This window comes from Nocardia sp. NPDC050408 (assembly GCF_044458905.1).
GTDB lineage: Bacteria > Actinomycetota > Actinomycetes > Mycobacteriales > Mycobacteriaceae > Nocardia.
Window position 1 is genome coordinate 56,626 of sequence record NZ_JBITIL010000015.1, and the last position, 56,594, is coordinate 113,219.

Annotated in this window: 54 protein-coding genes, 1 pseudogene and 1 riboswitch (1 of these 56 running past the window's edge); of the genes and pseudogenes, 30 read left to right on the forward strand and 25 right to left on the reverse strand. The window is 65.3% G+C overall.

Features of this window, described 5'->3' with window-relative positions; genetic code table 11:
• Positions 1-186: 186 nt before the first annotated feature.
• Positions 187-1,227: a tryptophan--tRNA ligase gene (gene trpS, locus ACIBJI_RS31585; RefSeq protein ID WP_396957780.1), complete on the reverse strand. Its 1,041-nt coding sequence runs from the start codon at positions 1,225-1,227 to the stop codon at positions 187-189.
• Between the two features lie 227 nt (positions 1,228-1,454).
• The gene (locus tag ACIBJI_RS31590) at positions 1,455-2,510 is read right to left on the reverse strand and encodes an alpha/beta fold hydrolase (RefSeq protein WP_364354047.1); all 1,056 of its coding nucleotides are present in this window, start codon (positions 2,508-2,510) and stop codon (positions 1,455-1,457) included.
• A 556-nt stretch (positions 2,511-3,066) separates the two neighbouring features.
• On the opposite strand from ACIBJI_RS31590, the gene ACIBJI_RS31595 reads away from it, so the two are divergent.
• A complete protein-coding gene (locus ACIBJI_RS31595; RefSeq protein ID WP_364354239.1) occupies positions 3,067-3,519 on the forward strand; it encodes a DUF2752 domain-containing protein in 453 nt (150 codons plus the stop codon).
• A gap of 24 nt (positions 3,520-3,543) precedes the next feature.
• Positions 3,544-3,732 (forward strand): hypothetical protein, encoded by a 189-nt coding sequence (locus ACIBJI_RS31600; protein WP_364354044.1) that lies wholly within the window; start codon positions 3,544-3,546, stop codon positions 3,730-3,732.
• Here the strand turns inward: ACIBJI_RS31600 and ACIBJI_RS31605 are convergent.
• From ACIBJI_RS31605 to ACIBJI_RS31615, 3 genes are all read right to left on the reverse strand, one after another.
• Positions 3,729-5,084, reverse strand: coding sequence for a M1 family metallopeptidase (locus tag ACIBJI_RS31605; RefSeq protein WP_364354041.1), 1,356 nt, complete (start codon positions 5,082-5,084; stop codon positions 3,729-3,731). The genes ACIBJI_RS31600 and ACIBJI_RS31605 overlap by 4 nt on opposite strands.
• On the reverse strand, positions 5,084-9,109 hold the full coding sequence (locus ACIBJI_RS31610; protein ID WP_396958006.1) for a Pls/PosA family non-ribosomal peptide synthetase: 4,026 nt from the start codon (positions 9,107-9,109) through the stop codon (positions 5,084-5,086). Before ACIBJI_RS31610 ends, ACIBJI_RS31605 begins: the two co-directional genes overlap by 1 nt.
• 120 nt (positions 9,110-9,229) lie before the next feature.
• Positions 9,230-9,652, reverse strand: coding sequence for a MarR family transcriptional regulator (locus ACIBJI_RS31615; RefSeq protein ID WP_364354035.1), 423 nt, complete (start codon positions 9,650-9,652; stop codon positions 9,230-9,232).
• Between the two features lie 81 nt (positions 9,653-9,733).
• Between ACIBJI_RS31615 and ACIBJI_RS31620 the strand changes: the two genes are divergently transcribed.
• The gene (locus tag ACIBJI_RS31620; protein WP_396957777.1) at positions 9,734-11,155 is read left to right on the forward strand and encodes a DHA2 family efflux MFS transporter permease subunit; all 1,422 of its coding nucleotides are present in this window, start codon (positions 9,734-9,736) and stop codon (positions 11,153-11,155) included.
• A 38-nt stretch (positions 11,156-11,193) separates the two neighbouring features.
• Here ACIBJI_RS31620 and ACIBJI_RS31625 read toward each other — a convergent pair whose 3' ends face one another.
• The gene (locus ACIBJI_RS31625) at positions 11,194-11,820 is read right to left on the reverse strand and encodes a LysE family translocator (RefSeq protein ID WP_396957776.1); all 627 of its coding nucleotides are present in this window, start codon (positions 11,818-11,820) and stop codon (positions 11,194-11,196) included.
• A 113-nt stretch (positions 11,821-11,933) separates the two neighbouring features.
• Positions 11,934-12,047: riboswitch (SAM riboswitch) on the forward strand.
• A 46-nt stretch (positions 12,048-12,093) separates the two neighbouring features.
• On the opposite strand from ACIBJI_RS31625, the gene ACIBJI_RS31630 reads away from it, so the two are divergent.
• Positions 12,094-13,416 carry an aminotransferase class V-fold PLP-dependent enzyme gene (locus tag ACIBJI_RS31630; RefSeq protein ID WP_364354026.1) on the forward strand — a complete coding sequence of 441 codons (1,323 nt, stop codon included), beginning with the start codon at positions 12,094-12,096 and terminating at the stop codon, positions 13,414-13,416.
• A gap of 57 nt (positions 13,417-13,473) precedes the next feature.
• Here the strand turns inward: ACIBJI_RS31630 and ACIBJI_RS31635 are convergent, their stop codons facing one another.
• Together ACIBJI_RS31635 and ACIBJI_RS31640 are read right to left on the reverse strand one after the other, a co-directional pair.
• A complete protein-coding gene (locus tag ACIBJI_RS31635; RefSeq protein WP_364354023.1) occupies positions 13,474-14,025 on the reverse strand; it encodes a flavin reductase family protein in 552 nt (183 codons plus the stop codon).
• 101 nt (positions 14,026-14,126) lie between these two features.
• On the reverse strand, positions 14,127-14,600 hold the full coding sequence (locus tag ACIBJI_RS31640) for a YbaK/EbsC family protein (RefSeq protein ID WP_364354020.1): 474 nt from the start codon (positions 14,598-14,600) through the stop codon (positions 14,127-14,129).
• Positions 14,601-14,763: 163 nt separating this feature from the next.
• Here ACIBJI_RS31640 and ACIBJI_RS31645 point away from each other — a divergent pair, with 163 nt between their 5' ends.
• The 3 genes from ACIBJI_RS31645 to ACIBJI_RS31655 all read left to right on the forward strand — a co-directional run bounded on the left by ACIBJI_RS31645 (position 14,764) and on the right by ACIBJI_RS31655 (position 18,006).
• Positions 14,764-15,585 (forward strand): crotonase/enoyl-CoA hydratase family protein, encoded by an 822-nt coding sequence (locus ACIBJI_RS31645; RefSeq protein ID WP_396957773.1) that lies wholly within the window; start codon positions 14,764-14,766, stop codon positions 15,583-15,585.
• A gap of 91 nt (positions 15,586-15,676) precedes the next feature.
• Entirely contained in the window at positions 15,677-16,183 is a 507-nt protein-coding gene (locus ACIBJI_RS31650; RefSeq protein WP_364354014.1) for a MarR family transcriptional regulator, read from the forward strand.
• A gap of 59 nt (positions 16,184-16,242) precedes the next feature.
• On the forward strand, positions 16,243-18,006 hold the full coding sequence (locus tag ACIBJI_RS31655; protein ID WP_364354236.1) for an MDR family MFS transporter: 1,764 nt from the start codon (positions 16,243-16,245) through the stop codon (positions 18,004-18,006).
• 253 nt (positions 18,007-18,259) lie between these two features.
• Here ACIBJI_RS31655 and ACIBJI_RS31660 read toward each other — a convergent pair whose 3' ends face one another.
• The gene (locus tag ACIBJI_RS31660; protein ID WP_397087013.1) at positions 18,260-19,504 is read right to left on the reverse strand and encodes an esterase/lipase family protein; all 1,245 of its coding nucleotides are present in this window, start codon (positions 19,502-19,504) and stop codon (positions 18,260-18,262) included.
• 606 nt (positions 19,505-20,110) lie between these two features.
• Here ACIBJI_RS31660 and ACIBJI_RS31665 point away from each other — a divergent pair.
• Positions 20,111-20,866 carry a maleylpyruvate isomerase family mycothiol-dependent enzyme gene (locus ACIBJI_RS31665; protein ID WP_397087015.1) on the forward strand — a complete coding sequence of 252 codons (756 nt, stop codon included), beginning with the start codon at positions 20,111-20,113 and terminating at the stop codon, positions 20,864-20,866.
• Positions 20,867-20,897: 31 nt separating this feature from the next.
• Here ACIBJI_RS31665 and ACIBJI_RS31670 read toward each other — a convergent pair whose 3' ends face one another.
• From ACIBJI_RS31670 to ACIBJI_RS31695, 6 genes are all read right to left on the reverse strand, one after another.
• The gene (locus ACIBJI_RS31670; protein ID WP_397087017.1) at positions 20,898-21,743 is read right to left on the reverse strand and encodes an ESX secretion-associated protein EspG; all 846 of its coding nucleotides are present in this window, start codon (positions 21,741-21,743) and stop codon (positions 20,898-20,900) included.
• 237 nt (positions 21,744-21,980) lie between these two features.
• Entirely contained in the window at positions 21,981-23,270 is a 1,290-nt protein-coding gene (locus ACIBJI_RS31675; RefSeq protein WP_397087019.1) for a hypothetical protein, read from the reverse strand.
• Entirely contained in the window at positions 23,267-23,644 is a 378-nt protein-coding gene (locus ACIBJI_RS31680; protein ID WP_396957771.1) for a hypothetical protein, read from the reverse strand. The genes ACIBJI_RS31675 and ACIBJI_RS31680 overlap by 4 nt, the downstream gene beginning before the upstream one ends.
• Positions 23,645-23,653: 9 nt before the next feature.
• Positions 23,654-24,247, reverse strand: coding sequence for a DUF3558 domain-containing protein (locus ACIBJI_RS31685; protein WP_396957770.1), 594 nt, complete (start codon positions 24,245-24,247; stop codon positions 23,654-23,656).
• A gap of 167 nt (positions 24,248-24,414) precedes the next feature.
• Positions 24,415-24,633 carry a DUF397 domain-containing protein gene (locus ACIBJI_RS31690; RefSeq protein ID WP_396957768.1) on the reverse strand — a complete coding sequence of 73 codons (219 nt, stop codon included), beginning with the start codon at positions 24,631-24,633 and terminating at the stop codon, positions 24,415-24,417.
• The gene (locus ACIBJI_RS31695; RefSeq protein ID WP_397087021.1) at positions 24,630-25,511 is read right to left on the reverse strand and encodes a helix-turn-helix domain-containing protein; all 882 of its coding nucleotides are present in this window, start codon (positions 25,509-25,511) and stop codon (positions 24,630-24,632) included. Before ACIBJI_RS31695 ends, ACIBJI_RS31690 begins: the two co-directional genes overlap by 4 nt.
• A 514-nt stretch (positions 25,512-26,025) precedes the next feature.
• On the opposite strand from ACIBJI_RS31695, the gene ACIBJI_RS31700 reads away from it, so the two are divergent.
• The 10 genes and pseudogenes from ACIBJI_RS31700 to ACIBJI_RS31745 all read left to right on the forward strand — a co-directional run bounded on the left by ACIBJI_RS31700 (position 26,026) and on the right by ACIBJI_RS31745 (position 30,803).
• Positions 26,026-26,463: a DUF4254 domain-containing protein gene (locus ACIBJI_RS31700; protein WP_397087023.1), complete on the forward strand. Its 438-nt coding sequence runs from the start codon at positions 26,026-26,028 to the stop codon at positions 26,461-26,463.
• Between the two features lie 28 nt (positions 26,464-26,491).
• Positions 26,492-26,614, forward strand: a pseudogene (locus ACIBJI_RS31705) (DUF1542 domain-containing protein); the annotation flags it as partial.
• A 25-nt stretch (positions 26,615-26,639) separates the two neighbouring features.
• The gene (locus tag ACIBJI_RS31710) at positions 26,640-26,963 is read left to right on the forward strand and encodes a hypothetical protein (protein WP_397087025.1); all 324 of its coding nucleotides are present in this window, start codon (positions 26,640-26,642) and stop codon (positions 26,961-26,963) included.
• 455 nt (positions 26,964-27,418) lie between these two features.
• Positions 27,419-27,637, forward strand: a complete 219-nt coding sequence (locus tag ACIBJI_RS31715; protein WP_364353987.1) for a hypothetical protein — start codon at positions 27,419-27,421, stop codon at positions 27,635-27,637.
• 94 nt (positions 27,638-27,731) lie between these two features.
• Positions 27,732-27,860, forward strand: a complete 129-nt coding sequence (locus ACIBJI_RS31720; RefSeq protein WP_397087028.1) for a hypothetical protein — start codon at positions 27,732-27,734, stop codon at positions 27,858-27,860.
• Between the two features lie 28 nt (positions 27,861-27,888).
• Positions 27,889-28,188 carry a hypothetical protein gene (locus ACIBJI_RS31725; protein ID WP_396957762.1) on the forward strand — a complete coding sequence of 100 codons (300 nt, stop codon included), beginning with the start codon at positions 27,889-27,891 and terminating at the stop codon, positions 28,186-28,188.
• 290 nt (positions 28,189-28,478) lie between these two features.
• Positions 28,479-29,096, forward strand: coding sequence for a hypothetical protein (locus ACIBJI_RS31730; protein ID WP_397087030.1), 618 nt, complete (start codon positions 28,479-28,481; stop codon positions 29,094-29,096).
• Positions 29,096-29,410 carry a hypothetical protein gene (locus tag ACIBJI_RS31735; protein WP_397087032.1) on the forward strand — a complete coding sequence of 105 codons (315 nt, stop codon included), beginning with the start codon at positions 29,096-29,098 and terminating at the stop codon, positions 29,408-29,410. Before ACIBJI_RS31730 ends, ACIBJI_RS31735 begins: the two co-directional genes overlap by 1 nt.
• A complete protein-coding gene (locus ACIBJI_RS31740) occupies positions 29,410-30,258 on the forward strand; it encodes a hypothetical protein (protein WP_397087034.1) in 849 nt (282 codons plus the stop codon). The genes ACIBJI_RS31735 and ACIBJI_RS31740 overlap by 1 nt, the downstream gene beginning before the upstream one ends.
• Entirely contained in the window at positions 30,255-30,803 is a 549-nt protein-coding gene (locus ACIBJI_RS31745; RefSeq protein ID WP_397087036.1) for a hypothetical protein, read from the forward strand. Before ACIBJI_RS31740 ends, ACIBJI_RS31745 begins: the two co-directional genes overlap by 4 nt.
• Positions 30,804-30,916: 113 nt before the next feature.
• On the opposite strand, the gene ACIBJI_RS31750 is transcribed toward ACIBJI_RS31745, so the two are convergent.
• A complete protein-coding gene (locus ACIBJI_RS31750; protein WP_364353969.1) occupies positions 30,917-31,408 on the reverse strand; it encodes an inorganic diphosphatase in 492 nt (163 codons plus the stop codon).
• Positions 31,409-31,598: 190 nt separating this feature from the next.
• Here ACIBJI_RS31750 and dacB point away from each other — a divergent pair, with 190 nt between their 5' ends.
• From dacB to hpt, 4 genes are all read left to right on the forward strand, one after another.
• Complete coding sequence (gene dacB / locus ACIBJI_RS31755) at positions 31,599-33,062, forward strand: D-alanyl-D-alanine carboxypeptidase/D-alanyl-D-alanine-endopeptidase (RefSeq protein WP_396957756.1); 1,464 nt, start codon at positions 31,599-31,601, stop codon at positions 33,060-33,062.
• Between the two features lie 13 nt (positions 33,063-33,075).
• Entirely contained in the window at positions 33,076-34,191 is a 1,116-nt protein-coding gene (locus ACIBJI_RS31760) for a zinc-dependent metalloprotease (protein ID WP_397087038.1), read from the forward strand.
• 290 nt (positions 34,192-34,481) lie between these two features.
• Positions 34,482-35,501 carry a tRNA lysidine(34) synthetase TilS gene (gene tilS / locus ACIBJI_RS31765; RefSeq protein WP_396957754.1) on the forward strand — a complete coding sequence of 340 codons (1,020 nt, stop codon included), beginning with the start codon at positions 34,482-34,484 and terminating at the stop codon, positions 35,499-35,501.
• Positions 35,502-35,626: 125 nt separating this feature from the next.
• Positions 35,627-36,184 carry a hypoxanthine phosphoribosyltransferase gene (gene hpt / locus ACIBJI_RS31770; RefSeq protein ID WP_063042806.1) on the forward strand — a complete coding sequence of 186 codons (558 nt, stop codon included), beginning with the start codon at positions 35,627-35,629 and terminating at the stop codon, positions 36,182-36,184.
• Here hpt and ACIBJI_RS31775 read toward each other — a convergent pair whose 3' ends face one another.
• From ACIBJI_RS31775 to ACIBJI_RS31790, 4 genes are read right to left on the reverse strand one after another with little or no spacing between them, the layout of a single operon-like run.
• Positions 36,185-36,895, reverse strand: a complete 711-nt coding sequence (locus tag ACIBJI_RS31775) for a cyclase family protein (RefSeq protein ID WP_364353962.1) — start codon at positions 36,893-36,895, stop codon at positions 36,185-36,187.
• Between the two features lie 57 nt (positions 36,896-36,952).
• A complete protein-coding gene (locus ACIBJI_RS31780; protein WP_397087040.1) occupies positions 36,953-37,360 on the reverse strand; it encodes a hypothetical protein in 408 nt (135 codons plus the stop codon).
• A complete protein-coding gene (locus ACIBJI_RS31785; RefSeq protein WP_397087042.1) occupies positions 37,350-39,602 on the reverse strand; it encodes a serine/threonine-protein kinase in 2,253 nt (750 codons plus the stop codon). The genes ACIBJI_RS31780 and ACIBJI_RS31785 overlap by 11 nt, the downstream gene beginning before the upstream one ends.
• A complete protein-coding gene (locus ACIBJI_RS31790; RefSeq protein WP_397087044.1) occupies positions 39,599-42,238 on the reverse strand; it encodes a protein kinase in 2,640 nt (879 codons plus the stop codon). The genes ACIBJI_RS31785 and ACIBJI_RS31790 overlap by 4 nt, the downstream gene beginning before the upstream one ends.
• A gap of 407 nt (positions 42,239-42,645) precedes the next feature.
• Between ACIBJI_RS31790 and ACIBJI_RS31795 the strand changes: the two genes are divergently transcribed.
• The gene (locus ACIBJI_RS31795; protein ID WP_364354224.1) at positions 42,646-44,010 is read left to right on the forward strand and encodes an amidase family protein; all 1,365 of its coding nucleotides are present in this window, start codon (positions 42,646-42,648) and stop codon (positions 44,008-44,010) included.
• A gap of 208 nt (positions 44,011-44,218) precedes the next feature.
• On the opposite strand, the gene ACIBJI_RS31800 is transcribed toward ACIBJI_RS31795, so the two are convergent.
• The 3 genes from ACIBJI_RS31800 to ACIBJI_RS31810 form a co-directional block, all read right to left on the reverse strand.
• Positions 44,219-45,109 carry a LysR substrate-binding domain-containing protein gene (locus ACIBJI_RS31800; RefSeq protein ID WP_364353950.1) on the reverse strand — a complete coding sequence of 297 codons (891 nt, stop codon included), beginning with the start codon at positions 45,107-45,109 and terminating at the stop codon, positions 44,219-44,221.
• A 423-nt stretch (positions 45,110-45,532) separates the two neighbouring features.
• The gene (locus ACIBJI_RS31805) at positions 45,533-46,375 is read right to left on the reverse strand and encodes an SDR family oxidoreductase (protein ID WP_396957746.1); all 843 of its coding nucleotides are present in this window, start codon (positions 46,373-46,375) and stop codon (positions 45,533-45,535) included.
• The gene (locus ACIBJI_RS31810; protein WP_397087046.1) at positions 46,372-47,973 is read right to left on the reverse strand and encodes an aldehyde dehydrogenase family protein; all 1,602 of its coding nucleotides are present in this window, start codon (positions 47,971-47,973) and stop codon (positions 46,372-46,374) included. The genes ACIBJI_RS31805 and ACIBJI_RS31810 overlap by 4 nt, the downstream gene beginning before the upstream one ends.
• A 152-nt stretch (positions 47,974-48,125) precedes the next feature.
• Between ACIBJI_RS31810 and ACIBJI_RS31815 the strand changes: the two genes are divergently transcribed.
• On the forward strand, positions 48,126-49,409 hold the full coding sequence (locus ACIBJI_RS31815) for a helix-turn-helix domain-containing protein (RefSeq protein WP_364353944.1): 1,284 nt from the start codon (positions 48,126-48,128) through the stop codon (positions 49,407-49,409).
• A gap of 11 nt (positions 49,410-49,420) precedes the next feature.
• Here the strand turns inward: ACIBJI_RS31815 and ACIBJI_RS31820 are convergent, their stop codons facing one another.
• On the reverse strand, positions 49,421-49,681 hold the full coding sequence (locus tag ACIBJI_RS31820) for a DUF2277 domain-containing protein (protein WP_364353942.1): 261 nt from the start codon (positions 49,679-49,681) through the stop codon (positions 49,421-49,423).
• A gap of 109 nt (positions 49,682-49,790) precedes the next feature.
• Between ACIBJI_RS31820 and ACIBJI_RS31825 the strand changes: the two genes are divergently transcribed.
• Positions 49,791-50,624, forward strand: coding sequence for a DUF1266 domain-containing protein (locus tag ACIBJI_RS31825; protein WP_364353940.1), 834 nt, complete (start codon positions 49,791-49,793; stop codon positions 50,622-50,624).
• Here ACIBJI_RS31825 and ACIBJI_RS31830 read toward each other — a convergent pair.
• Complete coding sequence (locus ACIBJI_RS31830; RefSeq protein WP_364353937.1) at positions 50,604-51,551, reverse strand: hypothetical protein; 948 nt, start codon at positions 51,549-51,551, stop codon at positions 50,604-50,606. The two genes, ACIBJI_RS31825 and ACIBJI_RS31830, sit on opposite strands and share 21 nt — an antisense overlap.
• Positions 51,552-51,829: 278 nt before the next feature.
• On the opposite strand from ACIBJI_RS31830, the gene ftsH reads away from it, so the two are divergent.
• The 5 genes from ftsH to folK form a co-directional block, all read left to right on the forward strand.
• Positions 51,830-54,208 (forward strand): ATP-dependent zinc metalloprotease FtsH, encoded by a 2,379-nt coding sequence (gene ftsH, locus ACIBJI_RS31835; RefSeq protein WP_364353934.1) that lies wholly within the window; start codon positions 51,830-51,832, stop codon positions 54,206-54,208.
• A gap of 73 nt (positions 54,209-54,281) precedes the next feature.
• Positions 54,282-54,995, forward strand: a complete 714-nt coding sequence (gene folE, locus ACIBJI_RS31840; RefSeq protein ID WP_396957740.1) for a GTP cyclohydrolase I FolE — start codon at positions 54,282-54,284, stop codon at positions 54,993-54,995.
• A 116-nt stretch (positions 54,996-55,111) separates the two neighbouring features.
• Complete coding sequence (gene folP, locus ACIBJI_RS31845; RefSeq protein WP_364353931.1) at positions 55,112-55,939, forward strand: dihydropteroate synthase; 828 nt, start codon at positions 55,112-55,114, stop codon at positions 55,937-55,939.
• 23 nt (positions 55,940-55,962) lie between these two features.
• Complete coding sequence (gene folB, locus ACIBJI_RS31850; protein WP_364354215.1) at positions 55,963-56,367, forward strand: dihydroneopterin aldolase; 405 nt, start codon at positions 55,963-55,965, stop codon at positions 56,365-56,367.
• Positions 56,364-56,594, forward strand: the 5' portion of a protein-coding gene (gene folK, locus ACIBJI_RS31855) for a 2-amino-4-hydroxy-6-hydroxymethyldihydropteridine diphosphokinase (RefSeq protein WP_364353928.1). 306 nt of this gene lie beyond the right edge of the window; only the first 231 of its 537 coding nucleotides appear in the window; the start codon lies at positions 56,364-56,366; its stop codon lies off the right edge, out of view. The genes folB and folK overlap by 4 nt, the downstream gene beginning before the upstream one ends.

A 56,594-nucleotide genomic window follows, 5' to 3' on the forward strand; every position in this document is an offset into this window, starting at 1 on the left:
CGTTGCGGCGCGGGTCTCGTCGAGGGTGTGGTTTGCGATTTCGTTGGCGTGTTCGTTTCGGGCGTGGGCATGTCGGTGGTTGTGCGTCAGTAGTTGTTGCCGTTGCGGCGCGGGTCTCGTCGAGGGTGTGGTTTGCGATTTCGTTGGCGTGTTCGTTTCGGGCGTGGGCATGTCGGTGGTTGTGCGTCAGTAGTTGGTTCCCGTTGCGGCGCGGACCTCGTCGAGGGTGTGGTTTGCGATTTCGTTCGCGCGTTCGTTTCCGGCGCGCAGGACGGTGCGGACGAACTCCGGGTCGCGGGCGAGGTCTGCGCGACGTCGGCGGTGTGCGGCGAAGTAGTCGTTGACCGCGTCGGTGGTGAATTTCTTGAGGGCTCCGGCTCCGGCATCGCCGATATCGGCGGCGAGGGTTTGTTCGTCGATGCCGGTGCAGCGTGCCGCGGTGGTCAGTAGGGCGCAGATGCCGGGGCGGTGTTCGGGGTCGAAGGTGATAGTCCGGTCGGCGTCGGTCTGGGTGCGGCGGATGACGGCGGCGGTTTGGTCGGCGGTCATCGAGAGGGCGATCGCATTGCCGTAGCTTTTCGACATCTTTCGTCCGTCGAGGCCCGGAATTTCGGGAGTCGCGGTCAGCAGAGGTTGCGGCTGCGGGAAGGTGTGGCCGTAGCGTTCGTTGAAGCGGCGGGCGATCACCCTGGTCAATTCGATGTGCGGCAGGTTGTCCTTGCCGACGGGGACCAGATTTCCCTTGCAGAACAGGATGTCGGCGGCCTGATGGACCGGGTAGGTCAGCAGTAGTCCGCTCAATGCGCGCCCTGCCGCGGCGTGTTCGGCCTTGACCGTGGGATTTCGATGTAGTTCGGCCTCGGTGACCAGACTCAGGAAGGGCAACATCAGCTGGTTGAGTGCGGGGACTGCCGAATGGGTGAAGATCGTCGCGCGGTTCGGGTCGACGCCTGCGGCGAGGTAGTCGAGAACGGCGTTGTAGACGTTGTCGCGGACGGGGCCGATGCCGTCGCGGTCGGTGATGACCTGGTAGTCGGCGAGGATGACGAAGGTATCGACGCCGAGATTGTGCAGCCGTACTCGTTCGGCGATCGTCCCGAAGTAGTGGCCGAGATGCAGCGGGCCGGTTGGTCGTTCGCCGGTGAGGACCCGGTATCGGCTGGGATTGGCCGCGATGGCGTCTGCGAGTGCGTCACTGCGGTCGCGGGTGGCGGAGTAGGAATTCAACGTGGGGCTCCTGGACGATCGAGGGCCGTACGAAACCTCGTTCCGCGCAGGAACATTCACGGGCCGCGTACAGCCCGTGGACATGGTTGATCAGGGCTGCTGAGGCAGCCGACGCCAGATCCGTCGAATGGTGATCACCCGTCGAAGATAACAACCGTGACCAGTGGCGTTCAAGGAATTTTCTGCTGGGGCCGGGCGCCGTTGACCAGCCCCAGCAGAGGTTCGGGTCAGCCCGCGGCGGCCGTGCGTGGGTTGGCGCGCTGGACCACGTCGGCGAGCAGGGTATTGAAGCGGTCGGCGGCCTCGATATTGCCGAGGTGGCCGGTCGGCCAGACCTGGTAGTCGGCGAGATGACCCGCTTCGGACAGGGCCTCGACGATCGGGCGGGACATGCGTTCGGGCAGCAGGTGATCCTCCGCGCCCGCGATGACCGTGGTCGGCACCGTCAGGTGCTTCGCGGCGTCGCCCAGGTCCAGGCTGCCGATGGCGGCGGCGTGCAGGCCGCGGGTGAGCGGGCGACACGAGCGGACGATGCCGAGCGCGAAGTCAACCTCGTCACGGGTGGCGGGCTTGGACATCACCCGGGCCTTGAAGACCGCGCTGACCGGCCAGCCGCCCGGCAGCGGAATCGGCGCGCTGAGTGCGGTTTCCGCGATAACGAGCGGCACGCGGACGCTGGCCCCGAGTACGGTCAACGGCCGCTTGGCCACCATGAGCGGCTTGTTGAACAGCGGCAGCAGATCGGTTTCGTAGCGGATATCGCTGGCCGCGGTGTTAGCCATGACGACGGCGCAGGCGCGTCGAGTGACCTGTTCCGGATAGCGAGATGCCCACGCCTGCAAGGTGATTCCACCCATGCTGTGCCCGACGAGGACGGCGCGCTTGCCGAGTGGGACAGCTGCCTCGAGCACGGCTTCGAGGTCGTCGGCCAGCGTCTGTGCGCCCGGGCCGGTGCTGCCGAGGGTGCTCTCGCCGTGGCCGCGCTGATCGTAGGCGAGCACGCGGTAGCGGTCGGCGAAGGCGTTGATCTGCGGATTCCAGTACTCGATGCAGCAGCTCCAGCCGTGGATCAAGACGATGACATCGCCGTCGGCGGGACCGTAGGCATGGACCCTGAGTTTGGCCCCGTCCACGGTGGTTACCGGGATTATCTCGGGGGTGGCGGCGGGCTTGTTGAGCGACGCGGTCCGGTATGTCCGGGACCGAAGTCCGGCACGGTAGGCGGCGGTCAACGGTTCGTCTCCGCGCACTTCAGCCAGCGTCCTCATCGACTTGACCAGCATTTGAGCACTCCTTTGTGTCTGCCGCCACAGTACAGTGCAAGCTGAGTGCTTGCTACTGCTAGCGCTCCCAGTGGCGGAATCCTGGCTCTATCGGGTGGATACCCGAAATTAGGTCGGCCAATAGTCTGTCGTGAAGAAACATGAGCACGAGCCGCTTCTTCTTGGATATCGCCGGTGCCCGAGCCGCCCGTTACCCACGCCGTCGTGCCCTGTCGCCCCCAATCGCGGTCCGACCCACGGTCGCCGGTTCTCGGGCGTCGACGACGGGTGCAGCTGGCGCCAGCCTGCGGCGGCCGAAGCTCGGCTGGAGGCGAGGAAGCCGGCGATAACCTCGGGCATCACCAGGCGGACCGGATCGTCCGGGTGGAAATCTCCGGGACATCGCGGCGATTGGGAGCGCGAACGAAAACGACCACGGATGAACGGTCTCCGGCGTCCATTTCGACCGCGACCGAGCCGGAGAAATCGCTGTCCGGCGTACCAGCGGTCCACCGTGTAGCGGGGACGAGCTGTGGCGGGGGTGGGGCGGCCGCGGCTACCGTTGGTGCTTGTGGAGATGAGGCATGCGGTATCGGTCGCACATCAAGGACCGGAACAGCCGAGGCGTATCGGGCTGCGCGCCATGGGGTGGCCGCTGGTGGCGGCGGGCGTCGGTATCGGAGTCGCGACCCTGCTGCATTTCCGCGATCCGCACGGCGAAGGCTCCTACGGAATCTGCCCGGTGTACGCGCTGACGGGGTTGTATTGCCCCGGCTGCGGCGGCATGCGCGGCATGCACAATCTGACCGACGGCCGAATTCTCGATGCGGTACACAGCAATCTGCTCGTGCTGCCGCTGGTGCTGGCCTTCGTGCTGTGGATCGGTGACTGGTCGATCCGCGCCTGGCGCGGCGAACGGATGCGACTACCTCGGATCAGCCGCACCACGATGTGGCTTTTCTTCGCGCTGCTCATCGGGTATTCGGTGCTGCGAAATACGCCGTGGGGGACCTGGCTCACGCCGGTCTAGCCGTTTTTCAGGAAGGCTTCATATATGAGTGATTCGTTGAAGGAACGCGTGCGGGCGAAACTATTGCGCCAGCTCGAAGAGGACGGCATCCGGGACCAAGAGCAGGACGACCCGCGCGAGATCTCGGTCGGTGCCGATCTGGACGCACTCGACAGCGTCGCCGAAGACGATCCGCTGGTCGAAGAACTCGCGGCGCGCTACCTGGTTTTCTAACGCGAGGTCGAATTAGCCTGCCCACCGGAGGGCGGCAATTGCGGCAGCGGCTCGGAAAGCAACCATGCGTCCCACAGCGACCGTAGCGGCACCAGACTGTAATGGCCGGCCAGATCGGTGAACTCCTCGGTGCTCACCGACGCGTGCCGATAGCGAATCGTCCACTCGCGCAATAGATCCCAGAAGGCAAGCTCCCCGATCTCCAACCGCAGCGCATGCAGGGTGAGCGCGCCGCGCTTGTAGACGCGATCGTCGAACATGCGCTGCGTGCCCGGATCACCCACGATGATGTCCTGCGGCTGCCGGAACAGATTGTGCCGGGCAGCGCGCGCCAGCTGATCGGCGGTCGGCCCGCCCGCTGCCTCCGACCAGATCCACTCGGCATAGCAGGCGAAGCCCTCGTGCAGCCAGATATCACGCCATTGCCGGATGGTCAGGCTATTGCCGAACCACTGGTGCGCGAGTTCATGTGCGACCAGGCGTTCCGCGCCGCGGCGGCCGTCGCAGTGGTTGGCGCCGAAGATGGAAATGCCCTGCGCTTCGATCGGGATCTCCAGCTCGTCATCGGTGATCACGACGGTGTAGGCCTCGAACGGGTATGGGCCGAACTTCTCGGTGAACAGCTCCATCATCTTCGGCTGGCGCTCGAAGTCGTGTTCGAAATTCGCGCGCAGTCGCGGCGGGACCACGGCCTGCATCGGCACCGAACCGCGCGGGCTGCCGATGCGGTGTTTGCGGTACGGCCCGATTTGTATGGTGGCCAGATAGCTCGACATCGGTTCGGGCTGTTCGTAGACCCAGGTGGTCTGGCTGGCCTTGGTCTGCTTGCGCAGCAGGGTGCCGTTGGCCAGCGCGTAGTACGGGGTGTCGGTGGTTATCGAAATCCGGTAGCTGGCTTTGGAACTCGGGTGATCGTCACAGGGGAACCAGGATGCGGCGCCATTGGGCTGACTGGCGACCAAGGCACCCTCGGTCAGTTCCTCCCAGCCGACCTCGCCCCACGGCCCGCGCACCGGCTTCGGTATGCCCGCGTACTGGATGACCAGGCCGAGTACCCCGCCCGCCGGAATCCGCTGCTGCGGGGTGATCACGAGTTTGCCGTGTTGATGGGTGTACTTCGCGGCCTTGCTCCCGTTGACGAAGACCTTGGCGACGGTGAGCGACTGGGACAGGTCGAATGCGAAACGCTCTCGGACGGCGGTAGTCACCGCGGTGATCTCGGCGCGGCCCGCCAGTCGGTTGCTGGCGAGCTTGTAGGTCAGCTCCAGTTCGTACCGCGATACCCGATAGCCGCGATTTCCGTTCTGCGGTAGGTATTCGTCGATGGGCTCTTCGTAGAACTTGGCCCGCATCAGCTGGCCGCTCCGGCCTCGCTCGGCCTCGGCACCGGACTGGACCACGGCGCGATCGGATTGCCCCACCAGCGGGTGGACGGCGGCACGGTGTCACCGCGCATGACCAGCGAGGCAGGGCCGATGGTCGCGCCGGCGCCGATGCTCGCGGCGGGCAGGGCGACGCAGTGCGGTCCGAGGGTAGCGCCCGCGTCCAGGATCACGGTGTCCATGGCCATGATTCGATCGTGGAAAAGGTGGGTCTGCACCACGCAGCCGCGTTCCACGGTCGCGCCGTCACCGAGTGTCACCAGGTCCGCCTCCGGTAGCCAATAGGACTCGCACCATACCCCGCGGCCGATCTTGGCGCCGAGTCCACGAAGCCACAGATTCAGTACGGGGGTGCCGGTCGCGGCGCGCGCGAACCACGGCGCGGCAACGGTTTCGACGAAGGTGTCGGCAACCTCGTTGCGCCATACGAACGAACTCCACAGCGGATGCTCCTCGGCGCGAATTCGCCCGACAAGCAACCACTTCGCGGTGACCGCACTTGCCCCCGCGATCGCACCGGCGGCCATCAGCACCAGACCGCAGAGCAGTCCGGCGACAAAGTATCCGGCCGATTCCGCGATCCAGGCCAGCGTGAACAGCACGCCGAGGCCGATGGCGAAGGTCACGAGCACCGGGAGCAGTCGGCAGGTTTCCACGATGCCGCGGAACACCTTCAGCCGCAGCGGTGGCTCGAAGGTGCGTTCGGTATCGCCGGTTTCGGAGGCGCGGCGCAGTCGCACCGGGGGGCTGCCGAGCCAGGACGAACCGGCCTTGGCCTTGGACGGTGCCGCCGAAAGCACCGCGACCAGGCCGTTTTTCGGCACTCGTCGACCGGGTGCGGTCATACCGGAATTGCCGAGGAAGGCGCGCTTGCCGACCTTCGCATCACCGATGTGCAGCCAGCCGCCGCCGAGTTCGTAGCTGGCGATCATGGTGTCGTCGGCGAGGAATGCACCGTCGGCGACCGTGGTGAATTTCGGTAGCAGCAGCACCGTGGACGCCTCGACGCTCTTACCGACCTTCGCGCCGAGCAGGCGCAGCCACACCGGGGTCAGCAGGCTGGCGTAGAGCGGGAACAGGAAGGTGCGCGCCGAATCCAGCAGCCGCTCGGTGGCCCAGGCCTGCCAGCCGACCCGGCTGCGGACGGGATGATGTCCTTCGATGAGTCCAATGCTGAGCAGCCGGACTGCGATGAGGGTGGCCACGGTGTAGACGGCGAGGCTGAGCAGCGTTGCGACGGGCAGGATGGCGAAACCCTCTGCGAGTGCACCCGCGAGTGTGCGGGCATCGCGAATGAACCAGGCAATGAATGCACCGCCCGCGGCCAAACCGAGAATGGGCATGGCCGCCAATGCCATCGAGGTCACGCCGAAAATCGCGACCCAGTGCGCGGCCCTCGCGGGAGTGTGTGCCGGCCAACGATGCTGGGCCTTACCGACTTTCGTGGCGGGCGAGCCGGCCCACTCCTGTTCGGCCTTCACCTTGCCCGATACCGACGATCCGGCCGCGATCTCCGCATTCTTGCCGATTTTGCTGCCGGGTAACAGGATCGAGCGCGCACCGATCACCGCGCCCGCACCAATGGTGATCGGGCCGATGTGCACCACATCGCCATCGATCCAGTAGCCCGACAGGTCGACCTCGGGCTCGACACTGCAGCCGTCGCCGAGTTCGAGCATGCCGGTGACCGGCGGCAGGCTATGCAGATCGACGCCCTTGCCGATCTTCGCGCCGAGTGCCCGCGCGAAGGGCACCATCCACGGTGCACCGGAGAGACTCTCCGCACCGCTGGCCTCCGAGAGCCGGACCGCCGCCCACAGTCGTAGGTGTTCCGATCCGCCGCGCGCGTAACTGCCGGGCCGCACGCCGCGCAGCAGAATCCGAGCGCCGCTCGCGCAGATCACCATGCGACCGGGCGGTGAGATGAAGATCAGGAAGGCGACCAGCGTCCACCACCAGGACAGATGCGGCAGCCAGGGCAGCGAGCCGGACCAGCCCGCGATATTGCCGACGATGGCCAACCAGGTGAGCCACTGTAGGCCGGTGAGCGTGGTGAGCGGGACGGTGGCCAACACCTGGGCCCATTGGGCGCGCAGTGGCGTCGGGCGCACGATCCGTTCCTCGACAGCGGCGCTCGGCGAGGTCTCATCGAGCAGTTCGGCCAGCGCGCCGAGACGTGGATGGTCGTAGAGATCGGCGACGGTAATGCGCGGATAACGTTCGCGCAGTGCGGTGACCAGCTGTGCCGCCGAGAGCGAGCCGCCGCCGAGGTCGAAGAAGTCGATATCCGGACCGGTGACCTCGGCACCCAGGATCGAATCCCACAGTCCGGCAATCCATTGCTCGGTTTCGGTGAGTTCGCCGGTCACGGTGTCGGTTTCGGAGGTGTTCGGCAGCGGCCACGGCAGGGCATCGCGGTCGACCTTGCCCGAGGTGCGGGTGGGCAGGTCCGAGACGATGGCGAGTCGGGGAACCAGCGGTGCCGGAAGTTGTTCGGCGAGTTGAGCTCTCGCGGCCCTGAGGTCGAAATCGGGTGCGGTGCCGGTCAGGTAGCCCAGCAGGACTTTGTTGCCCGCCTTGGTGGTTCGGATCGCGGCCGCGGCCCCGGTGACGCCGGGTAGGTGCTGTAGGGCATTGTCGAGTTCGCCGAGTTCGATGCGGCGGCCGCCGAGTTTGATCTGATCGTCGGCGCGGCCGAGGAAGATGAGACCAGCGCTGTCTTTGCGCACCAGATCGCCGCTTCGGTAGGCGCGGTCCCAACCGAGTGACGGTAGTGGAGCGTATTTTTCGGCGTCCTTGGCCGGATCGAGGTAGCGGGCCAGGCCGACTCCGCCGATCACGAGTTCACCGGATTCGCCCTCGTCCACCGGGTTTCCGGCGGCGTCGACAACGGCCAGATCCCAGCCGTGCAGCGGCAGTCCGATCCGGACCGGGAAGCTGCCGTCCAGCAGTGCCGCACAAGCAACGACTGTCGCCTCGGTGGGGCCGTAGGTATTCCAGACCTCACGTTCGGTATCTGATTCGCGGCGTTCGCGGGGCCCTATGTGGTCACGCTCCGCTACCTCCTCCGGGCCCGGCGCTCGCGCCGCGGGGCTTCCGGCAAGGCGTTCGGCGAGTTCGGGCGGTACCGCCTCGCCGCCGAAGATCAGCAGCCGGACCGGCTCGAGTGCCTCGGCGGGCCAGGTCGCGGCAAGGGTGGGGACCGTCGAGACGACGCTGATTTCGTGTCGGACCAGCCAGGGACCGAGATCCGCGCCGGTGCGGACCAGGGCGCGCGGTGCCGGGACCAGGCAGGCGCCATTGCGCCAGGCCAGCCACATTTCCTCACACGAAGCATCGAAGGCGACCGAGAGTCCGGCCAGGACCCGGTCGTCCGGACCGATCGGGGCATCCGGCAGGAACAGGCGCGCTTCCGCGTCGACGAAGGCGGCGGCATTGCGGTGGGTGACGGCGACGCCCTTCGGGGTTCCGGTGGATCCGGAGGTGAAGATGATCCAGGCATCGTCGTTGGGTGTGGGACGAACGGTCGATGCCTCGCGGGACTCGGGCCGTTCGACGGCTATCGGCTCGATGCCTGCCGCGGTCACGATCGCGGTGACGCGGGCCTCACCGAAGACGAGTCGGGCGCGTTCCTCCGGGTCATCGGCGTCCACCGGGACGTAGGCCGCACCGGCGAAAAGAATGGCCAGAATAGTGACGTAAAGCTCATGTGTGCCGGACGGCAGGCGCACGCCGACGCGGTCGCCGGGGCGCACACCCGCCGCGGTCAAGCGCACGACTCCGGCGTCGATTTCGGTCAGCAATTCGGTGTAGCTGAGCACTACCCGACCGTCATCGATGGCGGGCGCCTCCGGATGGGCCGCCGCGGTGCTGTTCAGGATGTCGACAAGGGTCCTGGCCTGCGGCGCGAGTGCGCCGCACAGCAAGGGATCGGGTGTGCGGAGCCCGTTCACGGGGTCCGTGCCCGCCGCGGTGTCGACCTGCGGCCGCAGCATCACGTCGTGCCCACCTCTCATAGACCTGCCTAGCGCTTCCTCGTTGTTGTTTCACAGCAGGGTTACCAGTGGGCAAACGCCACGGTGACCAACTTTCTACGGTACCTGCGCCCTATCGCCTCAAACCTCTTCGCCGAGCGCCTTCAGCGCCAGGCGGTGCAGCGTGCGCCGCTCGTCCTCGTCGAGTCGGTACAGCACCCGCTCGGCGGCCTTTTCGATGAGCTCATCGGTCTTGCGGCGCTCGGCGCGCCCGGACTGGGTGATAGACAGCCGGTATTTGCGCCGGTCCATCGAATCGCGGGTGCGGATGACGAATCCGGCCTCCTCCAGGCCGTCGATGAGCCGGACCACCTCGCTGCGGTCGATGCCGAGAGCGGTGGAGACCTGCTGCTGGGACAGATCGTCGAACTCCTCCAGGCAGACCAGCACCCAGTGTTCGCGCAATGACGTGCCCATCTCGGCGTGAACGGCCTTGTGCAGCTTGCCGAGCGCGTACGTCGGGAAGCGGAGCAGGCCGCGAGGGTAAATGTGGTCAGCGGGCATTCGGTAATTATATCTATTGTTGAGGTGCCAGATTGTTGATAACCTCCGCAATCTAGGTTGTCTACAAATAGCGGAGGATCCATGTCGGATACTCGAACGGCCGTCGCCGCCACCGCACCCGCACTCGAACCCATTCCCGCGCGGGTATGGCGGGTGGCCGGTGTGGTGGTCTTCGGCGCCGTCATGAGCATGTTGGACACGTCGCTGGTGAATATCGGGCTGAACTCGATCGCGACGGATCTCGGTGCGGCACTGGACAGTGCCCAGTGGATCGCGAGCGGCTATCTGCTCGCACTCGCCGTCACGCTGCCGCTGTGCGGTTGGCTGGGGCGGCAGTTCGGAATGGACCGGGTCTGGTTGACCGCGCTCGCCGGGTTCACGGTGACATCCGGACTGTGTGCGCTGGCTCCGAATATCGGCTGGCTCATCGGTTTTCGGATCGCGCAGGGCCTGACGGCGGGGCTATTGGTGCCCGCTGGGCAGACGCTGCTCGGTCAGGTCGCGGGACCGCAGCGGCTGGGCCGGGTGATGAGTGTGGTCGGTATCGCGGTGGTCGCCGCACCCGCGATCGGGCCGACCATCGGCGGTGTCATGCTGGCGAATCTGGATTGGGAGTGGTTGTTCCTGATCAATATCCCGTTCGGGCTGGTGGCGTTCGTGCTGGGGCGTCGGGTATTGCCGCGGGCGCAGGCGTCGGGCAACGGCGGCAGATTCGATGCCATCGGGTTCGCATTGATCGGGGTCGGGCTATCGGCGTTGGTTTATGGACTGGGTGAATTCGGTAGTCGCGGTAGCATTTCCGCGCCGACGGTGTCGGTGTCGGTGGTGGTCGGGGTGCTGGCGCTCGGGCTGTTCGTGGCACGGTCGGTGCGCGGTGGGCGCCTGCTCGATGTGGGACTGTTCCGGCATCCGGTATTCGCGACGGCGAATGTGGCGAATTCCTTCGCCGGTGCGTCACTTTTCGGGTCAATGCTGTTGCTGCCGTTGTACTTTCAGGTACTGCATCATGACGGTCTCATCGCGACGGGGTTGCTGCTCATGTCCTTCGGGATCGGTGGCATCATCGCGCTGCCCGTCGGCGGTCGGTTGACAGATCGGTACGGCGGGGGAGTGGTCGCGGTGGTCGGCAGTGCGGTAACCGTAGCGGTCACGGTGCCGTTCGCGCTCGGCGATGCCTCTATGAATCCTGTTGTCGTACAGGTACTTCTGTTGATCCGCGGCATGGCGACCGGCTTGACCGGGGTGCCGATCGTCGCCGCGGCTTACGCCTCGGCGCGGCCCGAGCAGTTGCCCGATGCGGCAGCGTTCGTGAATATTCTGCAGCGGGTCGGCGGGTCGATCGGAGCGGCATTGCTCGCGGTGGTGCTGTACCGTGCGGCCGATGCCGGATTGTCGGTGGATGCCGGATTCCGGCAGGCGTTCTGGTGGCTCACCGCCGCCTCCGTCATTTCGTTGGTAGCGTCGCTATTGCTGTGGCGCAAGGAGATTCAGCCTAAGCTGTGATGCTGTGCGCCGGGTCGGTGGATATCCGGCCCGGCGCGTTACGCGGCCGAGGCGGCGGTCCCGATGCCGAGCGTGGCGAGGATGGCCGCGCTGATCTGCTCGAGCCGATCGCGAACCCGGGGGCGCCGCAACATGGCAACCGCCCGGGACGCCAGCAGGGCCAGCAGGATCATTTCGACGGCGGCAATGGAGCATTCGATGGCCCCGAGCGCGAGGGTGTTCAAAAACGTGACATCGGTGAGGAATTGCGGCAGTACCGCCAGATAGAACAGTCCGACCTTCGGGTTGAACATGCACGACACCAAGCCAGCGGCGAATGCTGAGCGAATCGAGGTCGGAGCCTGTGTGGCCGACTGTCCGGACGTCGCGGCGGTGTCTTGCCTGCGGTGATCGATCAGCGCCCGAATTCCCAAGTACACCAAATAGATTCCGCCGATGACCTTGAGCGTCCGGTAGGCCGTCGCGGATTGCTCCAGCAGTGCGGCGACGCCGGCCGCGACCACGACTGCCCACACGATCCCGCCCAGTGCCGAGCCGATCGCCGCGGCGATGCCGGGTCGCGCGTCCACGATCGAGAATCGCAGCACCAGGAACGAATCCGGGCCGGGCGTAATCGACAGCAGGATGCACAGGCCGACAAAGCTGAGCAACAGGGAGAGCGTCACCTCTCGATCAGACCGCACATCACTCGGCATTGCAAGGTTATTTATTCTACTGCATGTGTATGCAGCCAAGACGCGGTTGACAGGGCGGTGGGACATCTGCCAATCTCGGTTCAGGTCATGAGTACCAGCGTCAAGCCCCGGCTAGCTGGTCGGCAACCCTCCTCCGCGGTGGGGTGCTCCGGGTGACGACCGGGCCGCAGCCCGACCGGGTGCGGCAAGCGCGGACTCGGATGATCACCGGATTTCGGGTCCCAAAGCCGATGGGATTTTGTGATGACCGCTGTAATCGATCAGAGCTGTGCCGCCCTCGCCCGGGTCTCCGGCGACGACCTCCAGGTGCCGCTCGTACAGGGCGGAAAGACCACCTACGCGAATTTCGACTATGCCGCAAGCGCACCGGCATTGGCGCAGGTCACCGATCGGGTGCAGCAGTTGCTGCCGTTCTACGCGAGCGTGCACCGAGGTGCCGGTTACGCTTCGCGGATCTCCACCGAGTGCTATGAGGCCGCGCGCGGTTCGGTCACCCGGTTCCTCGACGCCGCCGACGACCAGGTCGTGGTGTTCACCCGCAACACCACCGATTCGCTGAATCTGCTCGCCGCCTGCGTACCCGGCGACACCGTGGTGCTGGATATCGAACATCATGCGAACTTCCTGCCCTGGACCCGCCACGGCCGTCGCGTCGTCAAGGCCGCGGCGACCGTCGACGAGACGATCCGCCAGCTGATCGCCGAATTGTGCAGTAAGCCAGCCGCATTGCTCGCGGTGACCGGTGCTTCCAATGTGACCGGTGAGGTGCTGCCGCTCGAGCGCCTGGCCACCATCGCACACCAGTGCGGTGCCCGTATCCTGGTAGATGCCGCGCAGCTGGCACCGCACCGTCGAATCAGTCTGCGCTCCACCGGAATCGACTACCTCGCTTTTTCCGGCCACAAGCTCTACGCACCGTTCGGCGCTGGAGTGCTTGTCGGACGCCGGGATTGGCTCGATGCCGCCGAACCGTATCTGGCGGGCGGCGGTGCGGTCCGCGAGGTCACCACCACCAATGCGGAATGGGCGGCCGCGCCGCAGCGTCACGAGGCCGGTTCGCCGAATGTCCTGGGTGCGGCCGCACTCGCCGCCGCATGTGACGCGCTGTGCGCGATCGATCCGAAAACCCTTGCCGTGCACGAGCGACGGCTCGCTGATCGCCTGCGCGCCGGGCTGTCCGAAATTCCCGGTGTCAACCTGCTGCGCATCTGGGACGACAGCCCCGACACCGTCGGCATTGTCGCCTTCACCCTGGACGGATTCATCCCCGGCCACGTCGCGGCCTACCTCTCCGCCGAACACGGAATCGGCATTCGCGACGGCCGCTTCTGCGCCCACCCGCTGCTCGAGCGCCTAGGCCTCGACGGTGCCCTGCGCGCCAGCATCGGCCTCGGCACCAGCTCCGACGATGTGGATCGGCTGGTCGAGGCCATCGCGACTCTGGTCGACAAGGGTGCGTCGTGGAATTACGCCAGCACCGACGGAGTTTGGAATCCGACACCCGAGACCCGCCCCTTCGCCCGCCCCGATTCCACAGATGGTGCCGCGCCCTGCTCGATCGGCTGATCGGATCCCCCTCGGACTTCGCAGCGTTGCCGGGCAGGCGAATCCGCCCGGCCGCGCTCAGTCTTCGAGCGAGGTCGGGCGGTAGTAGCGGCCGCGGTAGTAGAGCAGCGGAGCGGCGCTGGGCTGTTCGTCGGTTCTGTCGTGGACCCGGGTGACCAACCCGACGACGAAGGTGTGATCGCCGATGGGGATCAGCTGTTGGATGGTGGCGCGGATCCAGATGGGCGTGCCGTGCAGCACGGGCTCGCCGGTGTCCAGGGTGGTCCAAAGTGAGCGATCGCTGAAGCGTTGATCGGCGGTGCGGGCGAAGCGCTTGGCCAGCTCGTGCTGATGTTCGCCGAGGAAATGGATCACCACGGAGTCGGCCGCCTGCAATGCCGTCAGGCTCGACGAAGTGTGGGCGATATTGAAGGAGATCAACGGGGGTTCGAGGGACAACGAGGCGAAGGAGGTCGCGGTGAAGCCGACCGGGCCGTTCGCGGAGCCCAGGGTGACAACGGTGACGCCCGCCGGATAGTGCCGCATGGAAGCGCGGTACAGCTCGGCGGTGATACCGCTCAGATCATCGGGAATCTGGATATCCGTAGCGGGGGGTCGAGCTTCGGTCACAGCTGCGCCTCGCTAGCGCTCGGCTGCGCTGCGACCGTTGGTGCGGTGTTGATGGTTCGCGCGCTCACATGACGAAACTACGCCGTGTGCCGGTGTGGCGTTCAATCCACATCAATGGGTAGCCCGGCGGTGATGCGCACGAGTTCGCGAAACGAGGTGCGGAACACGGTATTCGGATGTCCGCCCGCGGCCCAGACCTCCCGGTGTGTGGACAGCGCGTTATCCACCCAGGTCGGCAGGTTGGTGGGATGGCCGACGGGTGCGATGCCGCCGATGGGCTGACCGGTCACTTCCTGCACCATCTCGGCGGGCGCGCGGGTGAGTTTGCCTTCCAGCCGTTCGCCGGTGCGCCCGAGGTCGACCTGGTGTGCGCCGGAAACCAGCAGCAGCACCGGATCATCATCCAGGAGGAACACCAGTGATTTCGTGATGGCGCCCACATCGATGCCGAGTGCACGTGCGGCATCGGCGGCGGTGGGCGTGGGGGCGGGCTGAGTGACGATGACACCATGGTGGCCGCGCGCGATCAGGGTATCCGCGACCCGGCATGCGACTGGTGGAAGCGACCTGCGCATGGAACCAGAGTAGAGCGATTGCGGGCAGTGTGCCGGTTTAGTTCTCAGTCAGTGGTCGGATAGCCAGGCGGGAGAACCACTGCGGCGCACCGGCTTTGCACAGCATTTGCAGGCAGTACGGACTGGTCTGCTGGCCGGGGCACTTCTGCTTTACGCTATACGAATGACTGATTGGCAGGCTTTCGCCGTCGAAACCAAGGATCACATCGGCCAGGTCACGCTGACCGGCCCCGGCAAGGGCAATGCTATGGGTCCGGATTTCTGGCGGGAGCTGCCGGAGATCTTCCGGGAACTGGATGCCGATCCCGAGGTTCGTGCGATTGTGCTCACCGGTTCCGGGAAACATTTCTCCTACGGACTGGACCTGCCCGCGATGGCCGGGACCTTCGGTCCGTTGATGGCGGATAAAGCGTTGGCCGCGCCGCGTACCGACTTCCTCTATGAGGTGCGCCGGATGCAGGCCGCGGTGACCGCGGTGGCCGATTGCCGCAAGCCGGTCATCGCCGCGGTCTCCGGCTGGTGCATCGGCGGCGGGCTGGACCTGATCGCCGCCGCGGATATCCGCTACGCGAGCGCGGATGCGAAGTTCAGCCTGCGCGAGGCGAAGGTCGCGATCGTCGCCGATATCGGCTCGCTGCACCGGCTGCCCGGCATTATCGGCGAGGGGCATCTGCGCGAACTCGCCTACACCGGTAAGGACATCGACGCGGCGCGTGCCGAGAAGATCGGCCTGGTCAACGACGTATTCGCCGATCAGGAGGCGACGCTGGACGCGGCGCATGCCATCGCGCGCGAGATTGCCGCGAATCCGCCGCTGGTGGTGCAGGGTGCCAAGGATGTGCTCGAGCAGCGCACCAAGGACCAGGTGGCGGCCGGGCTGCGCTATGTCTCGGCGTGGAACTCCGCATTCCTGCCGTCGGAGGATCTCACCGAGGCCATCCAGTCGGTGTTCGAGAAGCGAGCTCCGGAGTTCAAGGGCCGGTAAAGGCCGGTTATTCACTTGCCCTAGCCTTTGGTCCGCGCACATACTTGTATCACGCAACTAATTGATTGACGCAAGTAAAGGTGCGAGTCGGGTGGATGAGGACGAGCTGTCGGTCGACGCGATCGCGATGCAGCTCACCCGGCTGCAACGGATCCGGGAGCGGACCGCGGCGCAAATGCGGAGCAAGGACGGCGTGGATCCAGCGGCGTTCGCGGTCCTGTTCCGGCTGCTCTGTGACGGACCGATGCGTTCGGGCGCGCTCGCCGAGGCGGTGCATTCGGACGCGTCGACGGTCAGTCGGCATGTCGCCCACCTCGTCGACCGACATTTGGTGGAACGGCAAGCCGATCGCAACGACGGCCGCGCCACCGTGCTCGTCGTCACCGAACGAGGCCGCGAGATCGCCGAGCGGATACGCAGGCGCAGGCGCGAGAACCTGACCCGGGTGATGGCGGCCTGGACTCCGCAGGACCGTGCCGCATTCGCCGAACTGCTGCGGCAGTTCGTCGACGACTTCGAGCGGGCCAAGCCCGCGATGGTCGCGGCAATCCGCCAGGACCAGCACCAATTCGACCTCGATACGGAGAACGATTCGTGACCGCACCGGCCACCGTGGCGGAGCCCACGGGTTTCACCCACAGACAGATCCTGACCATCATGAGTGGTCTGCTGCTCGGCATGCTGCTCGCGGCGTTGGACCAGACGATCGTCTCCACCGCGATCCGCACCATCGCCGATGATCTCGACGGCTATTCGATGCAGGCGTGGGCGACCACCGCCTACTTGATCACCGCGACGCTCGCGACACCGCTGTACGGCAAGTTGTCCGACATGTTCGGCCGCAAGCCCTTCTTCATGGCCGCGATCTCGATCTTCGTGGTCGGTTCGCTGCTGTGCACGATGGCGCAGTCGATGTACGAGCTCGCGGCGTTCCGCGCATTCCAGGGACTCGGTGCGGGCGGCTTGATGTCGCTGGCGCTGACCATCCTCGGCGATATCGTCAGCCCGCGTGAACGCGCCAAGTATCAGGGCTACTTCCTCGCGGTATTCGGCACCTCCAGTGTGATCGGCCCGGTGCTCGGCGGTGTGCTGGCCGGACAGGACAGCATCCTCGGGATCAGCGGCTGGCGCTGGGTCTTCCTCGTCAACGTGCCGATCGGCCTGATCGCGCTCGGCGTCGTCTCCAAGGTGCTCAAGCTGCCGAAGCGGCCGCATTCCACCGACCGGGTCGACTGGTGGGGTGTGCTCGTGCTGGCGATCGGCCTGGTGCCGCTGCTCATCGTTGCCGAACAGGGTCGCGAATGGGGTTGGGGCAGTGGACGTTCCATCCTCTGTTATGTGATCGGACTGCTCGGTGTCATCGGTTTCGTGCTGGTCGAGAAGTCGATGAAGGATAAGGCGCTGATTCCGCTGCGGATGTTCGCCAATAAGACCTTCGCGCTCGGCGTGGTGATCTCGGTCGTGGTCGGCTCGGCGATGTTCGGCGGTATTTCGCTGCTGCCGCAGTACCTACAGGTGGTGCGCGGATCCAGTCCGACGCTGGCGGGTCTGCAGATGCTGCCGATGGTGCTCGGGATGATGACCGGCTCGATCGTATCCGGTCAGCTGATCTCGCGTACCGGTCGTTACCGGATCTTCCCGCTCATCGGCGCGAGCATGTTGACGCTGGGCCTGTTCCTGCTGCACTTCGTGAATGCCGACAGCCCACTGTGGGTCGCGATGATCTTCATGGCCTGCACCGGATTCGGACTCGGCAATCTCATGCAGCCGCTCACCATAGCGGTGCAGAATGCGTTGCCGCCCAAGGATATGGGCGTCTCCACCGCCGCGGCCACATTCTTCCGGCAGATCGGCGGCACGATGGGTGTCGCGGTATTCCTCTCGATCCTCTTCGCGCAGTTGACGCCGAATATCTCCACGGAGATGAAGTCCGCGGCCACCGATCCGGCGTTCCAACACGCCGTGGTCGAGGCCGCGCACAGCAGCAATCCCGCTGATGCCGCGCTCGCGAAAGGCCTGCTCGCGCAGGATACTTCGGCAGCCAGCGGGGTGCTGAAGGACAGCTCGATCGTGCAGCAGCTGAGTCCGGAGCTGGCGCGGCCGTTCAAGGTCGGGTTCGCCGAGTCGATGTCGACGGTGTTCCTTTGGGTGACCGGTCTCGCGCTGCTCGGTCTGATCCTGGTGCTGTTCTGGAAGGAAGTGCCGTTGCGGACGGTCGGCGGAATCGAGGCGGCCAAGGGTGCGGCGGCGGCCAATGGTGCCGGACCCGATGTCGTGGAGCGCACGGGCCTGTTGACCGCGGGCGGCGAGGCGGTGAGCCCATCTCAGGACGCTTTGGATGAGCTGGCGAAATCCGTGCCGGGCACGGCCGGTTCGACCAACGGTGCCGGACCGAGGACCGGCGGTGCCGGTTCCGCGTGAACCCGGCCGAATCGCGCCCGGTTCCGGCACTTGCCGGGGCCGGGCGCGACCCGTTTCACGGTCTGGATAGAAGCGTTCGCCAGGCAGCGGGGTAGTCCGGTGGCCTCGCCCGGAACGACCCGTACCGCGCCGAGGAAGTTGCGGGCATGGCGTTCGAGAATGAAGATCCATGGTGGAGACGGAGCAGCCGCACCGTGATGCGTATCGGTGCGGCTGCCACGTTCAGCGGTGGGTGGATCTGCTCACCGTGCCCTCAGGAATGAGCGTCGATCTCGTTCACGAGCCACGTGCCCAGTTCCTGGGTCATAGTGGTATGTCCCTCGTTCCTGCTGGCGCAGGCGAAAGCGTCGAGTTCGCTACCGCCGTCGCGGATCTCGCTGTACAGCGCGTCACGGTTGTCGATCTCGCCTGCGGCGACGGCGCTGATGGAGGGAATGAAACACGAGGTGTTGAACTGCAACTCGACCTCGGATCCGAGCAACCCCATAAGTATGGCGGCCATCCCGAAACTGGCTGGGTTGCCCGGCAATACCGGGTTCTCGGGGAACAGGCCGCCGGGAGCGCCATCGATATCGGGCAGTCCGTCGGTGCGGATCTCGATCGGGGGCTGATCTGCCCCGTGCAGGGTGGCCACGGCCTGCTGACCCGGTGCCTGGGTGCGCAGTGTGGCGTCGATCAGCAGGTCGCCGCCACCGCTCACCGCCGTCAGCGCGGGACCGATCCCGTTTCCGTTACCGGTCCTGACCCCGTTGGCGACACCGATCTTGCGGATACCCTGCGGCCATCCACCCACCGCATCCAACTGCTGCAGGAAGGCGCGTCGTTCCAACGCCTGGTCCGGTTGGTCGCCGATCTTGCTGAGGTGCCAGCGAGACATCTGCCGCGCGGCCGGGCTGTTGATCAGGTCGGAGAACTGGCCGAAGATGGGCGAAGTCGCACCCCACTTGTCCTTGAGGAAATGCGCGAAAGCCTGCATCGAGATCGGCAGCCATGCACCACGATGCGGGGTGTCGTAGGACAGGTACATGCTGGTCTCGGGGTCGGGCAGGTCCGGATCGTGCTGCATCTTGGCCAACGCGTAGCGGGTCACCATCCCGCCCATACTGAAACCACCCACCGCCAGTTTCGCTTTACCGGCACGCCTGCGAATGGCGGTCTGGATGCACTCGATGGCTGTGTTCGCGTTGTCCGGGATCGACGCCGCCCGGTTGTCGTAGCCCAGCACGATCACATCCCGGCCGATCGCGTGCAACTCGCTGATGAAGCGGTATCGCCCGTTATTCTCCAGACCGGCCCAGAGCTCGCCGAGGTCACTCGCGCCCAGCGAGAACCCGTCGGCGAGGATGACCGGTTTGGTGAGTTGCCGCTGGTTCAGCGGGCTGTAGTAGACCCATGCGGTTCCACCGCGGAGGGGCCACTCATCGTCTGGCTCCTGCGGCGTGGGATACGCGGCGCGCGCCGCGGGACTGAGCGAACCCCAGATGTTCACAACAGGCATCGTCCTGCTCCTCGACTGGTCGATTGACACGCGGATTCACTGGACTGAGAAGGGCCGGGCACTCAACCGAGCACGCGAGCCTTTCATAGCGTAAAGCTATTTCCTCTCGATGTGGCCCATTCGCTGGTCCCGAAGGCAGTGTCGACTGGTGACATTTTGATGTCGCGTCAGCCCAGCGCCACTATCGTCGACCGCGCCGCCCTACTTCCTGATTCCCGCCACTACGGGGCACTCGTCACCGTCCATGCCGATGGCAGCCCGCGGCCGGTAACCTGCGGACCGGATCAGCAGTGCGAATCGTCGTTTCCACCTACCTCCGGGCGCGCCGACATCCGCCGTGAGCCGCGCGTCTCGATCTGTGTGCTCTCCGACGATTCAGCGACGCCGAGGTGTAGGTCGATGGTCGAGTCGCGGTGCTCGGTATGCCCTCTCGCGCTCGACGCCCTCGTGCGCCCGTCGATGTCGTCGAACACCTCGGCGAACCACCTCGCAACATCGTTTGTTCACCACCAATCGCCCCTGCGTCGAGGTGATGATGTCGTATTCCAAGTCATCGAAGCTCAGCGTGCCCATCGAATCGAGTTGCGCTGAGTTAGAGTCGAATTCGTGACCTCGCTCGACACATCGGCGCTGCGCAAAGCATTGCTGACTGAGACCGATCTGCTCGCCGACCTTTACCGGTCCGCCGACCCGAAGACGCCGATACCGACCTGCCCGGACTGGACCCTGTCGAACCTGATCGCGCACGTCGGCGGTGGAAACCGTTGGGCCGCAGCGATGATTGCCGACCGGGCCACCGAATTCCTGGAATTCCAGCAGGTTCCCGATATCCGTCGGCCACGTGACTTGGACGAGGCAGACCGTTGGCTGCGAGCCGGCGCCCGAGCGGTGATCGACAACATCGACACAGTCGGTTCCGATGTCCCGGTCTGGACGCCGTTCGGCTCCCCGCGCCCGGCCGAATGGTGGGTGCGCCGACGCCTGCACGAGGCGACCGCGCACCGCGCCGACGCCCTGCTCGCCCTGGACCGCGAGGTGGCCATCGCCCCCGAACTCGGCGCCGATGGACTGTCGGAGTTTCTCGAGATCGTCGAGCGAGGCCCGCGCTTCGAAACACCGCTCGACGAAGGCACCAGCCTGCGATTGCGCGCCATCGATACCGATGACGCCTGGACGATCCTCCGATCCGGCGACACGATCACCAGCGGCGACAGCGAGGCACCGGCATCGTTGACGGTGAAGGGCACCGCCGTGGATCTGTATCTCCTGTTGCTGCGCCGGATCCCAGCCGACAGCCCACGGCTCGAGACCTCCGGAGACCTGTCCGTGCTCGCGACCTGGCTCGAACGCATCAAATTCTGAACCTGGCCGCGGGTGCCGGTTGTGGGGATGTTCAGTGGCGGGTGCGGAGGTATTCGTCGTGTTCGCGGTCTTCGCGGTGGTAGCGCTGGGTGAGGGTGGTGAGGCGGTGGATTTCGGCGGCCATGGCATGGGGTTCGATGGGTTTGGCGATGATGGGGTCGCCGGTTTTCACGTAGTAGCGGCCGTCGGGGTAGTCCATCCACCAGAAACCGCGGGACGGGGTGGGGCGGGCGTCGAGGGCCGGGCCGGGGCAGATGGTTATTTCGCCGAAGGCGGAGCGGGGGCGCTGGAAGATGCGGTCCAGTTGGTCGATGGGGCCGACGTCGTGGGCGCGGCGGATGTGGCGCTCGCGCTCGGCGGCGATTTCCGCGCGGCGGATCTCCAGCGGTGGGTGGGCGCCGGGTCCGCACGCCGGTAGCGCGGCCACCGCGAGTCGGGCGACGCGCTCTGCGGCGCAATAGGTTACGAGAATATCGCCGCCGGTGTCCGGACTCGAGCCGGGGAATTGTTGCAGCGCTGCCCCGGCCTGAGCGCGGACCGCGCCGTGGAACCGGTAGGCACGCAAAACATCGGCACCTCCGAAACCCTTCGACTCGACACGGACATCCGGCTCGAGCAGAACCTCGATGGCACGTTCGAGCTCGGGCGAGTACTTGGCCAGCAGGGAATCGACGGCGGCCTCGCGGTGCCGCTTCAGCTCATCGAAGTCGGCGATGTCGGTGCGATAGTGCAGCGGATAGGGCAAGCGGTCGCGACCGTATGCGGCCCAGAGGATTTCGAACTCCAGACCCGTGAGCCTGTGACTACCCGTCCCATCCACACGCCCGCCCGCCGTCCCGCTGCCCATACCCACTCCGCCGCCTTCATCAATTGTCATTCTCTGCGCTCACCCCTCCACTGCTCAGCCTCGCTCACGCTCATCGCGTGCATCGATCCGTTTGCCGCGCATGGGCCGCTGCCGCGCACGGACGCGTGCGGCGTGCGTGTTGTCTGGGTTGGGCTGCTGGTGCGCACCGGTTTGTGTGGCGCGCATGTTTTGCCTGGCGAATTCGTGCGTGGCGTGCGAATTGGTGCGCGGCGGTGGGGTGTTGGGTGCGTTGTTGGTGGGGCGGGGTTAGTAGGCGGGGTCACTGGTGGGGGGTTCGCCGATTACTGGGGGGACGGTTTTGGGGTGGGAGTTCAGGCCGGTGAGTTCTTCGCCGTGTTCGGCGGTGATGAGGTAGTCGGGGACGCCCTTCTTGCGGTCGTCGTCGTTGCCCTTGCTCTGCCCGGGCGCACCCATGCCCGACATGCCGGAGCGGCCCGTTGTTCCGGTGCTCTGGCGGGTGGTCGCGGCGGCCGTGGTTGTGGTGGTCGCGGGTGTGCCTGCGACGGTGTGGCCGGGGCTGCCCTGAGTGGTGCCGGGGAGGCCGGTACTGGTCGGGCGGCCGGTGCTGGTTCCGATGCCGGGTGTGTTGAGGCTCGGGGTGGATGTGCTCGGGGTGGATGAGCTCGGGGTCGCGGTGGTGGTGGAAGCGGATGGCGTTGTCGCGGTTGTGCTTTGAGGGATGGTGCTGGCGGGGGTGGTGGCATCCGGTGTTGTCGTCGACGGGGTCGTGGATTGTTCGGTGCCTGTCGGTTTGCCCGAATCCTGGCCCTGGTTGCCCGAGCCGTCCGAACCGTCGCCACCGGTACCCGAGGAGCCGTCGTCGGGACCCGAAGATCCTTGCGCACCACCGGCATCGCGGCCTGGAGTGACCGGGCCGGGGCCGTCGACGATCGTCGGCGCGGTGGGCATGTAGGGGAGGCCGACATCGGTCTGCCCCGCGACCTGACCGTAAACCGTGCGCAGGATTCTGCGCCCCTCCTGCTCGGCCTCGGTGCTGGTGTATTCGTCGGTCTTCATGACGCCGTCTTTGGGCAGCGTCTTGCCGGCGATATCCGGGCGTTCGGTCAGACCCGGCATCAACGCCTGGGTCTGCTCCAGACCTGTCTTCATTTCCGCGAGCTTCAGGCTGGTCAGCGTGGCTGCCTGCGCGAGCGGAACGGACTTGTCGTAGTAGTTGTTCACTGCCGTGGAGGCTGCCTGCGCTGCGGCACCGGTCCATCCGGTGTGGCCGTTCTGACCGGTGATGGTGCGACCGAATTCGCGCTTGAAGACCTCGAAGGTGCCGGTCAGGTCCGCGCCGATATTCGCCCACATGGTGACCGCGTCATCGACGAGTTTCGGCTTCATCGCCGAGACGGCGGTCTGCATTTGCTCGAGGGTGAGATGGTCGTAGCTGTCCGGAGTCGTGATGTGCGGCGGTTGCGTCTCGCCGTCGAAACCGTTGTAACCCGACTCGGTTTTGTAGATCCAGTCGCGGTCCCGGTTCCATTGCTCTTGGGTCTCGATGACCCGGCGCTGGTAGTCCTCGTAGGTCATTCCGGAGTCACCTGCTCGAACTGGGAGGCGCGGGCTTGGTCTTGCGCGACGAAGTTAGCGATCGCCTGCGCCACAACCTGTTTCACGGTTTCAACTGAGTCGATGTGCTGCTTGATCACGGTATCCAGGGACCGTTCGGTCCCGCTGGCGGTTTCTGAGAATTTCTTCTCAAGAATCTGACCTGAATTGAAGGTTCCGAACCCTGTGACACGGCTGATGAACCGAATGTTGTCGAGCGCTGTGTTCAGCCGGTCGAGGTGATCATCACAGACTTTGTCCAAGCCCTTTCCGACCTCTGGGTCCAGAGACAGCTCACCGGCATTCGCCCTGTCGAGCAAGCGTTTCCATTGGTCAGGATCAACACCGTTGATCATTCCCCCTCCTCATCGCGCAGGCAGATACTTCTCCAGGGCTTCGCCGAGACGGCGCACTTCGCCACAGGGTTCGCCGGCACTGGCACCGGCAGAGCCATACCGGTTCAGCACACTGAAATCGACCATCCCGTGGGGCACCTCGACACTGAGCCAGCAACCGAGGTCGTGCGAACTTCCGACGCTGCGATACTGGAGCGCTTGACGCGAACCGACGGTCGTTGACTCGAAGTCCGTGTAGTCGGAACGCTGCCGGCTCTCTTCCAGCGTGTGGTCTGACGACAAGACGCCGAGCGTGTACGTCTTCGGCACCGATTGCCAGCTGCATACCTTCCAGCCAGTCGGGTCGACTCCGGCGACTTTGGTGTCCTTGCTGGCGGCGTTCAGTCCGAGGGCGGAGATCGCGGAATCGGGTATGTCGCAGGGATTCCAGATAGCTGCTTCGGGGTCTTTCGATGTAGTCGCAGCGGCTGTCGTGCTTGCCGATGCTTTCGTGCTGCTCAGCGGCGGCGCGCTATCCCCTGAGTTGTCATTGCATCCAACAAGCGCCAGCGCCGCGCCGAGGATCAGGGCCGCAGCGCGCGGCATCTTCGCTGTACCGACCATCTGCGAACCCCTTCGCTGCCACCCGTCCCGAGGGGCCCCGCGCATCCCCCATTGCCCCGCAACCCTACCGTCTGGCGTGGGAGACCGGCAATGCGACGAGGCAATGATCAGACGCCGAAAGCCTCCCGCACTCACTCACATCGTGCGGGAGGTTTCGTATCAATCACTCAGGACTGGCTGAACTTCCCAACGGCGATGGCGGTGGTGAAGGCATCCCATTCGCCGCCGCTGAACACCAGTGCAGTGCCGTCGGGATTCTTTGAATCGCGCACGCCAACAGTGCCGCTGGAAAGGAATGCGACCTCGACACAGTCTTTGGCAGCCGAGCTGCGAGTGCTCTTGAACCAGCACGCTTTTGACAGGTCGACGTCGTGCTTGTGGGTCACGTGGCGTACTCCCTTGCTAGCTGCCGAAGAAAACTCCGGCTCGCTGTCTCATCCAGCGCTGCGCGCCGGATCGCTACATGAGCCACATGGTAGCGCTCGACGTCGTTCTGCTGTTCCAGATACAAATCGCCAGTGAGGTTTTCGAGATATACAACCGATGGCTCGGTTGGTTGCCTCGTCTTGTCCGTCCCGAACTCGATGATGGTGAACAGCCCGACCGGGTCGCCCAGTGGGATGCCGGCTGAGAACGGCAGAACCTGGAGTGTGATGTTTGGCAGCGTTGACAGGTCGGCAAGGTGCCGCATCTGCGCCGCCATGACTTTACGATTGCCGACCACGCGGCGGAGTGCGCACTCGAGCAGCACGATTCTCAACTCGGTTGGTTTGCGTTTACGAGTGAGGATTCGCTGGCGGCGCTGTTTCAGTTCGACGCGCTGCTCGATTTCTTCGGTCGAAGCGTTTGGGAAACCGCGTCGCAGCATTGCGCGCGAGTAGTCTGGCGCTTGCAGCAATCCCAACACGACGTCGGGCGCATACGAAGTCAACCGCCGCGCCGAAGCCTCCAGCCCCACGTACACATCGAAGTCTTCAGGGATCAACCTCCCATACTCATGCCACCAACACTTCCCAGACGCCTGCTGCGCCAACCCCAGCAGCCCCGCCGTCACCACCTCTTCCGCGTCATAAACCGCACACAGCTCTCGAATATCGAGCAGCCGTATCCGATTCGCCTGCCCGGTCTCCAACCGCTGCAAGGTCGTCTTACCGCGTTCGATCAACTGCGCCGCCTCGGGCATGGTCATCCCGGCCTGTAAGCGCAGGTCACGCAGATGGCGCCCCAGTTGTCGTCGCGGCACCGTACTTCCTGAATCCGTCATGGCCCCCTACCTCAGTTTTTCGGAAACGAGTGTGAAGTGTCCGCGGATGTACCGATCCGCGGACACGGAACTTGTCCTCGCCTTTCGGCGCGATTCGAATGCAGACCCCATGTAGACGCTGACTCCTCCGCCTGTCGCGTGCTGTGCTGTTGCCGCGCCCGGTCGGAGAGCCGTAGGAAACTCGAGAAACCTATTGGATCACAACGGATTGCCGCGTATCCGCAGTTTCGGCCGGGCGCTTTCGAATTCACCGAGACGAATCGAGGCAGTCGATGGATCAACGGGGATGGCGATGCATCCCGAGCTTCGGCCGGGCGCATCCGAAAACACAAAGGTCTTGTCTCGAAGTGGCGGGCGTCCATCGAGTCGAGTCGAATGGTGGTACCGCGCACTGTCCGGAACCGCCTTTCGGCGCGGCTCGACGCCGGATGGCCTCGGAGAGGGACTTCGAAGCGGGCCTTGGGCGAATCGGAAATCTCATGGACCGCATCGCGGTCGCCGCCGCGGCCCAGTTGTGTACGCGACCTTGCTGATCGAACCGCTGCCGACGAAGGGTGCGGTGCTGCGGGCGTGCCGCGGCGTCGAGCACGCCGCGCACCCGCTGCTACACGCGGCCTACGAACTCACTTGCCTGCACGAGAGTCGACTCGCCGACGGCGGCCGTACCGATGACATCGATTGCCGGAGAGCGAAATTGGTGCGCGAGATCAATCATTGGGTGCATGCGCACCTGCCGCCCGCGCACGGCAGCGCCTCGGTGCACACCGAAACGCTGGGCGCGGTACTCGACCGCCTCGCCCAATACACCGCCACCGCATACGCCGCCCTGGCAAGCGCCACGGACGACGCCCTCGGCGACGCTTGGGAGTCGCTGGCCGAATTGTCGATCGGTTACGAGGATTTGGCAGCCGAAGTCACTGCGGGCCGTCGCCGACTCCCCGGCGGCCCGTGACAATATCCCACCACTCTCGAACTCCGCGGGCCGAGCGATTGCGGGATCGCTGAATTCCGCAGCGGAGACGCCGAATTACTATCCGGACGGGCGCGTCGCCGGGCGACCGGTGCCCGTACTTCCAGCAGTCGCTTGGGTGCGGGGTGGCATGGCGGTGTGAACGATTGCGGAGAGAGGTGGCGGTGCCCGGAGTGCGGGACATGATGGGCGATGGCCCCGACGCGGGACTGCCTGCCGCTGCCGGGCCGAATGAGCTGAACGGCACGGGTCTACTGCGCTGGGGCCGAATCCGCCTCGAACGCCTGCAGCAGCGGCGCGAGGAGATCAACGCCCTCAACGTCTTCCCCATCGCCGACGCCGACACCGGTACCAATGCTGTTTCGGCTGTCGAGGGGCGCGCGCAGGATCGACTGCGGCTGATTCGTGCTGCTTGTCTGGTGGCGCGTGGATCTGCCTTGCCGCTGCCGAGTGTTCGTGTGCTGGTGGGTTTGGGCTGTTGAAGGCCGTGCGGGATTGTCTGCGGCTGATTTGTGTTGCTTGTCTGGTGGCGGGTGGATCTGCCTTGCCGCTGCCGAGTGTTCGTGTGCTGGTGGGTTTGGGCTGTTGAAGGCCGTGCGGGATGGACTGCGGCTGATTCGTGCTGTTTCTCTGGTGGCGCGTGGATCTGCCTTGCCGCTGCCGAGTGTTCGTGTGCTGGTGGGTTTGGGCTGTCGAAGGCCGTGCGGAATCGATGGCGAGTCGATCGTGCCACCCGGCTGGCGGGCATTCCGATACCGATCGCCGAATGATGGCTTCGCCGAAAATCCCTCGGGCACACCGCCGAACGGACGCGGGGTGGGGAAGGTGGTATTGCCCAAGGGGGCGATCCTTCGAGCCCTAGGGTTGGCTGTTCAGGGCGCGAATCGTCCTTAACGTAAGCGAGGTAATCAATCAACTCGCTTTCAGGAGCAGTGAAATGCGAATCAAGTCCTTCATCGCGGCCGGTCTTCTCGCCACCGCTGCCGTCGCCGGGGTGTCGACGGCAGCAACCGCGTCCGCAGCCACCAGCTACTACTACGGCACCTATGCCACCTCCGCCGCATGTGCCGCGGACGGCGCCTCACCCACCACCGGCGGCTACTACTACGAGTGCGTCGAAACCTACAGCGGCTGGGATCTCTACATCTACTACTGAGCCGATCCGCCGCTAACCGAAATCAGCGGCACCGCAGCGTAATCGAAAGCGGGAAGTCCGAACACACCGGACTTCCCGCTTTTCGTTGTGCTCAGTGACCGCCGACCGGATCTTCGGGCGCGCCGATCCGGTGCTCGACCGCATCCGTCGGCCGCAAACCTTGCCGATGGGCCTCGTCGAGTCGGGTCCCGGACTTCCATCCAGTCGTCGTCAAGACGGCTGAGCAGACAGATCGCCCACGTGGCGATTCAATGTCGGGCGAGTTCCTCGAGGTCGCTGAGGCTAGCGGCATCCTCTTCGGGTGTGTCAGGGCCGATGATTCCGGACAGTTCGTCGCACGGGAGGTCGCGGCACCATCGGATGGCGTCCAGCGCGGTGAGCTCGGCCTGGAAGGCGTCGCTGAGGCGCGCGTTCCACAGTCCGGCAGCGACTTCGGCCGCGCGGCCCGCAACTGGCAGGGGGAGGGCACTCAGCGGTGGCCGCCCCCGGCGGCTACTACTGGCAGCGCGTCGAAAACCTACCGCGGCTGGGATCTCCACATCTACTACTGACCGATCCGCCGATAACTGAAATCGGCGGCACCGCACCGTAATAGAACGCAAAGCGGGAAGTCCGGTGTTCGAACTTCCCGCTTTGCTTTGGCTTGCCGGGGTGTGCACCGGACGGTAGGGTTTGCTCAGACGACAGTCGGGGTAGCCAAATGCCGAATGTGTTTGGTGCGCAACGACTGTGCAGGGGAATCAGCAAAACAGGGGGGTATCGCTCTAGATATCGTCGCGGAAGTCCGTCGAGTAGTCGGCGGTAATAAATCGATGGTGCTTCATTCGCGACCGGCTACGCCGTGCACAAAGATGCTTCATGGAAAACAAAGAAAGTGAATGAGCGAGTGACTACTGGATTGATCGGGGTGGGACTATTCGAGATGAATCTCGACGATGGTCGCCTTCCGGTAAATATCGACGTGAACCGTAATCTCCATAATCGCTTGGATCCGCAAGATTTCTCGGCAGCGGCAATGACCGGATACTACGTCGCGCTGTGGCGTCACGACGCGCCGATCATCAAATCCGGGAACTGGGCCGCGCTGAGCACGTCTCCGTCCCGCCGTGCCGAATTGATCACGCTTCTCGATACGCAGTCGCTCGCCGAATTCGAGGCAGTCGAACGAGCACTGCATCTGCGTGACGAATTCGTCGGTCGAGGACCCATCACCGATTTCGGCACGCCCTCGGTCACTGTCACGGCGAGTATCGCGCGGATCAGTGATATCAATATCAATCCACGATGGGCGGCAACGGTCGACCCCTCTTATCTGGCCTACGATATCGTGGATTGCGCGAACCAGGTTCGCCAGCAGCGCCCGCCTTTTCATGAAGACGGGTCATGGGCGGCCCGATCCGACGAAGAACTCGAGTACGAACTCGCGGAATACAAAGACTACCTGATGAGGAAATCGTAATGGCCAATTATTCGGTAGATCTGAATGAATTGATATCCGCCGCGCGGGCATGGGGACATGCGTCCGACAGCCTCCGCGAAGCCGCGACGAAAGCGCAGAACATTCAAAACAGCAACAAAGAGGTTGTCTGGGCCCTGTTTCAGGAGGTCTGGGATGCTCAGGTCGCAGCCGCGCAGTACATGTATAACCGGCTGACCGAGGGGACTGCCGAGACGGATTCCATCGGAGCCGTCCTCGAGCACGTTGCCAAGGTGTATCAAGAACAAGACCAGAACTTCGCAAATGCCGTGATAAAGCTCGACGAAGGATATTGATGGGTGCCACGAAAACTATCGACGAGCTCAACGATGTACTCGGTCAGTTCTCGAACCAGATAGAGCAGATCAGGACTCAGCCCGCCGAGGTGGAGAAGAAATTCAACCAGGCAGCCATAGCGATGTCGGCGGCCGAAGGCGGGTCCGTGTTCGGCATCATCGGCGCGGCAGTCGGCGCAGCTTACGGCTCGATGACCGAAGACGACATGACCGGCTACCTGCAGGATCACAAGGAAGAGATAAAGAAGAAGATCCAAGAGCTTTTGGAGAAGCTGCAGAATGCTGTAGACGGCTTGAAGGCTCCTGTCGCGTTCCTGCAGACAAGCGAGGACTGGTTGAAACTCAAATCAAAGATCGGCGAGGCGCAGAATAACGAGCTGGTCAATGGGAGTTTGACCGGATATTGGGCGGGGGCGGCGGCGCTCAAATACACCGCGGCGCGCACCCTTCAGGACGCCACCATGGATACGGCCAAATCAATCTGCGATAAACTGAATGAAAGCCTGGCTGCGGTATCAAATTCCGCTTGGGACTTCTACTCCGTCATCGTGAAGGATATAGCGGGATTTCTTGTGGATTTCGCCGCTGCCCTGGGAAAAATTGCGACCGGAGTAGCGGCACCATTTGGAATTTCGGATGCTATCGATCTTCTTGCCAAGATTATCAAAAACGCCATCGACTACAGCAAGAAGCTGGGAGATGCTCTGATTGCGGAAAGGCAGAATATAAATAAGATAACCAGCGCCACAGATAATGCCAAGGGGTTCAAGAACGATCGCTGGCCGGTTAGCAGATCGGACGCCTTCAACATAAATTCTACCAACTCGGCCGAATGGCAGGCGACATGAATCCGAAGAAACTCGCCACAATTCCGGGTCTCGCGGTACTCCTCGCGAGCTGCGGGCTGTCGCTGCGCACACATCCCGAGGATCCGACAGCGCACTGGAGTGTCCATACGTTCCAGGAGCTATGTGATTTTCCTATGCAGTTCTTCTCCTCTCGATATGATGCGACGAATTTCAAGCTCGCCGTGGGGGCTACCAAACCGATGACCGATAAGATCGACGGTGGAAATGGCTGCGAATACCGCGATCCGGAAGGAAAATACGCGGGATACGTTTCTCTGTCCCGTATCGTTGACGTCGAGGGTTGGCACTCGACCGCCCAACACGCCCCATCACGCACCATAACTGTCGACAAGGTGGCTGTCTCTGAAGTTGTGGAGCAGGTGCCGGTGATTACGGATCCCCCCACTTCGCGACACTTCTACACACTAACTGCCAGGATCGATGGATGGGAGGGTGAACTCGGATTCTATGAGAATGATGAACAGGGAACACAAGCGGGTGCACCAGTGCTTGTGAGCATGATTCGCACTTTGAAGGGTGCTTGATCGGCTGGACGATTCGCAACGCAAATCCGCGGTGATAAACAAAGCGGGAAGTCCGAACGCACCGGACTCCCCGCTTTCGTTTGAGGGCGAATCATCCACCGCCCCAACAAAACTCAGTGGCCGCCGTTTTCCTGCAACCGCTTGAGCGAGGCCTCGATCTCGGCCTCGGCCTCGGCGCGACCGACCCACTCCGAGCCCTTGACGTACTTGCCGGGCTCCAGATCCTTATAGCGCTCGAAGAAGTGCTTGATCGCGGCCAGTTCGAATTCGGGCACATCGGCCAGATCCTGGATGTGGTCCCAGCGCTTATCGCCCGCGGGCACGCACAGCACCTTGTCGTCGCCGCCGGCCTCGTCGACCATCTTGTACATCGCGACCGGACGGACCTCGATCAGGCAGCCCGGAAATACCGGCTCCGGCAGCAGGACCAGCGCGTCCAGCGGGTCGCCGTCCTCACCGAGGGTGTTCTCGATGTAGCCGTAGTCGGCCGGGTAGGCCATGGACGTGTAAAGGAAGCGGTCGAGCCGGACCCGACCGGTCTCGTGATCGACCTCGTACTTGTTCCGAGAACCCTTGGGGATCTCGATGGTGACGTCGAACTCCACGCCATCTCCTTACTGATGCTTCTGTGGGACTGTCGCCGTGCGGTCGTCGGAACGCCGACTCGACAGGTGTTCGGGGGGAACGGTGCCGGAACGAGGATAGTGTGGTCCGCGGGCACTTGGGTGCGGTAGGTGGGTCGCCCCGGCGACTGTGCGACGGTCGGGCGAAACGAGACGGAGAGACGGCGGGCACGTGGTGGGTGGCAGCAACAGGAATATCGGTGGCTCGGCCGCCAAGCGACGCCGCTTTATCTGGATCGGCGTCGCGTTCATGCTGGCCGTGTTGCTCGGTACCGGGGTAGGTGTAGTGATCGCGGTCAAGCCGTGGACCGAGGCATTCCGGCACCGCGGGCTCACCATTGCCGCACCGCCCGCGCCGGTGAAACCGCTTCCACAGGTTGAGCCCGCGCCGTCGAATGCGCCCGCGCCGACTCCGGCCGGTGTCGCCGCCGCGCTCGCGGGGGTGGTCGCCAATCCCGATCTCGGTGCGTTCGCCGGTGAGGTGACCGACGCGGACTCCGCGACCGTGCTGTGGGGCGCCGAATCCGATAAGCCGATGATCCCGTCGTCCACCGCCAAGACCCTCACCACTGCGGCCGCCTTGCTCACCTTGCCCTCCGATCATCGGGTGACCACCCGCGTCGTCGCCGGTTCCGCGCCCAATGAGTTGGTGCTGGTCGGCGGCGGCGATCCGACGTTGACCGCGCAGCCCGACGGCAAGGGGTACTACCCGAACGGGCCGCGCCTGTCGGATCTGGTGTCGCAAATCAAGGACTCCGGCCGGATCGCCGACACCATCGTGGTCGACACTTCCGCGTATTCCGGCCCGCCCATGGCGCCCGGCTGGGATCCGGTCGATATCGGTGAGGGTTCGATCGCGCCGATGGATCCGGTAATGCTCGACGGCGGCCGCCTCGACCCGTTGGTGGAGTACTCGCCGCGCACCCCGACTCCGGCCCTGGCGACTGGGCAGCGCCTGGCCATCGAACTCGGACTCGATCCTGCCAAGGTGCGGATCGGCAATGCCGCCGCCGATGCGATGGAGGTGGCGAGCGTGCAATCCGCGCCGCTGCGGGACCGGCTGCGCGACACCATGGTCCATTCCGACAATGTGCTCGCCGAGGCCATCGGCCGCGAGATCGCGGTCGCGTCCGGCAACGAGGCATCGTTCACCGGGGCCGTCGCCGCCCTTGAAACCGCGCTCGGCAAGGGCGGATTCGATCTCACCGGTCTTTCGATGCGCGATAACAGCGGCCTGTCGACCGAGGACCGGGTGCCTGCCCGACTGCTCGACAAGATCATCGCGACCGCGGCGAAGCCGAGCGGCGCCAATGCCGTGCAGCCGAGCAACACCAAGGCCAGGCCGGAAACCGACCGAGTCGCGACCACGCTGGCGCCGCTGCTCGATGATTTGCCGATCGCGGGTGCGACGGGGTCGCTGAGCAGCCGTTATGTTACGCAGAACCGGGGCGGCGCGGGATGGGTGCGGGCCAAGACCGGAACTCTCTCGGTGGCAAGCACGTTGGTCGGTTATGTGCTGGACAGCGACGGGCGGGTATTGACCTTCGCATTGATGTCGAACGATCGGCCACCGGAGCTGAGCCGGCCCGCATTGGACGCCATCGCCGGCACGCTGCGTAACTGTGGATGCTCGTGACGGGTGGTTGACCATGTTCGAAGGCACTGATAAATCGGGCGCCGCGCCCGCCGTGAATTCGGGTGCGGACGCTCCGGCCGAGCGCAGACGTTCCGGATTTTCCGGTGCCGTCGATTGGCGCCTTGCCGCGCGCACCGGTGCCGCGTTGGTGCCGTCAGGCCCGCGGACCTCGCGATATTCGGCTGAGCAGGTAGTGAGCGAGTTGGCCGAGGCATCGGTGCGGGCGGAGCGGCCGGTTCGTGAGGTGAGCGGTCTGCTCGACGATCAGCCGGTGCCATCGGCCGTGATCGTCGACCGGCCCGGTTGGATCAACGCGGCCGCCGATTCCATGGCCCAGTTGACCGGCACCGGACCGGCATCGGACAAGGGCCTGCTGGCGGGCAAACCCGCGGGCGTGCAAGCGGGCGCGATGCTGGCGTTCCTGTCCACCGCGATCCTCGGCCAATACGACCCGTTCACCGGACCCGATGGGACGCTGCTGCTGGTCGCGCCGAACATCATGGCCGTCGAGCGCGCACTCGGCGTCTCGCCGACCGACTTCCGCTTCTGGGTCTGCCTGCATGAGGTGACCCACCGGGTGCAGTTCTCCTCCGCGCCGTGGCTGGCCGATTACATGCGCGCCAATGTCGACACCCTCGGCGAGGTCGGCGACGAACCGCTCGCCGATATGCTCGGCCGCCTCGTCGAAGAGGTGCGCGACCGCCGTCGCGGCGCCGGCCCCGCGGACCCGAATTCCCGTGGCGTCGTCGGCTTACTGCGCGCCACCCAGGCCCCACCGCAACGCGAGGCCCTTGACCGCCTGCTGATGCTCGGAACCCTGCTGGAAGGCCACGCCGACCACGTCATGGACGCCGTCGGCCCGGCCGTCATCCCCACCGTCGAACAAATCCGCGCCGCCTTCGATAAGCGCCGCAAACGCCCCACCAATCCTCTCCAACGCCTGCTGCGCGCTCTGCTCGGCGTTGATGCCAAGGTTGCCCAGTACGTCCGGGGCAAGAAATTCGTCGACGCCGTGGTGGCCCAAGTCGGCATGGCCCAGTTCAACACCATCTGGACCAATCCCGAGACCCTGCCTCTCGCAACGGAAATCGAGGCCCCTGAGCGCTGGGTGGCTCGCGTTCTCGGATAGTTCGCAGCGGTTCTCGATCGTCTATGCGTTGCGCCCGAAGGTCCTCGGTTCGCACCAGTCGGCGTCTCGAGCAAACGCGAAGGCCCTGGCGATGAACTCAACCTTCGGTCGATGCGGCGTCGCATACCCAGTGAGCGCCTCGCACAAGTCACACAACCTTTGCGAGGCGATCACTGGCGGCGGCACGGGTCGCCTGGGCGAGTGCGGAAATGTGGTGGTGGCGGTCAGGCGGCTGTGCCGGGCCGCTTGCCGGGCGGATCGAGCGCACTGGTCATCGGTAGTCTCCGGATATGAGCCGTACGGCGGGAGCGATGCCCGGGAATGCGCGGCGGCTGCCGGAAACCGAGGCGGTGCTCGAGGTGCGGCGGGCGGTGCGGGGGTGGCTGGCCGATTACCCGACAGGTGATGTGGCGGTCGCGTTGTCCGGGGGCGCGGATTCGTTGGCATTGACCGCCGCTGCCGTGGTGGAGGCGGATCAGGTCGACGCGCTTGTTGTCGATCATCAGTTGCAGTCGGGATCAGACAGGGTGGCGGCTGAGGCAGCGGCTGCGGCGTTGGCGCTGGGGTGTCGGTCGGCACATGTCCTGGCGGTCGAGGTCGGTGCGGACGGGGGGATGGAGGCGGCGGCGCGGGCAGCTCGGTATGCGGCGCTCGACGCTGCGCGGGGCGGATTGCCGGTGCTGCTCGGGCACACGCTCGATGATCAGGCCGAGACCGTTTTGTTGGGGTTGGGGCGGGGTTCGGGCGGACGGTCGATTCAGGGGATGGCGGCGTTCGCGGATCCGTGGGGGCGGCCGCTGCTGCGGGTGCGGCGGGCGGTGACCAGGCAGTTGTGTGTCGATATCGGTACGACGCCGTTCGAGGATCCGCATAATTCGGCGGCGGAGTTCACCAGGGTGCGGTTGCGCAATGAAGTTCTGCCGCTGCTGGAGGACGTGCTCGGGGGCGGGGTCGCGAGGGCGTTGGCGCGCACGGCCGAACAGTTGCGCGACGACGGTGCGGTACTGGATGCGCTGGCCGACGAGCTATTGCGAGCCGCGAGTTCCGGTCCGACGAGTGATGATCCGACCCTCTCGATAGAGACCCTCGCCACTGCCCCCGCGGCCTTGCGTCGCCGCGCAATCCGTGCCTGGTTGCTGGCCGGTGGCGCTAAAGCCCTGACCAACAAGCATTTACAGGCGGTTGACGAATTGATTACCGCATGGCGCGGGCAGGGCGGTGTCGCGGTGGGCGGCGCAACACCGGGACACAGGTTGGTCGCCGCGCGCGAACATGGCAGGCTGACTTTGCGTCTACAAGGGAGCCGATGACACATAATGGATCGGCCGGGGGAGGCACCCGCGGCGCGAGCGACGGGCCCGAAGGCGGTAGCGAAGCGTGACCACGAAGGGTCCCGGGAGCGCCGCGGACAACACCGGAAGGGAAACCAACTGACGTGTACGAGGGCGATATCGCGTCGGTGCTGATCACCGAGGAACAGATCGCGGCCAAGACCCAGGAGCTGGCCGAGCTGATTGCCAAGCGTTATCCGGCCGACGCCCCCGAGGGCGATCTGTTGCTGGTCGGCGTGCTCAAGGGCGCCATCTTCTTCATGACCGACCTCGCCAAGGCGCTGCCGATTCCCACCCAGATGGAATTCATGGCCGTCTCCTCCTACGGCTCGTCCACCTCGTCCTCCGGTGTCGTGCGCATCATGAAGGACCTGGACAAGGACATCGCGGGCCGCAATGTGCTGATCGTCGAGGACATCATCGACTCCGGTCTCACGCTGTCGTGGCTCAAGCGCAATCTGTCCACCCGCAATCCTGCCTCACTCGAGGTCGTCACCTTGCTACGCAAGCCGGACGCGCTACGCACCCATGTGGAAGTCGCGCACGTCGGCTTCGATATTCCGAACGAATTCGTCGTCGGCTACGGTCTCGACTACGCCGAGCGATACCGTGACCTGCCCTACATCGGCACCCTCGACCCGAAGGTCTACGGCGGCGCGTAATCAGGGCAGCATTGCGAATATCGTTGCGGGCGAACCGGATCCACCGCTGTAGAGCGCACTGCCGACCAGCACCCAGGCGCCGGTGGCGGGCAGTTCGGCGAGGTTGGCCAGACATTCCAAGCTGATCCGATGCTCGCGATACAGCAGCTTGGACACCTCATAGGTGTTGTCGGTCCCCAAATCGGGTCCGAACGTATCGATGCCGAGCGCGCCACGGCGCCCCAGCCGCCCGGTCCGCAATAGCCATTTGACCGTCTCGACAGCGAATCCCGGTTGATGATCGGCACTCTCGCCGGTTCCGATGAATTCCGGCGTACCCCATTTCTCGTCCCACCCGGTCCAGGCCACCACCGCCGACCCGTCGGGTATCCGCCCGTGTCTACCCTCCCACTCCCGCAGATCAGCGATATCGATCGCGTAATCCCGATCGTTCGCACATTGGTCACGCACGTCGATCTTCACCGCGGGCAGCAGCAGATCGTCGAGGTCCAATTCGTCGGCGGCCAGTCCGTCGGCATGGAAGTGGATCGGTGCGCCCCAATGGGTTCCGGTGTGCTCGCCCTGCTGGATATAGCGCAGGTAATAACCGTCGTTCGCGACGGTCGCGACAATATCGGTCCGGAATTCGGGATCCCCGGGAAACAGCGGCGTAGTAGCTGGGTCGTGTACGTGTGACAGGCTCACCAGGCGTCCGAATGGCCGTGCGGTCATCCAGGAAGAGTAGTCGCAAACCGTAGGTATCAGCCGACCGAGCGCCCATGAGTGTTCTCATACCGTTCGCATGCCTTCCGCGGCGGACCGGCGGGATCGGCTCGGTAGGGTATTCCACAGGTAGTCGCCGGTCCGTGGCCGCCGGGTCAACGCCAGATAGCGCGTCATCGTGGCAGGCCAGAGCGCGGTCACCGATCCGGAAGCATCTCGATACGGGCTCCGGACGCGCGACCAGACCGAGTCGGCGAGACGGCCGCGTAGCCACTCGTCGAATCTGTCCGCTATTTCTCGGAGCACTTCGACTGTGTCGGCTTCCCGCGGTGCCGCTCGGGTGAGCAGTGCGGCGATGTACCGCGCTTGGCATTCGAGCATGAAGATGATGGAGCCGAAGGTGAGGTTGGCTCTCGCGTCGCCGATTTCGGCGGTCGGTGGTGCAGGCGGCGAGTGGAATCTCTTACGGCTCAACGTTGCTCGGTGTCATCACCCGCTCCAAGGCATCCAAGTCGCGTTCCATTGCCCGGAACAGCAGGTAGCTGATGACAAACGCGATGATGCTGCCGATGGACAGAACGCGCACCTGAACGATGATCTGTGCAAGCTCGCTGGGGGGCAGCAGCGTCGCACCCGCGACCGCAAGTAGCGGGATCGACGCTGCAACGGTCAGATATTGGCCGCACCGACGCCGCACTCGGCGTAAACGCAGCACATCCGCATCGCCGACCTCGCCGTACCGCAAGAACATCGGATAGAGGCACCGGATGCCATAAAAAGTGACCAGGAAGAAAGGGTAGGTCACGGCGATTGCGCCACACACCGCGTGCGCGGCCACGAAATGGGCGTAATCAGCGGCGGTGACATTGTCGGCGGAGCCGTACAGCACTACCGGGAAGCTGATCCCCGCGAGCATCCACAAGGTGAATGTCACGAGCACCACCCAGTGACCGAACAGGATTGTGTCAGTGCGGGCATGGCGCAGCGTCTGCGGCGGGTAATCGACACCGCGATACAACCCATGTGGGACGGTGATCAGATATCGGCCGAGGTACCCCAGCACCACTGCGGCCAGTGGGAAGCCGACGAAGTTCACCACTCCGGTACCGATGTCGAGGTGATGCTGGCCGCTCCCGGATAGCCGGTTGGTGATCAACTGCCGCGAGTGCTGGATATTGTAAAGCGAGGCAAGCACATTCGGCACCAGAACGGCCAACACGACGAGCGGGATACGCCATGCGCGCAGCCGTTGCCGCCAGCTCCCGGGTGGCGGGTCGATGAGGTCGCGGGCTCGCTGATCCAGGCACAGATCCAACTGCTGTGCCAGTACTTTGCCGTTGCTCCAGCGTTGATGCGGATCCGCCTGCAGACATCCGAGCAGCACCCGGCGCAGGGCGCTGGGGGTGTCCGCGGGCAGTCGCGCCAGCGTCGCGTCGGTGATGCCGTGTTCGCGCAGGCGCACCATGGTCGCAAAGGTTTCGGCGCGGGCGTCCGGATCGGTAGGCATCGGCGGATCGTCGAAAGGCGCTGCGCCGGTGAGCAGTTCCCACAGCAATGCGCCGAGGGAAAAGATATCGCTGCGCGGGCCCGGCGCGGGGGCAGCCGGGTCGAGCAGTTGGGCCAGTTGTTCGAGGGAGCGGTACGGCAGCGAATCCGGGTCTACCGCAATCGTATTCGTCAGCGATCGCGGCGCGGCCGTACGCACGGCGAAATCGGCGAGTTTGGGTATGCCCTCAGCGGTGAACAGCACATTGGCGGGTTTGATTTCCCGGTGCAGTACGCCATGCTGCTCGGCGTAATCGAGCGCGTCCGCCAGTCGCCTGCCGATCCAGGCCACCGTCTCCGGCCAGCTGAGCGCAGCGATTTCGCGACGCACACTCGAATCGGCCGGACGGATCTCGCCCTTCGCCTCCATGGCCGTATCGATCGCGCGCGACAGCAGGGCGCCGCCGTCGGCTGCAGTGCCGCGCCGACGCTGTGCGAGCACGCCGGCTGCGGTGCCGCCGGGCAGATACTGCATGTAGACCAGACGGGTCGATGCGATGGCCTCCGGTGCCGTGGCGGGTGTGGCGGTGACCAGTCGCTGGTCGAAAACCCGCACCACATTTGGGTGGTCCAGTTTCGCCATGCTGTGCCCACTGGCCGACCAACCGGCCGAAAGGCGCACGGCGACGAGGCGTTGCATGGACCGCTGCTTGGCGAGGAAGACCCGCCCGAGTGCGCCGGTACCCAGATCGGTGAGCAGATCGAAGTCATCGATCCGATGACCCGGCGTCAGCCCGGCGACCAGCGCGGCGGCGCGTTCGGTATCGGCCGAATCGTCATCGTCGGCGTAGACCGTCAGCCGCGCGCGCACCTGCTGCGCCAGCTCCGGATATTCGGCGAGGAAATCCGTGAGTTCCAGCGGGCCGTACCGGCGTCGGGCCAGGAACTCCTCGCAGAGCAGATCGACCAGTTCCGCACTCTGCTCGACCTCGGGGAATTCCTTGCGATACTCGGCGATGCGTTTGCCGAGGCCCTCGCGATCCCAGCGGTGGCGCAGGTCGATGCGGACAAGATCGGTGAGTACCGCCAGCCGCACCTGGGTGCCGTCGGGGATGTACTCGGCGATCGGAGGTGGGTCGGTCCGTTCGCCACGCAGGCAGTGCTGCCAATCTTCGGTAAATCTGGTTATGGGGTCGGTCTCGCCTCGATCCGCGAAATCGGCAACTGTCACGATCGCGGCTCCGGCACGGCGGGCTTACCGCGCTCCCGGTCCGCAGAAATGTGTTCGCGGTCGAGGGAATCCACCGGCGCGACCACCCGCTCCAGTGCACGCAGATCGGCCTCCAGCGCCCGGAAGAGCAGGTAGGAGCCGATGAACGCGACGATGCCGCCTACACAGAGCACCCGAACCGCGGCGATCACCATCGAAATATCCTCGGGCGGCAGGAAGGTGACGCCCGCCACCGCGAGCAGCGGCACCGAGGCCGCGACCGCCAGATATCCGTTGGCGCGGCGATCCAGGCCGCGCAGCCATACCGCGTCCTCGGTGCTGATCTCCCCGTGCCGCAGGAAGATCGGATAGATGCAGCGGACCATGAAGAAGCACACCAGGAAGAACGGGTACGCCATCGCGATCGCGCCGCACACCACGATCGAGGTGAGGAAGTGCACCACCGCGCGGGCGGGCACGTCCCCGGCCGCCAATTGCAGCGCGATCGGGAAGGTGAATCCGGCGATCACCCACAGCGAGAAGACCACCCACACCGCTCGGTCGCCGAACAGCAGGGAATCCGCTCTGGCCAGCCGCAGCGTCTCGGCATCGTAGCGGCGGTGGCGACGCAGCCCGTGCGGCACCGTGAGCATTCTTCGGGACAGATAGAGGATCAGCGTCGCCCCGAGCGGGAAGAAGATTCCGTTCACCACGGTGGTGATGATCATGAAGGTGCGTCCGGCGTCCTCGGGGAGCCGGTCCACGATCAGATGCTGGTTGTGCTGGATGTTGTATGCCGAGGCGAGGATATTCGGGATGCCGATGGCCAGCGACACGATCACCAGCCGCCACGACCGCAACTTCAGCCGCCAACTGCCGGGCGGCGGGTCGACCAGATCCCTGGCCCTCGGGTCCATGCACAGGTCGAACTGCTTGGCCAGCACCCCGCCATTGGCCCAGCGCAGTGTCCGATCCGATTCCAGACAGGTCAGCAGCACCCGCCGCAAAGCCGCCGGACAGTTCGCTGGCACTCGTTGCAGCGCAGCGTCATCCACCCCGGAGGTGCGGCGTTCCAGCATCCCCTCCAGCGCCGTATCGTCGCCGTGGTCGGTCGCGGTGGAATCGTCGAACGGCTTCGCACCGGTGAGCAATTCCCACAGCACTACGCCGAGGGCGTAGATATCGGAACGGGTATCCAAATCCTCGGCCGTGCGCTCGCGGCCGGGATGGCAGGCCTCCAACTGTTCGGGCGACATATACGCCAGCGAGCCGCCGAAATAGGCCACCGGACTGGTGCCGGCCACATTGCGGCTGAAGCTGATATTGAAATCGGCCAGTTTCGGTACCGCCTCGGCGGTGAGCAGGATATTGGCCGGTTTCACATCGCGGTGCAGCACGCCGTGCGCGGAGGCGTATTCCAGCGCCTCGGCCACTCTGCGGCCCAGCCAGGCCACGGTTTCCGGCCAGCTGAGTCCGGCGATCTCGGCGCGCACGCTGGAATCGGTCGGACGGATTTCGCCCTTCTCCTCCATGGCCGCGTCGACCGCGTCGAGCAGCAGTTGTCCGCTGCGTTCGGCCGGTGGGGTCGAGCGCACCCAGCGCAGCACCCCGAGCAGGGTGCCGCCGGGCAGGAACTGCATGTACAGCAGCCGGAGTCGGCGCATGGCCGGATCGCGCGCGTCATCGGAGCCGAGCAGCCGCTGATCGAAGACGCGCACGATGTAGTCGTGGTCGAGCTGGGCCAGGGTCTGCGGTTCGGTGCCGTGGTCGGCGGAGATTTTCACCGCCACCAAGCGCTGCATTGATCGCTGCCTGGCCAGGAACACCCGGGCGAAGGCGCCGCTGCCGAGTCCGGTGAGCAGGTCGAAATCGTCGATGGACTGGCCGACCTCGATCCGGTCGAGGGCGTCGAATTTCCCCGGACCGGTACCGATCGTGGTCGGAATGGCGGTCGCGGCCTCGGTTGCATCGACGGTGGCACGAGTCACATCAGTATTACGATCGGACTCCCGGGTTTGGTTCAGTCCGACGGTTTGATCGGCTCGCACCGTTCGGCTCAGTTCGGCCGCCGCGCGGGTATTGGCGAACTCCGTCAGCACCGAATCCTCGAGCGCCGCTCGGCGGGTGCTCTGGTCGAGATCGTCGGCATTGAGCAGCACACGCAATTCCGTCGCTTGTTCCGGATATTCCCGCAGACAATCCTTGGGATCGACCCGTTCACCACTGTGCCGTCGGATGACGAACTCTTCGTACACCAAACCGGCCGGAATGCCGCTCGGTTCGAGTTCCGGAAACTCGGCGCAGTAGTCGAAAAGCCGTTTACGCGGCGCCGGCGCAGTATTGGATTCGCGGTGCTCCCGGGGCGCTTCGTGGTCATGCTCCGCTACCGCCTCCGCGTCCGTCGCTCGCGCCGCAGGCGCTCGGCGGATCCAGCGATGTCGCAGGTCGACGCGGATCAATTCGATCAGGGCGGCCCGGCGCAAGGATTCGGCATCCGGGAGAAAGTCGCCGATCTCCGGTGGTCGCCGCGACGATTCCCATGCGGTCGAGAAGGCCCCGACCACGTCGTTCTCGGTGCGCGACAACGGTCCACCCCAGTCTCTGGTCGGCTCGGCGTCGAGATCGGTTCGGTGCGTATTTTCGGGATCAGCACTCATTTTCGGACCTAGCTACTGAGCGGATGTCGAGTATCCGCAGTGGCCGTTCGGTGGATGTGCCCGTGAATTTCCGCCACACCCGACGACATCGTCCCCCGAGCAGTAATCGAAATGATAACTTGCGCCACAACAGCGGATCACCCGAATTCGACAACCATGCGACGGGGGAGAACCAGCACATGAACAACACGGCGCGAGTAGCGGGCGCTGAAGTGGCAGAGCGCGACCACGGAACGACCCGGGAGCGCCGTAAATCGAATACCGTGACGACCGGTGGCGTCGCGGCCACGGAGCCGACGCCGACGGATTCCACCGCTCCGGAGGCTGCTGAAGCCCGGGAGGTGCAGGCCGCCGATGGGGTTGCGGTGGGCGAGACCGACGCCGTACATGCTTCGATGGACTCCAGCATGCCACGCGAATCCGGCCTGTCACGAGGTCCGGCGGCGGCAATCGCGGCGAGTGTCCGCGATGGCTCGCTGACGCCGATCGAATCCGTCGATATTGCCCTGGATTTGATCGCCGCCGGGAACCGAAAGACGAATGCGTTCACGGTCGTCCGCTCCGCTAAGGCACGGGCCGAGGCGCTCGCGCTCGAACAGCGTTCCGATCTGGATCTGCTGCCGCTTGCGGGTGTGCCCATCGCGATAAAACACAACATCGCGGTCGAGGGTGAAGCGCCGCTCGCCGGTTCCACCGCGACCGATACCCGCCCGGCAACCGCCGACCATCCGGTGGTGCGCAGACTGCGGGCCGCGGGCGCGGTGGTGGTCGGGCTGACGGCGGTCCCCGAACTGGGCCTGTGGGGCACGACCGAGAGCGAGGGCCGCATCACCCGGAACCCATGGAATCCCGCGCGCAGCCCTGGTGGCTCCTCCGGCGGTTCGGCCGCGGCCGTGGCGGCCGGATTGGTACCGGTGGCGCACGGCGACGACGGTCTCGGTTCGGTGCGCATTCCCGCGGCCTGCTGCGGGGTCTTCGGGATCAAGCCCGGACGGTATACCGTGCCCGCCGAGGTAGGCGTCGATTCCTGGTCCGGGATGGTCGAAAACGGTGTGCTCGCAACGACGGTTGGCGATGCCGCGCTCGCGCTGTCCGTGCTGGCCGCGCGCCCGGACCTAGCCGAGTTGGAACCGCCGGGCCGACTACGCATCGGGCTGGCCGTTGCGCCCCCGTCCCGGTTGTTCCGGGTCGATCGGCACTGGACCGCGGCGGCCCGTACCGCTGCTTCGGCCGCCGCCGCGGCAGGGCACCTGGTGGAATCGGTGACACTGCCCTACGGCGAATCGCTCGTCTCGGTCGGCCTGCGCTGGTTGGCATTCGCTGCGCGTGAGGCGGCGAATCTCGTCCGCCCCGAACGTCTGCAGCGGCGCACCCGCCGTCACGTCGCACTCGGTCGGCTCGTCCAGCGGTTTCGGCTGGTGCGCCCGGCCCAGGTGGACCGGGTCGAGGCGCGACTGCTGGATTTCTTCGAGCGCTACCACGTGGTGATCACCCCGACGCTCGCCGCGCCACCACCGCGGGCCAGGGCTTGGCACATGCTGGGTTGGCTCGCGAATGTTGTTATCAGCGCTCGGTATTCACCGTTCACACCGCTGTGGAATCTGGTCGGCTGGCCCGCCGCGTCGATCCCGATGGGCATGCACCCCAGATCCAAAACTCCGGTCGCCGCTCAACTCACGGCACCGCCCGGCAGTGAATCGATTCTGCTGCGCCTCGCGGCGCAACTCGAGTCGATTCACCCCTGGAAGCGAACGGTAAACGACTGTGTCTGATTTGCATTGCCTGCGGCGCTGCGTGTTCGCGGCCCCTGGTGTCGCGCGTCCGACCCTTTCGAGCGACCTGCAAGCAGTCGCTAGCGAAGGCCGTCGAGACTCGCGACTTCGTCGCATGCGCTTCGACGGCTCGGACGCGAGACGGGCCGCGAACGTCGCTCGTAAGCTCGCTCCGTCGGGCTGGGAGGAGTGTGAACGGGACGAGCGACTAACTCGCGACCGCGGGCTGATGCTGCACCGCGAAACCACCGTCCACCGCGCGCGCGGCGAATTCGAGGATGGTCGGTCGGTTGTCGTCGGCGCGCCAGGCCACTGCCAGTTCGCACGGGGCGAGTCCGGCGAGGGGGCGGGCGGTCAGACCCGGCCAGCGGTACATCGGCACATTGTTCTCGGCCAGCAGGCAGACGCCGAGGCCCAGACTCACGGCCTCCAGCTTGTCCTCGGGCGTCGCCGCCTCGGCGCCGATCTTTGGCTGACGGCCGTTGCGAGCATCGTTGCCGAGCCAGAAGTCGCGCACCGCACCGGCCTCGGTGGGCAGTGCGATGAACGGCTCGTCCAGCAGGTCGGCGAAGTCGATGGTCTCGTTCTCGGCCAGTGGATGGTTCTCCGGCAGCAGCACCCACCGCGGCTCGGTGCGCAGCACCTGCCAGCGGTAGCGGTTCGAGTCGGGTAGCGGAAGCCAGACCAATGCCAGGTCGGCCTGTCGGCCGGCCAGACCGCTGGACGGGTCGGTCCAGGAGGCGGCGTGCAGTGCGAGGCGGTGTCCGCTCGCGCTCTCCAGATCGTTGAGCAGCCCGCGGCCGAGCGCGGACTGGATGCCGACGCGCAGCACCTCGCCCGCTTCCTGCAGCGAGACGTTGGTGACCTCCCAGAGCTCCAGGATCTTGCGGGCGCCTTCGAGCAGTTCCTTACCTGCGACGGTCAGCGCGACACTGCGCTGGTTGCGGTCGAACAGGACCACGTCGAGCTGGCGTTCCAGCTGACGAATCTGACGCGAGAGGGTGGGTTGAGCGATGTGCAGCCGCTGGGCGGCGTTGGTGAAGTGCAGTTCCTCAGCGACGGCGACGAAATACCGCAGGTCGCGCAAATGCGGGTCCATAGCCCCTTGCTATCAGAATCGGTCCTGAATTTCCAGCCTATTAAGGCCGGAAAGTCTGGATATGGCAGCCGAAACAGTCGGCAGGTTTGTTAGACACAGCATATGGCTTGTCATGGTCATTTGCATCATCGACTCGGCGAATCTCCGGCACCCTGGACTCGCGCCGCGGCGTGCAAAGTTAATTGGGCGTATGACCAGCAACGATGTGGCGCTGAATGTGTTCGTGCGAGTGCTGAAGTGTGGTCGGTCACTGTCGAGAAACCGGCCCGCAACGGGGGTGCTGCTGCTACCGGGGCAGATAGTGATGTTCGTCACTGTTATGTTTGCCATCTCGTTCGATCGGCTCGGAAACCGCCGTCCCGAGGCCGTTCAACGCGAAGGCGCCGTGGTCGATGACCCGACCACGGCGCCTTCATCGATCGCTCAGAGACTGCGTGCCCGATCCTCGTAGGCCTGGCGCTTGGCCGCGTCCACGTCCTCGAGGAAGGCATTGCTCGAACCCAGCGCCCTGGCCAGCCCATCGGCCACCGGCTCCGGCAGCAGATTCACCAGCTGCGACAGGAATCCGGCCACCGCCGTGACCCGGACCTTGGATTTCGGCGCGGCGATCAGCGCGACGATCGCATCGGCGATCTCCTCCGGCTCGGCCGCACGCAGTAGCTTCGGGCCGCTCACACCGGAGCCGAGTTCGGTATTCGTCAGCGTCGGCAGTACCGACGAGAACGCGACACCCGAACCCCGGTACTCCTCACGCAGGGTGTCGGTGAAGCCGAGCACCGCATGCTTGCTGGCGTTATAGGTCGCCAGGCCCGGAATATGCGTCTCGCCCGCGAGCGAGGCGATGTTGATGATGTGCCCGCTTTTGCGCGCCAGCATGCGCGTCAGTCCGAGTTTGGAGCCAAGGATGACGCCGTAGACATTGATATCCAGGATCCGGCGGGTGATCTGATCCGGCTCATCGGCGAATTTGCCGGTCGGCATGATGCCCGCATTGTTGATCAGCACGTCGATCGGGCCGATGGTGCGCTCGACCTCGTCGAGGAAACTCTCGAACGAGGTGGGGTCGGTGACATCGAGCCGCCCGTAGAGCTCGAAATCGCGCGCGGTGCCGGATTCCTTGACCGTGGTTTCGTCGATATCGCCGATCGCGATCTTGGCGCCGAGCGCCTGCAGCGCGGTCGCCGTGGCCAGTCCGATGCCGCGCGCGCCGCCGGTGATGACGACGACCTTGCCGCGAATCTTCGCCGCGTCTCGGTCCCCGGTCACTTGTTGTCTCCCTTGAGTTTCAGGATTGCCGCGATATCGATGCGCCGCAGTCCGCGAGCGCCAGCGGCACGCATGGCGCCGAGCCCGAACAGCACCTTCGGCATCTGGTACGGGAACCACAGCAGTTCCTTCTGCTGGGTCGGCAGGATCGGCGTGGTGATCGCCTTCTGCCTGCAGTATTTGCGGACCCCGTTCGCGCCGCCCCAACGTGCACCCACACCGGACTGCCCCCAGCCGCCCATCGGCAGCGCGAAGCTGAACAGATTGACGAAGACGTCGTTGATATTCACCGCACCGGCCTCGAGGGCACGGGCCACCCGCTCGCCGCGTTCCTTATCGCCGGTCCACACCGAGGCCGACAGGCCATAGATCGAATCATTGGCCAGCCGAACGGCTTCCGCCTCATCGGCGACCTTGATCACCGGCAGGGTCGGGCCGAAGGTCTCCTCGGTAATACAGGACATGGTGTGGTCGACATCGACCAGCACGGTCGGTTCGAACAGGGTGCCGACACCGGTGCGCTTACCGCCGGTGGTCACCCTGGCACCCGCCGCGACGGCCTCGTCGACATGCCGCTGCACGATCTGGACCTGGTTCTCATTGGCCAGCGCGCCCACGTCGTATTTGGACTCGCGCCCGTCGAGACCCTGCCGCAGATTCTTGACCGCGTCGGTGAGCTTGGCGACGAATTCGTCGTAGACCGGAGCCTCGACATACACCCGCTCCACCGAAATGCAGACCTGGCCCGAATTGAACATGCCGCCGAAGGCGATGCCGTGCGCGGCCCGATCCAAATCGGCGTCGGCCAGCACAATCGCCGGATCCTTACCGCCCAATTCCAGGCTGTAGGGAATCAACCGCTCGACACAGGCGGCGGCGATCCTGCGCCCGGTCGTGGTCGAACCGGTGAACTGGATGTAGTCGGCATTGTCGACCACTGCCGCACCCGTCGCGCCCGCACCGGTGACCACCGCGAAAACCGGCGGCGCACCGATTTCGGCCCAGCCTCTTGCCAATTCGACCGCGGAAAGCGGAGTCACCTCCGACGGCTTGAGAATCACCGCGGCACCCGCGGCCAGCGCCGGAATCACGTCGATGACCGGCATGGCCAGCGGGAAGTTCCACGGCGTGATCACGCCGACCACCGGGTACGGCTTGTACACCGTGGTCAACTTCTTGACCCGGGCCAGCGGGCTGTGCGGTGAGGGGTGGTCATCAGCGAGGAATTTGCCCGCCCGGCGCGCGTAGTAGCCGATCAGATCGGTGGAGAAGGCCGGGTCGATCAGCGCGTCCACCCGTGGTTTACCCGCCTCGGCCTGCAGTACATCCGCCAGGTGCTCGGTGTTGTCGATGATCCAGTCCTGCAGCGCGAGCAGCCATTTCTTGCGCCCGTCGGGACCGATGGCCTCCCACTCCGGCTGGAACAGGCGCAATTCGCGAATCTTGGCCGCGACGGCGTCGGCGCTCTCGTTCGGCACGGTGCCGACCACCGCGCCGGTGCCCGGGTTGCGCACCTCGATGAGTTCCGGATCCGCTTTCTCGGCGGCTGTCTTGCGCGCAGTTTTCTTCTCGGCCGCGCCGGGCACGGTATCGGTCACGCTGTTCTCCCACTACGTTGTGCTGTGCACCGCTGATCGCTGTGAATCAGTTCACTGACCTATGATCGTGACACAAGGTTGGTGGACTTTCTTGGCCCGATTTGTCAACGAATGAGGCCGTTTTTGTTCTCGAAGCACAATTCGGAGATTGCATGAGCACCGGCCGGATCAGCCCCAATAGCGCAGTGGTCCGCGACTGGCTGGCCCAATACGTCTACGAGACCATGCGCACCCAGGCCCTCGAACAGGTCGTCGACCGCCTCGACAACGCGATCATCGCGCACATCCCGGAACTCGCCGATCGCGATATGCGTCGCGACCTGGCCGCCAGCACCCGCGCACATGCCAGGGTGGTGCTGGCCAACCTCACCAGCGACACCATCGAATTCGCCCTGCCGGAGGAGGCGCACGCCTTCGCCAGAACCCTCGCCCGGCGCGGCTACGACCTTCGGCTACTACTGCGGACTTATCACGTCGGGCAGGAGGCAGTGCTCGACTACATGACCGACGCCGTCGACGAACGCCAGCCGCCACCCGAAATCGAGCGGGCGGTAATGCTGCGGCTGTTCGAGCGTTCCACCCGATGGGTCAGCATTTCCGTGGAGACGCTCACCGATACCTACATGGAGGAACGCGAGCGCGTAATGCGCGCCGCCCTCAACCGCCGCACCGAAATCGTGCGTGCGCTGCTCGCCGGTGACGAACTCGATATCGACCAGGCTTCGGTCCGGCTCGGCTACCGACTTGCCAAGCAGCACTTGGCATTTGTGCTGTGGACCGATGAGACCACCGGCGAGCCGGACAGTGAGTCGAGCGGCTTGCTGGATCGGGTGGCGACACGATTGGGCACCGCGCTCGGCAGTAACCAGGTGCTCTCGGTCGCTTCCGGCGCGAGCGGCATGTGGGCCTGGGTGGGTTTGGACGACGACGCGCATGCCGCCGAATTGGCGGTGCCGGGGGAGATCGAGCGAATGGTGCTCGGTCAGGTGCAGTCGCCGGTGCGGGCCGCGTTCGGGGTGCCCGCGCCGCAGACCGCCGGGTTCCGGCGCAGCCATCATGAGGCCGTCGCGGCCAGGCACGTCGCCGAGCGCGCTCCGGCGGATCGAGCGCGGGTCACCGCATATCGCGAGGTGGAGATCGCCTACCTGGTGGGCGCTGACGACGCGGCCATGCGCGGTCTGATCGGGCGCGAAATTCGCGCGCTGGCTGGCCGTGATGTCAATGCCACACGGCTGCGCGAAACACTGCACGCATATCTGAAAAGCCATCGCAGCCCGGAGGCCACGGCGAAATTACTCGGTGTGCACAAGAACACGGTCCGCTATCGGATCCAGCGGATCGAGGAACTGCTCGGCCATCCGATCGAAGCGCGCAGTCTGCCGCTGGAGATCGCACTGGCCTGCGTCGCCACCTACGGCGCAGACGCCCTACCTTGAAACGCTACGAACTACTCCCTCTCCGCGACCGCGCGATCGCGGCGTAGCGGCGGTTCGGTGGCCGGTGCGACCCGCACATCCGGTAGATCCGCGAGCAATTGCGTGGTCGCTGCCGCGATGGCGTTCACCGCCTTGTCCACGGCCGCCTTGGTTGTGGTGCTCAGGCCGGACACGCCACCGACCGTACGCACGTACTGCAGTGCGGCAGCATAGATTTCCTGCTCGGTAGGCGCAGGATCCAGGCCACGAAGGAGGGTGATGTTGCTACTCATGGGAGCACACTACTGCCCATTGTCGAGGTAAGGCAGGCCAAGAAACAGATCCGATGAAGCCGAGCGATTACACAGGTCCATCCAAGATCCATAGTGAACAATCGGGGGTATGCCTGCCCGCGGTGTACCGACCTTGACAACATTCCCCTACGACGAGCTCGACAAGAGGGAAGAGGACCACTGGTCCGGCGCGGCGGTATCGGATGACGAGCTGCGCGCGCTCGCACTCGGCGGGTTCTATTCGGCGCGCTGGGATGCCTTCCACGATGCGCTGCTGCTCGGCCCAGAGCGCGATCATCCGCTCGGTGACCGGCGCGAACTCGCCATCGACACGCTCACCGGCGCGTGGGGCATCACCGACGGCACCGAGGCGCAGGCCTCCATGGAGCAGCTGCTCGAAGGGATGCACGCGCCGCTGTACGCGATGGTGCACCCGTTGGTAATGGCATCGATCAATGCCAGTGAGCGCGACCGGTTCGGTGAGCGGGCCGATCGACATCGGGCCTTCCTGCGGCAGGTCGGTTCGTTCCGGGGGATGGACAATCCGGAGGCGCTGGTCCGCGATTACGACATCTGGTCGCAGGCGATCAAAATCGGTTTCACCGAACATCTGGCCCGCCCGCTGCCCAGCGATATCCATGCCTGGGATCTGGCCCGGGTGGTCGCGGTGGCCCGAATGGCCTTCACCGCGGGCTATCTCGACGCCGAGATGGCCTGGGACTATCTGATGCGGGCACTGCCGCTGGCCCAGCGCAAATACCAGAATTGGCGCCAATTCGGTGATGCCTACCTGACCGGCTGGACCTATTGGCAGGCCTGTGAGGATCTGGCCGAACTCAAGAACGGCGGCGTGGATCGGCGCATGGAACTGCTGCGCCTGTGGTTGCGTCCGACCAGCCCGTGGCGGCGGATCACATTGCAATCAGTGCCCGTCGGGGAGTGAGCGCAGGATCCCGCGCCCGTAGCGCTGGAACTGTCCGTCATCGACCATGCCAAGGGAGTGTCGCTCCACCAGTAATTCCCACTCGGAATAGAGCTGGGCGACACCCGGATCGGACGGACCGGCCGCACCGTCGGCCGAATCGCGCCGGACGGCGAAATTCACCGCGCAGGTGACGCGCTCGGTATCGGCCCGATCGGTGCCGGTGAAATGCAACGTGACGTTTCCGTCGTGCACATCGATGCCGGTCTCACCGCGCACCGAGCCGATCTCACCGGGCGTGGTCAACGCGCCGTCGGTGGTGCGCGCCCACATCACGACCGGGATGGGTAGCTCGTGCGCGTACCTGTCACCGGGGCCGATGGAGATGAACAGCAGCCGTCCGGTGGTCGCGGCCAGCAGGCCAGGACCGCTGCCCGCGGGCGAATGGGCCACCACGATGGCGGTCTCCAGCACGTATTCGTCGATGGTGACGTAGCGATGCAGCGCGGCTATCGCGGCCTTGGCTTCGCGCTTGGGCGCCATCCGCCGCACGGCTCGATCGACATCGGCTCGGGTCGGCCCGCTCTTACCCCACTGCGGGGCGGGCGGTTGTAGATCGGGTGCGGCCACATCGATGCGCTGGCTGGCCCGGATCTGATCGTTGATGCGCTCGACGATTTCGGCGGCCGCGGGGAAATCGTGTTCGGCTATCAATACCGGTAATGGTGTGCGGTCGGCGGGGACGCCGGTGAGCACCGGCGTGGGATAACGCAGATAGATCTCGATGACGACCGCATCGTCGGCCCGGCGGTTCAGCCTAACTTTGAGCAGGTCGGTGACCGGCACATCCAGGACGCGCTCGCCCTCGCTGCCCGGGCGTAGAACGATAAGTCGTCCTCGGCCGTGCCGCACTATCGCTGTGGGTGTCCGTAGCTCAACTATGTCCATACCCCCTGCGCTCTTATGTGTCGTCGCTCACGATAGGCCGAACATGACATGATTGTGACCACTTGGCGTAACCCGACCGGAGACTTCGGGAACCACGGACGTTCCCCGACCGTTTACCTGTCGAACTACACCAGCTGCCGAACTGCGCGATGTATCGACTAGACCGTACGCGGTAACGTGGCATGTCCGCATCCGAACACCGGACGGGACGCGCCCGACGCCACGCTAGGCATGCACCGGAGACACCCGGAAAGGACTGGCCGCCCGGCCTAAGCTCTATGAACCGCAAGACTGTGTTTCGCACCCTGGCCATAGTCTCGGGCATTTTGCTCGTGATTTATGCGTTCAGCTATTTCGGCAATGACACGCGCGGCTGGAAGAGCGTCGATACCTCGGTGGCGTTGAGTCAGCTGAACGACAAGAGCAACGTCAAGAACGTCCAGATCGACGATCGCGAGCAGCAGCTGCGCATCGAGCTGAACAACGGGAACGACGCCACCTCGGGCTCGAAGAAGGTCATCGCCAAGTATCCCGGTGGCAGTGAGACCTCCAACCAGGTCTTCGATGCCGTACAGAAGTCCGGCGCACCATTCAACACCGTGGTCAAACAGGACAGCTGGTTCACCCAGATCCTGTTGTTCGTGCTGCCGATGGTGATCTTGTTGGGCCTGTTCATCTTTGTGATGTCGCGCATGCAGGGCGGTGGTCGCGGCGGCATGATGGGCTTCGGCAAGTCCAAGGCCAAACAGCTGTCCAAGGACATGCCCAAGACCACCTTCGCGGATGTGGCCGGCGCCGACGAGGCCGTCGAAGAGCTCTACGAAATCAAGGACTTCCTGCAGAACCCGGTGCGCTACCAGGCGCTGGGCGCGAAGATCCCGAAGGGCGTGCTGCTCTACGGCCCGCCCGGTACCGGTAAGACCCTGCTGGCGCGTGCCGTCGCGGGTGAGGCCGGGGTGCCGTTCTTCACCATCTCCGGTTCGGACTTCGTCGAGATGTTCGTCGGTGTCGGCGCCTCCCGCGTGCGCGACCTGTTCGAGCAGGCCAAGCAGAACAGCCCGTGCATCATCTTCGTCGACGAGATCGACGCGGTCGGCCGCCAGCGCGGCGCTGGACTCGGCGGTGGTCACGACGAGCGTGAGCAGACGCTGAACCAGTTGCTCGTCGAGATGGACGGCTTCGGCGATCGCACCGGCGTCATCCTGATCGCCGCGACCAATCGCCCCGACATCCTCGATCCGGCCTTGCTGCGTCCGGGCCGGTTCGACCGGCAGATCCCGGTCAGCAATCCGGACCTGGCCGGGCGTCGTGCCATCCTGCGGGTGCATTCGCAGGGCAAGCCGATCTCGCCGGAGGCCGATCTCGACGGTCTGGCCAAGCGCACCGTCGGCATGTCCGGCGCGGATCTGGCCAATGTCGTCAACGAGGCCGCACTGCTCACCGCCCGTGAGAACGGCGCGGTGATCACCGGCGAGCAACTCGAGGAGTCGGTGGACCGCGTCGTCGGTGGTCCGCGCCGTAAGAGCCGCATCATCAGCGAGCACGAGAAGAAGATCACCGCCTACCACGAGGGCGGCCACACCCTGGCCGCCTGGGCGATGCCGGATATCGAGCCGGTCTACAAGGTGACCATCCTGGCCCGCGGTCGCACCGGCGGCCACGCCATGACGGTGCCCGAGGACGACAAGGGCCTGATGACCCGCTCGGAGATGATCGCCCGCCTGGTCATGGCGATGGGCGGCCGCGCGGCCGAGGAACTGGTGTTCCACGAGCCGACCACCGGTGCGTCCTCGGATATCGACCAGGCCACCAAGATCGCGCGCGCGATGGTCACCGAATACGGCATGAGCGCACGTCTGGGCGCGGTGCGCTACGGCCAAGAGCAGGGCGACCCGTTCCTCGGGCGCTCGATGGGCATGGGTTCGGATTACTCGCACGAGGTCGCCGGCGCCATCGATGAGGAGGTGCGCAACCTGATCGAGGCCGCGCACACCGAGGCGTGGGCAATCCTCAACGAGTACCGCGATGTGCTCGATGTGCTCGCCACGGCACTGCTGGAGCGGGAGACCTTGCACCGCAAGGATCTCGAGGAGATCCTCGCCGCGGTGCAGAAGCGGCCGCGCATCACGGCGTTCAACGATTTCGGCGAGCGCGTGCCATCGGATAAGCCGCCGGTGAAGACCCCCGGCGAACTGGCCGCCGAGCGCGGCGAGCCGTGGCCCCCGCAGGCGCCGGCGCTGCCGAAGCTGCCGCAGCGTGAACCCGCCGTGGCCAATGGCTACCCGGACGGTGGTTATCAGGAACCGCGCTACGGCGGCGGTCACCCCGAGCAGCCCGCGCCCGGTTACCCGTTGCCGCAGGCCCCCTCCCCGGCTTATCCGCGACAGGGCGCGACGCACGGCTCGCGGCCGGATTATGGTGCTCCGGCCGGTTGGTCGGCCCCGGGGTGGCCGCCGCGCGACGAGCAGCAGCAGTCGGGTCAGCCGGGCTACGGCGGCTGGCAGGGTGAGCCGCAGCCGCGCCACGGCTACCCGCAGCCGCAACAGCCATGGGGTCAGCCGGGCCGGGGCAACGACGGCTATGACGAGCCCGCCAACGGCACCGGGAATAACGAGGGCGAGAACCACGATTGGGATGGACCGAACGGTCGGCACTGACACGTGCCGATTAGGCTCGACCATCTGGGTGCGGGGTGATTGCTCGTACCCGAGATTTTGGAGGTGTCCTCGATTGTCGGCCAACAATCACGTCGGTGGCCCCGGGCATGGGAGCGGCGGTGCCGTTGCGAATGCCAGCAATTTCGACGAGTTCGACGAACCGGTCAAGTACAACGGTGCGGGCCCCGAGCCGGACCTGATCGCACTGGAGAGCGGCCGCCCATTCGATCAGCCCCGAGCCGAGGCCGCGATCCGAGAACTGCTGATCGCGGTCGGCGAGAATCCGGACCGGCCCGGCCTGATCGATACGCCCGCGCGGGTGGCCCGCGCCTATCGGGAGATGTTCGCCGGGCTCTACACCGAGCCGGATGCGGTGCTGAACACCACCTTCGACGAGGGGCACCAGGAATTGGTGCTGGTTCGCGATATCCCGCTGTACTCGACCTGTGAACACCATCTGGTGTCCTTCCACGGCGTCGCGCACGTCGGCTATATTCCCGGCCCGCACGGCCGGGTGACCGGACTGTCCAAACTGGCCAGGCTGGTCGATCTGTACGCCAAGCGTCCGCAGGTGCAGGAGCGGCTGACCAGCCAGATCGCCGATGCGGTCATGCGCAAGCTGGATCCGCGCGGTGCCATTGTCGTGATCGAGGCCGAGCATCTGTGCATGGCCATGCGCGGTATTCGCAAGCCCGGTGCCAGCACCACCACCTCCGCCGTGCGCGGTCTGCTGCAGTCCAACGCCGCCTCGCGGGCCGAGGCCCTCGATCTGATCCTGCGGAAGTGAGGCCCCGCGCGGTGTCGACCCACGCCCCCGATGCCGTCCGGAGCAGTGTCGCGCCGCGCGGTGTCGTTTCGAGCGACCTGCAAGCAATCGCTAGCGGTGACCGCTCCTGTGTGGTGATGGGGGTCGTGAACGTCACCAGTGATTCGTTCTCCGACGGCGGCCGCTATCTGGATCCGAGTCTGGCCATCGCACACGGCATCGAGCTGTTCGAGGCGGGCGCCGACATCATCGATATCGGTGGCGAGTCGACCCGGCCCGGTGCAGTGCGGATCGATCCGGAAACCGAGGCCGCGCGGGTGGTTCCGGTCATTCGCGGTTTGGTTGCCGCGGGTGTGCCGACCAGTGTTGACACCATGCGGGCCGGTGTCGCCGAGGCGGCGATCGCGGCCGGAGTTTCGGTCGTCAACGACGTCTCCGGTGGTCGCGCCGATCCGGATATGGTGAAAGTCATTGCGGCGGCTGAGGTTCCGTGGATCCTCATGCACTGGCGGGCGGGTGCGGACTATCGGCACACCGGTCCGGCCGACCACTACGACGACGTGGTCGCCGAGGTGCTCGCCGAATTGACCGCGCAGGTGGAACTGGCCGTCGCGGCCGGTGTCGACCGGTCCCGGTTGGTGCTCGATCCTGGCCTCGGTTTCGCCAAGAATGCCGAACACAATTGGGCGCTGCTCGGCGCGCTGCCCGAATTGGTCGGCCGCGGGCTGCCGATACTTATCGGCGCCTCTCGTAAACGTTTCCTCGGCTCCCTGCTCGCCGATGCCACCGGCCCGCGGCCGCCCGACGGCCGGGAGACCGCCACCGCGACGGTGTCGGCGCTGGCCGCCCTGCACGGGGCCTGGGGTGTCCGCGTCCACGATGTGCGTGCCTCGCTCGATGCCATTGCCGTGACCGATGCCTGGCAGCGCGCTGCGAGGCAGAGCCCCCGAGGAGCCGTTCTATGACCGCAGCATCGCGCAGCGATTCGATGAGGGATAGCGGCCGGGAGGCTGGTGGGCACCAGCCCGACCGGATCGAGCTGCGCGGCCTGCGCGCGTATGGCTATCACGGCTGCTTCGACTATGAACGCCGCGACGGCCAGGAATTCCTGGTCGATCTGACGGTATGGACCGATTTCGCCGCCGCCGCGGCCACCGATGACCTCGCGAACACCATCGACTACGGCGCCCTCGCCGAGCGGGCCGTGCAGATCATCCAGGGGCCGCCGCGCAATCTCATCGAAAAGGTGGTCGCCGATATCGCCGACGATGTGATGACCGATCCACGCATCCAGTCGGTCGAGGTCGTCGTGCACAAACCGTCCGCGCCCATTCCGCATACCTTCGCCGATGTCCGCGTGGTCACCTCGCGGCAGCGGGGAGTGGTGGCATGAGTCACGCCGTCTTGTCGATCGGCTCGAATCTGGGCGATCGGCTCGCGCATCTGCGCAGCGTCGTCGACGGGCTGGGGGAGCGGGTGGTGGCGGTGTCGCCGGTGTACTCGACCGCGCCGTGGGGCGGTGTCGAACAGGACGACTATCTCAATGCCATTGTGCTGGTCGGTGATCCGCAATTCGGCCCGCACGATTGGTTGCGCTTCGGCCAGCAGTTGGAGCAGGCC

Bases quoted from the DNA above. Each gene is read 5' to 3' on its own strand.
- ACIBJI_RS31820 (WP_364353942.1), bottom strand. From the start codon at position 49,681: ATGAGTAGCAACATCACCCTCCTTCGTGGCCTGGATCCTGCGCCTACC.
- ACIBJI_RS31715 (WP_364353987.1), top strand. From the start codon at position 27,419: ATGCGAATCAAGTCCTTCATCGCGGCCGGTCTTCTCGCCACCGCTGCC.
- ACIBJI_RS31640 (WP_364354020.1), bottom strand. From the start codon at position 14,600: ATGCGCAGGTCGCTTCCACCAGTCGCATGCCGGGTCGCGGATACCCTG.
- ACIBJI_RS31660 (WP_397087013.1), bottom strand. From the start codon at position 19,504: ATGCCTGTTGTGAACATCTGGGGTTCGCTCAGTCCCGCGGCGCGCGCC.
- ACIBJI_RS31825 (WP_364353940.1), top strand. From the start codon at position 49,791: ATGCCTGCCCGCGGTGTACCGACCTTGACAACATTCCCCTACGACGAG.
- ACIBJI_RS31680 (WP_396957771.1), bottom strand. From the start codon at position 23,644: ATGATCAACGGTGTTGATCCTGACCAATGGAAACGCTTGCTCGACAGG.
- ACIBJI_RS31695 (WP_397087021.1), bottom strand. From the start codon at position 25,511: ATGACGGATTCAGGAAGTACGGTGCCGCGACGACAACTGGGGCGCCAT.
- ACIBJI_RS31815 (WP_364353944.1), top strand. From the start codon at position 48,126: ATGAGCACCGGCCGGATCAGCCCCAATAGCGCAGTGGTCCGCGACTGG.
- ACIBJI_RS31740 (WP_397087034.1), top strand. From the start codon at position 29,410: ATGGGTGCCACGAAAACTATCGACGAGCTCAACGATGTACTCGGTCAG.
- ACIBJI_RS31655 (WP_364354236.1), top strand. From the start codon at position 16,243: ATGAGTGGTCTGCTGCTCGGCATGCTGCTCGCGGCGTTGGACCAGACG.
- folP (WP_364353931.1), top strand. From the start codon at position 55,112: ATGGGGGTCGTGAACGTCACCAGTGATTCGTTCTCCGACGGCGGCCGC.
- ACIBJI_RS31620 (WP_396957777.1), top strand. From the start codon at position 9,734: ATGTCGGATACTCGAACGGCCGTCGCCGCCACCGCACCCGCACTCGAA.
- ACIBJI_RS31595 (WP_364354239.1), top strand. From the start codon at position 3,067: ATGAGGCATGCGGTATCGGTCGCACATCAAGGACCGGAACAGCCGAGG.
- ACIBJI_RS31605 (WP_364354041.1), bottom strand. From the start codon at position 5,084: ATGCGGGCCAAGTTCTACGAAGAGCCCATCGACGAATACCTACCGCAG.
- ACIBJI_RS31800 (WP_364353950.1), bottom strand. From the start codon at position 45,109: ATGGACCCGCATTTGCGCGACCTGCGGTATTTCGTCGCCGTCGCTGAG.
- ACIBJI_RS31795 (WP_364354224.1), top strand. From the start codon at position 42,646: ATGCCACGCGAATCCGGCCTGTCACGAGGTCCGGCGGCGGCAATCGCG.
- ACIBJI_RS31615 (WP_364354035.1), bottom strand. From the start codon at position 9,652: ATGCCCGCTGACCACATTTACCCTCGCGGCCTGCTCCGCTTCCCGACG.
- ACIBJI_RS31610 (WP_396958006.1), bottom strand. From the start codon at position 9,109: ATGCTGCGGCCGCAGGTCGACACCGCGGCGGGCACGGACCCCGTGAAC.
- ACIBJI_RS31675 (WP_397087019.1), bottom strand. From the start codon at position 23,270: ATGACCTACGAGGACTACCAGCGCCGGGTCATCGAGACCCAAGAGCAA.
- ftsH (WP_364353934.1), top strand. From the start codon at position 51,830: ATGAACCGCAAGACTGTGTTTCGCACCCTGGCCATAGTCTCGGGCATT.
- ACIBJI_RS31670 (WP_397087017.1), bottom strand. From the start codon at position 21,743: ATGACAATTGATGAAGGCGGCGGAGTGGGTATGGGCAGCGGGACGGCG.
- ACIBJI_RS31630 (WP_364354026.1), top strand. From the start codon at position 12,094: ATGACCGCTGTAATCGATCAGAGCTGTGCCGCCCTCGCCCGGGTCTCC.
- ACIBJI_RS31725 (WP_396957762.1), top strand. From the start codon at position 27,889: ATGTCGGGCGAGTTCCTCGAGGTCGCTGAGGCTAGCGGCATCCTCTTC.
- folB (WP_364354215.1), top strand. From the start codon at position 55,963: ATGAGGGATAGCGGCCGGGAGGCTGGTGGGCACCAGCCCGACCGGATC.
- ACIBJI_RS31600 (WP_364354044.1), top strand. From the start codon at position 3,544: ATGAGTGATTCGTTGAAGGAACGCGTGCGGGCGAAACTATTGCGCCAG.
- ACIBJI_RS31745 (WP_397087036.1), top strand. From the start codon at position 30,255: ATGAATCCGAAGAAACTCGCCACAATTCCGGGTCTCGCGGTACTCCTC.
- ACIBJI_RS31685 (WP_396957770.1), bottom strand. From the start codon at position 24,247: ATGGTCGGTACAGCGAAGATGCCGCGCGCTGCGGCCCTGATCCTCGGC.
- ACIBJI_RS31645 (WP_396957773.1), top strand. From the start codon at position 14,764: ATGACTGATTGGCAGGCTTTCGCCGTCGAAACCAAGGATCACATCGGC.
- tilS (WP_396957754.1), top strand. From the start codon at position 34,482: ATGAGCCGTACGGCGGGAGCGATGCCCGGGAATGCGCGGCGGCTGCCG.
- ACIBJI_RS31790 (WP_397087044.1), bottom strand. From the start codon at position 42,238: ATGAGTGCTGATCCCGAAAATACGCACCGAACCGATCTCGACGCCGAG.
- ACIBJI_RS31760 (WP_397087038.1), top strand. From the start codon at position 33,076: ATGTTCGAAGGCACTGATAAATCGGGCGCCGCGCCCGCCGTGAATTCG.
- ACIBJI_RS31590 (WP_364354047.1), bottom strand. From the start codon at position 2,510: ATGCTGGTCAAGTCGATGAGGACGCTGGCTGAAGTGCGCGGAGACGAA.
- ACIBJI_RS31830 (WP_364353937.1), bottom strand. From the start codon at position 51,551: ATGGACATAGTTGAGCTACGGACACCCACAGCGATAGTGCGGCACGGC.
- ACIBJI_RS31735 (WP_397087032.1), top strand. From the start codon at position 29,096: ATGGCCAATTATTCGGTAGATCTGAATGAATTGATATCCGCCGCGCGG.
- ACIBJI_RS31775 (WP_364353962.1), bottom strand. From the start codon at position 36,895: ATGACCGCACGGCCATTCGGACGCCTGGTGAGCCTGTCACACGTACAC.